Genomic DNA, 57,671 nt, shown 5'->3' on the forward strand with positions numbered 1-57,671 from the left:
TGAAGTTGTTAAAGCGTGCTGAGCTAAAGAGCAGCTCAACGCCTTTTGAACGAGTTTTACCCTTGTTACTTCTAAGTGAGCACTTAGAGTCTGCTGCACTGACTGTTGGGTTACAGACAATGCCATTATCCATAGTGGTGCCAACGGCATAATCAACATTGCCAAGCTTGTTTTCAAAGTCGGTTAAGAAGCCTGTTAAGGTAAAGGAGCCGACTTTTGGTAATTCATACATGACGCTCAGTTCATAGTTAATTGAAGTCTCTGGCTTGAGATCAGGGGTGCCGTAAATAGGGTTAGCACCGCTGTTGTTTTGGTTGTAGACGCCATCAGTTAACTCTTTAATGGATGGAGTTTTATAACCTGCAGCTACACCACCTTTTAAGGTCAAGTTGTTGGTAGCCTTGTAAACTAAATAGCCACGTGGGGTAAAGTGGTTACCAAAATGATCACTATGGCTAAAACGACCGCCAACAGTTGCAATCCAATCGTTGCTTAAAAAGTACTCACCCTCTACATATGCTGAGGTTAAGTTGTGCACTAGTGTATTGCCACCGATATCATCTTTAATCGCATTGGCTAAAGTTGCATCATCTCTAAACTCATCACGCCACCACTGCATGCCGGTAGTGAGGTTGAGAGCTTGGCCATTGTTAAAGGCAAATGGAGTTATAGCTTTTGTCTCAAGGATATAGGAGCGGCTGTAGAACTGATAGGCAACATCGTTTCTAGTGTGGTTAATGTACTGCGCATAGCTATTAATTGAGCCAAAGTCATACTGACCGTCATAGTTAAGCACCAACTGATCTTTACGATACTCATTTAACACAGCAATACCTGCAGATGAGGTCGACATGGATCCTGCCTTCATGTAGTACTGCTCGCCATCAATAGAGATATCATGGCCTTTTATTGGTGAGTAAATTACCTTAGCGCCATAATTCTTAAGATCAAAATCATTGGCGCTATGAGCTAAATACTTGCCGTTTGGTGCCTTGATATCTGTGTGATCTTTTTCGTAGTAGCGACCACGGAATTGTACAGAGAGCTTGTCATCAATCAGTGGCACATTGATATTGGCATTGGTGCCTGCTGCATTACCAAACTTTTCATGCTGCTGCATTAAAGTCTCAAAGCCGATAGAACCTGTTACTTTTTCTGGATGCTTCTTGGTAATGATATTGATTACGCCACCAACCGCATCTGATCCATAGAGGGTTGAGGCAGGACCACGAATGATCTCAATACGATCAATCATGGATGCAGGAGGTGTGTATCCCATATTGGGATCAAAGCCGTTTTTTACAAATGCAGTTGATGAGTTCTGTCTCTTGCCATCAATTAAGAATGCCGTGTAGTCGGAACTAAAACCACGCATCATGATGTTGGAGTTACCAGTCTTAGATTTGGCGATCTCAATACCAGGCAGATTAGCCACAATGTCACCAATATCTCTAGCTGCAGTAGCTCGAACAGTATCGCCATCGATAACAGACATGGATGCTGGAGCTTCTTTAAGATCCTGTGCAAAGCCTGATGCAGAAACTACAGTCTGCCCTAAGTCATAAACCTCATTTCCTCCATTATTTGCATCGTCATTGCTATTTTGATCTTGGATTGCACTATCCATGTAATCAGCATTTAAAGCCTCTTGCAGATCAAGATTCAATGTATCATCAGCAAGAGCTGAGGAAGCTACCATGCTTGATGTAGTAAAGATCAAAGCTTGTGACAGAGCAGAAAGTCTAAAGGCCTGTTTGTTCATACAACTAAAGTTCTCGTTGAAATTGTTCACACACAAAACGGTTACATCTAAGCCACGCAGTGGTGCTCGCAAATCGTGGCGCTCTGCATGGCATTAATTAAGAACCGCGTGGGCAGTGCCTAAATGAGCTGAGGTAACGGCCTGTTGGTGGTTAGCCTTGAATTATTTTGGTTAGCTCAAGGTAACTTTGGGGCCAAAAAAATTGGACGTAGTTGTCCAATGAAGAGCCTCGTGGCTCATTACCTGAGATCTTAAATTTAGGTGGTCAGTAAATTTATTTAAGGGCAGTTTCTAAATCTTGGAGCATTAAGTCTGTGGCAGTTAATCCGCCCTCAGATAGATACCAAACAGCTGAATTTAGATATGTGATCTTGTTGTTTTTGAAAGCATCTGTTTTATGCACTAGTTCATTATTCATAACATCCTTGGCAAGCTTTGCTCCTTGAGTAGCAATAGCGCTATCACGATCTAAGATAAAGATATATTCTGGATTAAGCTTAAGGAGAAGCTCAAATGAGGACTCATTGCCATGAGTTGCCACAATATCTTTAGACAAATTGTTAAAGCCAATATCACGGCCAATCATGGAGCAGCGGCCTGTATTGCCTAAGGTTTTAAATTGTGTTGCGTTGACCATACCAACTACAGCACTTTTACCTTGAGCTTGTTCTTTAAGCTTGCTGATACGATCTTCAAAGCTCTTAATTAATTCTTGAGCTTTTCCTTGTGTTTGGAATAGCGATGCGATGGTGGAAGTATTTCTTTTCACGCTTTCAATTAGCGGCTCATCATAATCGACAGATAAGAACACCACTGGCGCAATGGCTGAGAGCTCTTCATATTTTGCAGCTAAGCGGCCACCAATAAAAATAACCTCTGGCTCAAGTGCCATGAGCTTTTCTAAATCAAGTTCTTTGACAGTGCCTATATTGGTCAGCTGTTGATTGTCTTGGTACTTTTTTAAGTACTCAGGTACCGCACCAGTTGCAGTAACGCCAGTGATCTTATTGCCAAGATCAAGACGATCCATAATGTCTAAAATGGCATAGTCAGCTACTGCAACATTGTTAGGATTTACAGGTACTGACACGCTGATTTGGTTGCGATTTTGATCAAGGCTAAATACTGATACTTGCTCTTGAGCAAAAGCTGTATGCTGCGCTGTACCAAGGAATATTGCCATGGCACTGGCTAATTTAAAGCTCAACATGTTGTTAAACATGCGCATGATGGGTCTCCTAAAAGATTATCCAATTAAGGAAATAAACAATTCTGTTGCGTTAGCGATCACTTAAAAGTGCAGCGCTAATGGCTTGCCTTTGACCGTGGTAATTGAGAAATCAACGGCATAGACCTCTTTTAAAAAGTCAGACTGCATGAGCTCGTGCACTGTGCCAAAGCCTGCTAATTGGCCGTTTTTAAAGGCAGCAATGTAGTCTGAATAAAATGAGGCGTAATTGATTTCATGCAACACCATTAAGACTGTTTTTCCAAGCTCATCGCACAGCCTTCTGACAGTGCTCATGAGTTTAGTTGCATGGTAAATATCTAAATTGTTAGTAGGCTCATCGAGCAAGATGTAGTCAGTATCCTGCGCTAAGACCATGGCAATTAATGCTCTCTGTCTTTGACCCCCAGAGAGTTCATCTAAGAAGCGTTCGGCAAACTCTTCAAGCTCCATGAACATCAGGGCATTGTTGATAAGCTCATGATCTTTAGTCGTCAAACGTCCTTGGCTATATGGAAAACGACCAAAGGCAATTAACTCTTTAACTGTTAGCTTTGACTGAATATTATTTTGCTGTGTGAGGATCGCTAGGTTCTTTGCCAACTCAGAACGCTTATAGTCTTTAATATCTTTGCCTTTAAATTTAATAGCACCAGAGTCACTTGGTGTCAGACGTGCAATCATGTTTAAGACAGTAGACTTGCCTGCACCATTCGGCCCAATGAGTGATATAACCTTGCCTTGTGGTAGCTTAAGATCAATACCTTTAACTACTTCTTGCCCTTCATACTTTTTGCTCAGTCCACAAAGCTCGATCATAATGACTCCTTAGATGACCTTAGTTCAGTGCTCAGACTATGAGCAGCATGGATAAGTTAGTTGCTCTTAATAGTTGTCTTTAAGTTCTAGTGCCTTAAAGATCTTAGGCATTTACTTTTGGCTAGATAGCTTTTTTCGTCGAGCGCAGTACCAAATACATAAAATAAACACCGCCTCCGATAGTGATAAATACGGACACTGGGATTGAGTAAATAAAGACACGCTCAATGATCACCTGACCAGCAATTAACACGAGCAGCGTTACTAAAACGGTTCCAGAAATTAGGTATTTGTGTTTGTATGTCTTAAATAGCTGTCTTGCTACATTGGTGGTAATTAGTCCGATAAATGACACTGGTCCTACTAAGGCGGTTGCAATAGCTATCAGCAAAGTTACGAATAAAAGCAGCATCTTGAGACTTTGCTCGTAATCAATGCCTAAAGACATGGCGTTATTGCGTCCTAGTGCAATGACATTAAGTACTTTGAGTTTGTTATAAAACAGCATCGTCAAGATAATGATTAGCGCCGTAGCAAGCAGTAAGACCTCTTTATTGACGTTGCTAAATGAGGCTACAAGAGTAACGAGTAGGGCGTCATAATCATTAGGATCCATAGCTCTGACTAAGGAGCTTTGAATCGAGGTAAAGAATGTCGTAAGCACCGTACCAATAAGCAGTACATAGAGGATGTTGTATTTGGTTTTGACAAATAAATAGTTGTATACAAAGCCAGCAACCGAGGCCATTAATGCTAGATCGCACATGAAAGCTAGGTTCTTATTGGTAACGATGAATGAACCCATGCCAAAGCTAAACACTATTACAGTGTGCAGTACTAAATACAGCGAGTTCATGCCCAAAAGACATGGTGTCACAATGTAATTATTGATGAGGGTTTGAAAGATCAGTGAAGCAGCTCCAATGGCTAGCGCTGCAATAATCATTGCGCAGAGCTTAGGCACGCGTATGGACATGGCGTAATCAAAGAACTTCCAGTTAAGACCTATAAACAAATAGCTAAGACATACTGCAGTAACTAATATCGCTAAAATCACTAGCTTAAGCTTGAGGCTTAGCTCGTGCCTATTGCGAAAAGTAACCAATGACGCGCCTGCCTCAGACATGACACATTCCTTATGTTTTAAGACTGTTATTAACGCTAAGATTTAGTCAAAAGGGGGCCATGAGCTGCCTTAATAGGCAGCCTATTGGCCTACAACGCTCTATACATTGTTATGAGTAAATTCAGAATTAAAATCGCCAGCTAGATGGTATAACCAGTATTTAAAAGCTTGGATTAGCAATAATTCTTATGAGCTAATGGTGTGACTAGGCTTACTACATCGATAATCAAGATTTGTAGCAGCGATCGTGCAGCTTGGTGCAGCAGCTGATGCTGTATGCGGCGTCGTTACGCTATCTTTATCTGCGCATTGCCCTGGGCTTAGTACTGTGCTGTGTAGTACTGAGCTTTGAGATGCGCATGCTCCATGTGGATATATGCCAGTGTTTTCATGGTTCGCTGCGTTCATACAGCTAGGTGCGCTTGAACATGAGTTAGCCTGTGGGGAGCTTAAGATCTTCTTTATGAACGACATGAATGAGCCGTGGCTTTTAGAGCCATGGATACGATAGAAGATTAAGCTTATGAAGATTAATGAGCCAACACAGCCAGAGATAAGCTCAATTGGCAACTCATATGGAGCAATAATGATGCGTCCAATGAGATCACAAACAAGAACAAACAGAGAGCCAGCTAAAGCAGTATCGGTAATGGTATTTTTTAAGTTATCTCCCTTGTAGATAGTGACAAGGTTAGGAACGATAAGCCCGATATATGAGATCGTGCCCACCACTACTACCACTGAGGCTGTAATCATGGCGGCTAAAGAAAGGCCTAAAAGCAAGAAGAGGGAGTAATTAACACCTAAGTTTTGGGAGAAATTACGTCCCATGCCTACAATATTAAAATAACGAGCAAAGTAGCAAGCGAGCAAGATAAGCGGGGCTACCATATAGACGATTTCATAATGGCCACGAATAACTGTGGAAAAGTGCCCAACTAAAAAAGAGGATAGAGCTTGATTCATCTCAAAGCGAAAGGCAATGAATGCAGTAATGCCAGAGATGATATTGCCAAACATGATGCCAACAAGCGGCACTAAGATCATGTCTTTTAGCTGTACACGCTGTACAAAAGAGACAAAAATCCAAGTTCCAAGCATAGCAAAGGCAAAGGAGAAGTATGCGCGTTCCATTAGCGTGGAGCTTGGCAAAAAGAGCATGGCAATCAGAATACCTAATTGGGCTGATTGAATAGTTGCTGCAGTGGATGGAGATACGAACTTGTTAGCACAGAGGTTCTGCATGATAAGACCAGCTACAGCCAAGCCTGCTCCTGACAAGAGAATTGCCATGAGTCTAGGAAAACGAGAAATAGCTAAGATCTCTAATTGATCAGGAGAGGATATTAGCTCTATAAGGCTAATATCTAGTACTCCAACGAAAAGAGAGTATATGCTGAGGACTAGTATTAATAGACTCAACACGATGCTTAAACTATTATTTTTCCAAAAATGGCTCATGCTAGAACCTTAAAATATTTGCTCAATAAACAGGCCAAAATTACCAATATAGTCACAAATATTTATTGCTAAATAGCAATATTTAATTTGCATCTGCCTAGTAATTTTTCAAATTCATCAAGATAAGCTATAGTCAAAAATGCAATCAAAAATGATGGCTAAATTTGAATTTGGTTAGCATGAAGTAAACTAGTCAAAGACTAGGTGATAGTTATACTATGTCATACAAACCGCATATATGTGATCAATTTCATGCAGTTAGTTATTTGTAACTATGGTTACCTATCGCTAATTGCGATACTAGTATACAAGAGTGTATTTCAAAAGATCAACGCGGCTGTAGTGAAAATTTTTGAGAAATATTCTTATTAACGGGCTAAGAAAAATATTATTTTTATATGTTAATTTGCCATGATTTTATGTAACGGCTTGCTGATTATGTTCTTCATAAATGCAAGTCATCAACCGCATTGCTTGTAAATTAATTGCACAAATATCTTTTACAAATGCCGTTAGGGTGTTTTAAGTACATAAAACCAATAGGCATCATTTAGATAGCGGTAGAGTTATAGAGACGATGGTAAGTTAGCGCTGCTACGAACTATGTTTATTGACTATAGTGTTTTGTATGTAGTGCCGTATGAAAACTAGTAAAGATGTGCAGTTATCTCAAGATGCTATTGGGTTTAGTCAATGGATTTGTTAGATTAAGTGTGTGTGGGTACGTATCTTATCTAGCATTGCTTAAGATAGAGAGCGCGAAAGTAACCATCTTAATTTGCTATCTCTGGTAGCACTGGTTCTTAACAGATGCATAGCTTGCGTACTTCACATGCTGCATAAAAAATGCGCAAAGCTAGCGTAGATGAGAAGAGTACAAAAGCGCATAGCTAGTGTAGATGAGAAGAGTACAAAAGCGCATAGCTAGTGTAGATGAGAAGAGTACAAAAGCGCATAGCTAGTGTACCCATCAAGAGACTTTTTATTTAAGCGCTTGCTAAGTAAAAGAAAAGTTTGAGCAAAGCGTTATTCAAGTCTCAATTTAGCTACCAAAGTAGTAGTTAAGAGGCTTTAGTGCGTTAAATTCTAATTGGAGTTTAAGCTTAAAAGTTTCGAATAATAGCTTTGAGTCTGATCTAGATTGTGCTGCCGCCTTTAATGGCGGTAATGTTTATAATTTATCCGTGCTGCGAGCTTACGGATGCATCGATAAGATGTTGGCAAAATATGAGGATTGGCCATGGAATTACATCACTTTAGCCACAACATTCAGCTATGGAAGATGAATCATAAGTGTGCTGGAAAGATCATGCGCCACTACATTGAAGAGCAATACGAAGATTACACCTTTGCTACTGGCAGCATTAAGTATTTAAAGCAGATGCAAATGCTCCATGCTGAGCTGTTTAGAGTGCCTATGCTCAACTGGCTCGTATGGCTGTACCGTTTTAGATCCCCAGAGTTAGTCTCTGTAGCTTTAGACAAGGAAGGCAACCTCGTAGGTTATGAGTGCTTCATGTTTAATGACGGAGAGGTTAAAGACAACATTCTGCATGGTCTGTTCGTTGGTGTTACAGAGCGTGTTCAGGGTAAAGGTATCGCTACTGCACTGCGTCGCTTCTCTATTAAGACCTATGATTTTGGCAACCTCAATGCTTTATCAACTGTAGCATTAGTTGACGATATTAAGGCCTTACGTTCTGCGCAGAAATCAGGTTATGGCATTGAGAAGCAGTCCTTAAAGCCATCAGGTCACTACTTAGTTAAGCACCTGACTTTAGGTCGCTAATTTACCTATCACTACAAAAATATTTGTAGTCTGCATAAATGAAAAAAGCGTCTTAACGACGCTTTTTTCATGTCTGTACATAGCGCAAATGCTGCTATGCACAGATGAGCCTCTTGTAAGAATTATCTTACTTAGAAACCTTCTTGAACTTGAGACGGTGTGGCTGAGCCTCTTCACCGAGCTCTTTCTTCTTCCAGGCTTCGTACTCAGTGTAGTTACCCTCGAAGAAGCGTACCTTACCCTCATCACCGTAGTCGAGGATGTGGGTTGCAATACGGTCTAAGAACCAACGATCGTGGGAAATAACCATTGCTGAACCTGGGAACTCTAATAAAGCGTTCTCAAGTGCACGTAAGGTTTCAACGTCGAGATCGTTAGTAGGCTCGTCTAAGAGTAAGAGGTTACCGCCAACCTGCAGAAGCTTAGCAAGCTGCAGACGGCCACGCTCACCACCAGACAGATCGCCAACACGCTTTTGCTGATCAGTGCTCTTGAAGTTAAAGCGACCAATGTAAGCGCGAGATGGGATCTCGTAGTTACCAATACGCAGGATGTCTTGGCCATGTGAGATTTCCTCGAAAACAGTATTGTTATCGTTCATCTCATCACGGAACTGCTCTACATATGCAGTTACTACGGTATCACCGAGCTTGATCTCACCTGAATCAGGCTTCTCAATACCAGTGATCATACGGAACAGAGTGGACTTACCAGCACCGTTAGGACCGATGATACCAACGATAGAGCCCTTAGGCAGAGTGAAGGATAAATCATCGATCAGTACTTGACCGTCATAAGCCTTAGACAGGTTCTTGACCTCAAGTACAGAGTCACCTAAACGAGGCCCTGGTGGAATGTACAGCTCGTTGGTTTCGTTACGCTTTTGATACTCAACAGATGAGAGCTCCTCAAAGCGCTGCATACGAGCCTTAGACTTAGCCTGACGGCCACGAGCACCCTGACGAACCCACTCAAGCTCGCGCTCGATGGAACGACGACGTGCGCTCTCAGTATTCTCTTCAATTTGCAGACGCTGATCTTTTTGCTCAAGCCATGAAGAGTAGTTACCCTGCCAAGGGATACCCTCACCACGGTCAAGTTCTAAGATCCAGCCAGCTACGTTGTCAAGGAAGTAACGATCGTGGGTTACTGCGACAACGGTACCTGGGTACTGGTGTAAGAACTGCTCAAGCCAATCAACAGACTCAGCATCAAGGTGGTTGGTAGGCTCGTCAAGAAGCAGCATATCTGGACGCTCTAAGAGCAGACGGCATAATGCTACACGACGACGCTCACCACCTGATAAAACCTTAATCTGACGATCAAAGTCAGGTAAACGCAGAGCATCAGCTGCACGATCAATCTGGCTGTCGAGGTTGTGACCATCGTGAGCCTGAATGATAGCCTCGAGCTTAGCCTGCTCTTTAGCTAGTGCATCAAAGTCAGCGTTTTCATCGGCATACTCAGCGTAAACCTCATCGAGGCGCTTGAGTGCATCATTAACCTCGCCAAAAGCCTCCTGAATAACCTCTTTAATGGTCTTCTCTGGATCAAGCTTCGGCTCTTGAGGAAGATAGCCGATTTTAATGCCCGGTTGTGGACGTGCCTCACCCTCATAGTCCTGGTCAACGCCAGCCATGATCTTGATTAAGGTGGACTTACCGGCGCCGTTCAGACCAAGAACGCCGATCTTTGCACCCGGGAAGAAAGACAGGGAAATGTTGTTTAAGATTTGTCTCTTCGGGGGCACAATTTTGCCCACACGATTCATAGTGAAAATGAATTGAGCCATATCACCCTCAAGTAATGAACAATCTCTTGATCTTATCAGTTTTGCAGCCTATAAGCCACTGCAAAAGCCTAAGCTGGCACCTAATTGCCATAAAAACGCCGTTTAAGACATATTTAGAAAGCTTTGTTCTACTTAGAGGTACTCCATAATTACAACAAGTAAGGCCACTAACTAGTCCTTAGCGTAACCTCATGTAATGTCTCTGTGCCTTGAACATATAAATATGGGACCTTCTATTTAGCCAAGATCTAACTGAACTCTATATTCTTTTGCCAAGATCGCCGTTAGTTGCCGCTCACTTAAGATCTTAAGATCTCAAGATCTCAATTGCCACGATCGCAAGATCGTCGTCAGTCCTATAAATGCCAATTGGCAAGATCGTAAAGAGTCTAAAAGTATGACGCTTATAAAGATCGTGGCAAAGATACTTTTGCTTACGGCAAGATCGTTACACCATAAAGATGCTTACTCACAACAAGATCGTCAAACAATAAAGATGCTTGCTGACGGTAAGATCGTCACACCATAAAGATGCTTACTCACGGCAAGATCGTCAAACAATAAAGATGCTTGCTCAAAGCAATATTGTTACATCATAAAGATGCTAGCTCACGGCAAGATCGCGACACATTTAAGCAGTAGTTAGCTGGCAAGATCATGACAGTAAGTGGCAACACATCGTTAGTTTATGGCGGCAAAAACTAACGGCACACTCTCTTAGTACGTGGATTATCTTTGCCAAGAGGTGATGAGTGTAATACTCATACTTTGCTTGTCGTGAATCATGCAAATATGAGCTTTAGCTGATTTGATTAAGTTTTAGCCTAGGATAGGGAGTGCTTTTTGAAATTTGGCACGTATAGTGCTTTATTATGAGTAGCCCTGAAGCGATATGAGATTAATTTAATTCCAGGGCCCAGCGTAAGCTGGTCGATTCCCTGTCCAGGACTTGCTCCCGCACAGAAGAGAGCTGTGCGAGTGACAGGGTGTCACTGCAGATGATTCTGCTGTGTTCTCAGGCTTGTATAGCCTGATATTAAAAATAGGGTTCAGATTATGCCATTATTTATTAACACCAACGTTTCTTCGCTGTACGCTCAACGTGCAGCGCAGCGTGCTAACGACGCGCTCGACATCTCATACCAGAGATTATCCTCAGGTCTGCGTATCAATCGTGCTAAAGACGATGCAGCAGGCATGCAGGTTTCTAACAACCTTACCACTCAGCTTGATGGTCTTACCCAGGGTAACCGTAATGCTCAGGATGGTCTTGCTTTTGCCCAGACTATCGAAGGTGCTTTAGACGAAGTTACCAACATGCTGCAGCGTATCCGTACCCTTGCTGTTCAGGCATCTAACGGTACCATGTCAGATCAAGACCGTAATTCTTTACAGGTTGAAGTAACTCAGTTAGCCGACGAAATTACCCGTATCTCAAACGATACTACTTTCGCTGGCGCAGACGTTTTAAACGGCAACGCCTCTATTTCCCGTTTCCAGGTTGGTGCAGACCCATCTTCCATCATTGAGATGGACTTACGTGACGGTACCGATATTAACGGTATTGTTAAGATGCTCGTTCGCTACACTGGCAAAGATGAGTTTACTAACCCAATGGTTACCGATCCAGCAAATCCAGGTGGCCATGCTCTAAATCTTAAGTTTGAAGACATCTTCAAGAATAACGGTACCAACCCAGGTATTCGTGTGGAGAAGGCTTCTGCTGCTCAGGCAACCTTAGCCGGTATCGATGGTCTTATTAACGCCATTGACCGTAAGCGTGCTGAGCTTGGTGCTATGCAGAACCGTCTTGAGGCTACTGTACGTAACCAAGAGTCTGTTAAGGAAAACGTTGCATCTTCACGTGCAACCATTCGTGATACCGACTTTGCTGAAGAAACTGCTAACTTAACTCAGCAGCAGATCATTCAGCAGGCTACTGCTACTATTCTTACTCAGGCCAATCAGCGTCCACAGATTGCCCTGTCATTAATGCAGAAATAGTATCTAAAGATTCTGAACTCTTATTATTCGTAGTTATCTGGCATGCTTTATTGCATGCCATATTAGTTGCGATCCCTGCCATCGTGCCGCATAGGTACGGTGGTTTTTGCGTTTGTGCGAAAGTGCAAACACGCCGCTCTCTCTATCAGGTCATTACCTACCTGAGCCTCTCGCTAGCCTCTCATATCTACCCCTTTCTAACTCTTACAAATAGAGCTCAGCCCATAGGCCAGATCAACGCTATCCATACTCTTTCACGCTACGTGAACAACACTGTAGGCAAAGTACATACGCCACTAGAGGCTTATATATTCCTAGCTCATTATATCGATTGCAGATGTTGCAGACCGTAGGTCGGACGCTGTCTTAGTGGTGTTGACGTTTGGGTTTTACGCGCCCTGAAAACAACAAGCCCCGGTAGGGTCGATGCCTTACCGGGGCTTGTTGATTCAGAATTCTGTCTCTGGTGGAGGTGGTGGGATTTGAACCCACGTCCCAAAAGACTCTACCGTCAGTACTACATGTTTAGACTTCTCTTTGATCTTAGTACCGGCTGCGGAGAGTCACGCCACCGAGTACCCAGCTTGAAAAAATCTTTAATGCTTCCATCTCAAGCGGGACTTCCACACGAGCTGCTGAGAAACTGACACCGGCAATTTGCTAAGCGACAACAGCAGGGCTTATGCTCCGATGGCTTTAAGGCAGGTTATTAAGCTGCTAAAGCGTAGTTTTCGTCGTTTGCGACTATTTTAACGGATTTTTTAACGAGGCCAATCCACCCTCGACATGCACCTCGGGCTCGGTAACTTCCGGTCGAATCCAGAATCACCCCCACGAGTGCCCTGATTATAGGATTACTCTTATGTCTTTGCAAGCGTTTGCCATAAATTTCGCATTCTTGCAGTGATATAGCTTGCAAATGTTTAACTCAATCGCAGAGCATTATTTTTCAATTGAAAAATAATGCTTTGCGATCTCTTTGTAAAGAAGTGGATACAGTCTGCATCTAAGCTTTTGCTAAGAAAAAAGGAGTAGGCTTTACCATGGGCTTTTGAGGAGTCCATGACTCCTTAGCATAAAGGCGCATTTATGTAGCTAAGTGTCTAAGAAAATGTCGCTTAGGACTCTTTTATGCACGTTTTCAGGTAGTTTTACTCACATATGCCTTTGTGCATATCATCAAAGAGCTATTGTTGCTACAATTTACGCATTACTCGCTTGCATGCAGAATAGATTGGTCTTGTCTGCATCTTGCTACAGTTGCTTTTCAAAAAGGGCTTGTTTGTTCTGATGGCTAGCACATGTGGCGCTATTCACATGGCATCAGCCTTAGCACATGCGTTAGTTGTTAGGATTATTTAGAGCGTCTTGTATTTGCTTGTTTAGGTGGCATCATGTCCGACAATTTGTTTAAGAAACTTTGGTCAAAGCATAGGCTTAAGCTAGCCCCTGCTCTTGCACTTATATTTTTGTCAGGATGTGTTTCTAATCAAAATGCCTTTGACCCACCTCTAAGCTCTGAATTCTCAGTAAGTAATGATGATATTGTCTTAGTTGACATTGATCTTGTTGAGCGCGAGCAATATCAAATCCTCATTGGTCAGATGACCTCAATGCTCGGCAAGGGCGATCTTACCCACGAGCAAAAGGCTCAGATTCTCTATCAATTGGGCTTGCTCTATGACCGTTTAGGTATGGACGCAACTGCTAGAACCATGTTCATGAACTCACTAGTAGAAGTCCCAGACTATGCCCGTTCATATAACTTCTTAGGCATTTACTTAGCAAGCTCAGAGCGCTTTGCTGAGGCTTATGATGCCTATGATGCGGTGTTAGAGATTGACCCAAAAGAAGTTTATGCATACTTCAATCGTGGTATAGCTTTGTACTATGGCAATCGTGCTGAATTAGGCGTTCAAGATCTGGTTAAGTTTTATGAGCTAGACAAGAACGATCCTTTCCGTCTGGCATGGCTGTACATCTTAGATCGTGAAGTTGATGGACAAGAGATCGCTCGTCAAAAGTTAATCGAGCGACGTAATGCTATCGAAAAGAAAGTGCCATGGGGTCTTGAGGTATTAGACTTATTATCCGGCAAGATCTCTGGTCACGATCTGATTGAGTCAGTGCGTACTGCTAATATTGAGCCTTTAGAGCGTGCACGCCGTTTATGTGAAGCATACTTCTACATGGCTAAAGAAGCTGCTTATAAAGGTGAGTATAAGCAGGCTTATGATCTCTTCCATCTATGCCTTGCTACTAATGTTTCAGGCTATCTTGAGTATCGCTATGCACGTTTAGAGATCGCTCGTTTTGAGCGTATGGAGCAGGTGCAAAAGGCTGATCAGCTCGCCACAGAGAAACAAAAGGAGCGTGAAGAGCTCCTAAAGAGGCAAGCTCAAGAGGCTCATAAGTATTTTCAGATGCTCAATCAGAAACGAAAAGAGTCTGAAAACAAGAAGATCCAAAACTCCACTTTAGATAACAATAAGAGCCAAGACTCTAATTTAGATACCAATAAGACTTCAGCTAAAAGCTAAAGATCATTTTCATCTTGATTCATGACACAGTTTGAGGTGTTTTATGAAGCGCTCATTCATCAATAAGATCGTTAACGAAGCGATTGAGTTTTCCAAAGCACAGCACTTAACCCTGCCTAAGTTTGCCTATATCACTGCTGAAGATTGGAAAAAACAAGATCAAGCATCATGGGCAGAGGTTTTTGATCTCGAACTTGGTTGGGATGTTACCGATTATGGCTCTGATGATTTTTACAAAACCGGCACCTGTTTGTTTACCTTACGTAATGGTTCTGTAAGCGACTCTCGCTATACCAAGCCTTATGCTGAAAAAATGATGCTAATTGAGGATGGTCAGGTACTGCCTTATCACTTCCACAGTTATAAGATGGAAGACATCCTTAATCGTGGCGGTGGCACTTTATGCATTAAGTGCTATTGGGCAACTGAAGATAATAAGCTTGATGAAAAGCGCAAGGTCGAGATTTCATTTGACTCTCAGAAAGTATGCTTTGAGCCAGGTGAGGTTATTCGTATTCCAGTAGGTTCAGGCGTAACCCTGCCACCACGTTTATATCACAGCATTTGGGCTGAAAACGGCAAGGTCATGAGCTGGGAAGTTAGCAAGGTTAATGATGATCACACTGACAATACTTACCTTGAGGGCTGTCCGCGCTTTAGCAAGATTGAAGAAGATGAGCCAATGCTCTGGTGTCTGTGTAATGAGTACGACAAGGTTAAGGTATAAGTAGCTTAGCTTAATCGCTTGTCGTGAATGCATACTAAAATGGAATTTACAGCCCGCCTTGTGCGGGCTTTTTCGTATGGATTTTTGATAATCACTAGGCTCTTAGCATTGCTATTTTTAAGATCAAAACATGAGAGCAAGTGGCTGCTAAAAAGGTGTTAGGGCGCACGGAATTATCCTAGATATGATGGTAGGCTAAAAATTGCGCTGTATTTGGGCGCTATGAGTACACTTTATCTAAGGGGGGATCGTATGAGCTATGAGTACACTTTAGGGGTTGACCTTGGTGGCACTAAAACTGAGATCATAGCCTTAGATAAGCGTGGCAGCGAGTGCTTTAGAAAGAAGGTGGCCACAGTCAAAGCATCCTATGCTGACACAGTAAAAACGATCTCAGCTTTGGTATTAGAGGCTGAGCAGCATTTATCTTGTAAGTGTCCTTTAGGCATAGCCATTCCTGGGGCAGTATCTGAGCACACTAAAAGGATCAAAAACGCTAATTCCTTTTGGTTAAACGATCAAGATCTTAAGGGAGACCTTGCTAAGTCTTTATCTAAAGATGAGATCTTCTTAGAAAACGATGCTAATTGCTTTGCCCTGTCGGAGGCCGAGGATGGTGCTGGTAAAGATTACGCTACTGTATGGGGGCTTATCTTAGGCACAGGCTCTGGCTCAGGTATTGTCATAAATAAGCAAGTTTTACGGGGACGCAATCTACTCTCAGGTGAGTGGGGGCATACTACCTTGCCGTGGCTTACTGATGAAGAGCGCGAGCTCTGGCGTGATGTTAAATGCTATTGCGCTCGTGACTACTGTATTGAGACCTTTGTTTCAGGTGTAGGCTTCGAGCGTGACTTTGCTAAGCGTAAAGGTGTGTTTGATCCAAACGCTTTAACCTTTGCCACCACAGGCAAGGACATTATAGATCTCATGGCAAAAGGAGATCATGATGCAAAGGCATGCTATGAGGCATATTTAGACAGGTTGTCGCGTGCCATTGCAGCTTTTAGTGGTTTTCTTGACCCTGATGTCATTGTCCTAGGTGGAGGTATGTCCAACGTTAATAAGCTGTATGAGGATTTACCAGATCGCGTAAGGCATTACATCTTTGGCGGCGAGTTTGATACTCCTATTGTGCCTAATGTCTATGGTTCTGACTCTGGCGTTAGAGGTGCGGCATGGTTGCCTTTAATGCATAGTGCTAAGGACTAATGCTATCTATTAAGAAGATCTAACAGTACTCATTACATGCTTCTTTAGAGGAGATGACATACTAACAAACATAGCTTTTAACACATCAACTGATTTGGCCAAATGCATTGCCGCTTCGTTTGTCTAAGGAGTTTCTATGGATAATCCTATTGAATTGCAGTCTCAGTCAGGTGCTCTTTGTGCTGAAGTTGATCTCAACGGTGGCATGCTTGCTCGATTACAGCTTAAAAGATTAGGCAAAAGGGCTATGGATTTATTGCATCGTGCGCCTTGGCTGGAGGATGATTATTTTAATAATGATCCAGGCTTATTTGCGCACTTGTCAGGTGAGTGGGTCTGCGCTCCATTTGGCTGGGTGCCTAAGGACAGCAAGCTCTTTAGCTCAACCTATGCACATGGTTTACCATGTCATAGCGCCTGGCAAGTAGACAGTGTTAGTGAAAGCAAAGTGGTGCTGAGCTATGTTTTCCCCAATGGCCACCCGCTTAAGAACTTAAAGCGTGTCATTGAGCTCAAAGATGATCGTGTAGATCTTAGCTTCACTCTGATCTCAAATGAGGACTGCGAAGTTCCTTTAGGTGTACATCCATGTTTTCCTACCGATCATGAGCTCAATGCGTTAGAGCTTGAGGTAGCTGGTGATGGTATTGTCTATGGGGTCGATTGTGAGCCAGGTACAAGCCGTTTAGTTCCAGCAAAGGTATTTGAGAGCCTCAATAAACTACCATTGAAGAGTGAATACATCGGAAAAGATGGTAATCAGGATACTGTCGATGCTACTAAGCTGCCATTTGCCTATCACACCGAAGAAATAGTACAAATGCTGCATCCTGAAGGCCAGGCGGTGCTTAACTATAAGAATAAGGGCTTACGACTGATCTTAAAGTGGGATGGTAGCAAGATTCCAACTTGTTTACTCTGGATGAGTAATCATGGTCGTAAGGCTGAGCCATGGAATGGTGAGAATTGCTGCTTAGGTATTGAGCCTATCGCTTCTTGCTGGGATTTTGGTGAGGAGTCATTAAAGGAATCTAATCCAATCAAGGATCGTGGCGTAAAGACCGCAGTAAGTATTAAGGCAGGCGTGCCATTTACCTTTGATTACTCGATTGCCATAGAAGCTCTAGATTAAGAGTCATACCTGATATCGAGCACGATGCTGCAGTTATCACGGCACTATTAACGCAGCAGGCAAAAGAAAAGCGCTATCAAAAAGAGTCGCAACAATGGCTCAATTTGATGGCACTTTTTTCAATGACAAACTATAAAAGACAAAATGGTAGGCTTTGCCAAAATTACAAACTATAAAAGACAAAAGCTTGGTATTTTGTCAAAATGACAAACTTAAAATATGAAATGTTTGAAGTTGCCCCAAACAATAGTTGGTAGATGTGTTGGGGCTGCTTTGCTTTGAGCTAGGCTTTGCGCAGCATATTAACTGCGTTGGCTATTGCCTTGAGGGCGGTGTCGATGTCTTCTTCGGTATTAAAGCGGCCGATAGACAGGCGGATAGATGCCATAGCTAACTCATCAGAGTGGCCAGTCTCAGTTAGGATGTAACTTGGCTTAACCACACTTGAGGAGCAGGCTGAGCCAGATGATACGGCTACACCACGGATAGTTGGGATTAAGAACTTACCCTCAACCTTATCAAAGCTTACAGATACGATGCCAGGAAGATGAGGGGTGTCTGTACCTTCCATATAGCCATTGATGTGAGCTCCAGGTATTTCTTTAAGACCTGTAATAAGCCTGTTCTTTAATGACTCAAGATGCTCACATACCTTAGTGCGCTCCTTTTGCATAATGGCAAAAGCTTCGCCCATAGCAGCGATCTGATGGGTAGCTGGGGTGCCGCCACGCAGCCCCTTTTCATGACCACCGCCAGAGATAAGAGGATCAAGCTCGATATTGCTGCTACGCTTGAGATAAAGTGCACCAATACCTTTTGGACCATAGATCTTCTCTGGTGTAAGGGTCACCATGTCAACTAAAGAATGGTCTAAATCAAGAGGTATTAACGCATTGCTTTGTGCGCAGTCAGAGTGGTAGAGAGCACCGTATTTATGTGCAACTTCGGCTAAAGCATTGATATCGTTCATCGAGCCGAGCACGCTATTAGCCTGAGAGATGGAGACGAGAAATACACTCTCATCCATAGCCTCATCGAGCATTTCAGGAGTAATGGTGCCATCGGTGCGTGGACGAATAAGTTTGACTACAAATCCCTCGCACTCTAAAGCAGTAGCGCTTTCAATTACGGCCTTGTGCTCAATTGATGAAGTGATGATAGTCTTGCGCTTGTCACCTGCTTTGTTTAAGGAACGTGCTAGTCCCTTGATTGCAAAGTTATTGCTCTCGGTGGCTCCAGAGGTAAAGATGATCTCAAGAGGAGAACAACCAATAGCTAGGGCAATTTGGTCGCGAGCATTATCAATCACCTCAGCTGCTTGCCAACCATAGACGTGGTCTTTAGAGGCACTGTTACCAAAAATGCCCTCGTAAGAAAGGCATTTGACCATAGCGTCGATAACGCGCTGATCCATAGGAGTGGAGGCAGCGTTATCTAAGTAAACAGGTAGCTTTGGGGCTGTTTTAGCTTGCATGTTCTTCTCGAAATCTCATAGCGCCCATCAAGATGGGCTATGCAAAAATGTAGGCCTTAATGTTAGCAGTGGTGCTTGTTGGTAAAGTATTGAGCTTAACCAAGCTCTTTTGTCTCAGTGCTATTCTTTGATGTGTTCAATGGCGAGTTTTACACCCTCTGAAATATGGAAATCACAGAGCTTGTAAATGTTGCGGAGGCCTTGTCGTTTAACACTAACGAGCTTATGCATTCTTAATTGCGCTAGCTGATGTGAGGTTGCTGATACCGTGGAGTCACACTCTTTAGCGATCTCACTTACTGACAGCTGTCCGTGGCGCAGTAGCGCTACAACGATCTTAAGGCGGCTTGGATCTGCAAGAGCCTTAAAAAATAATGACAGATCTTCAATATCTTCGTCAGAAAGCTCTTCAGTAAAAGCATGACTATCGTGATGGCAGCTTGGGCAAGTACAGGTGCAAGTACACTCGATCTCGTCGCAATCTGAGCTGTCGACGACGTCTTCTTCAGTAAGTACTTGCTTATCAAGCACTTCCTTTTTCTTAGACGGCGCTTTCTTGCGCTTCTTACTTGTTTCGAGCATATACTTCTCCAGTGAGCTCAATAGGCCATCAAGACATGTTAGAGCTAAGCTGTGTTATTAACGACGGCGTCTATTTTAACGCATATGCACTAAAACTCATAAGCGCGGACAAATACCAATCATAGCGCGGGATAATAAGTGCTTTTGTGCGGACAAATACCCATCATAGCGCTGGATAATAAGTGCTTTTGTAAAGATCAGGATCTTATGGGCTAGAGAGTTAAAAGATAATTGCTATTGCATTGGCGCGGGCGCTGCGATCTTGAAGTTACTAGCATCTGCAGCAATGTTGCGGCTTAGTCAGATGGTGTAGATATTGGTTATAAAATGGCAGCGGCAGGTGAGGTGTAGACATGTGTTGGTCTTGTTTAGGCCGCTGCGCGATGAGTAATTAACAGCAATTAACTATAGCAATACTTTAGTCAATGGAGTCTGGGATCTCATCGTGTGCAAGTAGGTAGTCAGTAAATACATCCAAAGTATGACTAGCTTTGCCATAGAACGCATGAGTGAAGCTTGAACGTACCTCACTTGGCTTGAGGTTGAACTCAATACAAGGAGCGCCAGCATAACGGCAAATACGTGCGAAGCCAGCAGCTGGATAGACCACACCTGAGGTACCGATGGATAAGAATAGATCACACTGTGTTAGACATGCCTCAATCTCGTCCATGCGGTAAGGTATTTCACCAAACCAGACAATGTCAGGACGTAAGGCAGCTTTGCCACAATGTGGGCACTTAAGATCAGTACTAGAGTCTTCTAAATACTCAAAGCGTGCATCACATGCTTCGCACCAAAGCTTATTGAGCTCACCGTGCATATGAATAATGTCATGTGATTTAGCTTTCTCGTGCAAATCATCAATGTTTTGCGTGATGATAGTTACCTTGCCACCTTTAGCTTCAATGCCTTGCTGCAGCTTAGTAAGAGCTAAGTGACCTTGATTTGGCACCTTAGTCTTACAGGCACGGCGTCTGTCATTGTAGAAGGTGTGCACTAAAGGCTTATTGCGCAGGAAGCCTTCATAGGTTGCGACATCTTCAACACGGTGGTTTTCCCAAAGGCCATCTTCTGAGCGGAATACTGGAATACCAGATTCTGCCGAGATTCCAGCACCTGTAAGAACAGCAATTCTGGAGTACTTCATAAAACAATCCTTATGCACTTAATCAAGTGCAGTCACAATAAGCCTAGGCAGAGCTTTAGTAGTGAGCACCAACCAGCCAATGGGCGAGGGCGTACACGGTATTGCCAGTAGAGCCTGGAGCTAAGTATGGTGAGCTATCGGCTTGGTAGGCATTAGATAAGTCAAGGTGAGTCCACTTCTGATCTGCTTGGACAAAGAATGATAAGAAAGCAGCAGCAGTAGAGGCACCTGGAGCACCATCTCCATGACCAGTGTTAGAGATGTCAGCACGACGTGCGGTGATATAGCGCTTGTGGTACTCACGCATTGGCAGTAACCAGTACTCTTCCTTGGTGTAGTTAAAGGCTTGCTCGAGCTGCTCATCGACCTTGTTGTTGCGGCATAAAATAGCGCACATATCACGGCCGACAGCGATCTTAGCAGCACCAGTTAAGGTAGCAGCATCTAGGATGAATGAAGGCTTGTCTTTTGCTGCCTGCAGCAGTGCATCAGCTAAGATGAGACGCCCCTCTGCATCGGTGTTGCCGATCTCAACTGAAACCTTGTTAGGGTAGGTAATAATGTCGCCTGGAACCATAGCACTGCCAGATACCATGTTTTCAGCACATGGCATGTAGCAGCGGATATGCTTAGAAGCGCCCATAGTTGCAGCTAATACGGTTGCAGCGGCAACATACACAAGGCCTGACTTATCAGTACGCATAGTCTCCATGAACTTGGAGCTCTTCATGTCGTTACCGCCGGTGTCAAAGGCAATACCTTTACCCACTAAGGCAAAATCAACCTTATCTTTTGATGCACCCTCACCGACATAGTCAATGATGCCAAGGCATGGTTCATTAATAGAGCTTTTGCCTACAGTCTGAAGTCCAATGCACTCTTCATCAAAGACCTTATCGCCTTTCTTTAAAACCTTAAAGGAAAGCTGACCTTTACCGCCAAACTTCTTAAAGGCCTCTTCAAGAGCGTTGTAGTATTTAGTTACTAGATCAACAGTGTGGTAGAGGTTATTGGCGCTGTTGGCAAAGATACGACTTAAGGTAATGAACTCAACATCACGACGGGCTGAGGCAAGGTTAGCTTCGTTTAAGTCAAAAGCTACGCTCATACCAGTACGCTCTAAAGCTTCAGAGTACATACCGATAACAAACTGAGCAGCACCCATAGCATCAAGCTTAATATCAGCCTTATCGTCTACAAGTACGCAAACCTTGGATAAGCCTAAAGCACCCACAGTACGGCCAGCTTTTTGTAAATAACGGCTGTCTTGCTTATCAACAAAGATATCAAAGCCACCCTGAGCATTCGGAACAGAGTTAGTGCCTTCAGCAAAGCACTCTGGAGCCTTGCCACAAGTAAGTTTTACCTTAAAGAAACTATCATCGGCATTATTAAGGCCGAGGATTTCGATCTTAGTCATTAGCTTTCAATCCCTAAAATTACAGCAACCACATGCCCATCAAGAGTATGGATAAACTCATGAGCATGGAGTTGATATTGCTATTGTAATGCCTTTAACGTGCATATGCAGTGCTTGCCTGCAAACTTGCATCTTAGATATGCAAAATGAATCACATTGCGCTTGATAAATGCCGGCCGCTACGATGATTAGTTGGCTTAGTTGCTAATGTGTATCTTGTACAAGGGCTGCGGTGTATGGGCATTAAGTGGCATAACTTGGGCAGAGAGCTGTGGTGTATGGGCATGGACTTGTATAACTTGGGCAGAGAGCTGTGGTGTATGGGCATGGACTTGTATAACTTGGGCAGAGAGCTGTGCGGTAGTGGCTTTATAGCTAGAGCAATTAACAGAAAAGTGCCGTTTTGCAGATGCTATGTGCAATCTAATGATATGATTAAGTTTGCATCTTATGCTGCTGCCTAAAGGCTTTAGTATAAGTTAGCAGTAATTGCATTATCTTATTTTGAATACATGGCTTAGGCTGTGTATCAGCCTCCCATAGCTTTGTCTAAGTTGTCTTGATGGTGACATCATCGCAAGCGATTGTGCTTGGGGTGCTTTGAACAGTCGTATTAGGTATTTAGCATGTTGTTTTGCTCAGCACTAAGTGTTGCAGCTAAGCGCATACGTGTACCTTAAATCGTTTTAGAACAAGGTTTTATTTTGTTCTTTTTACACTTGGATGCTTGGATAAGTGTGTCTGATGGGGGCATAACTGGTGAAAATCATGAACGTTGCTATTGTTGGCACCGGCTATGTAGGACTGCCTACAGGTGTAGGTCTTGCCGAGCTTGGCCATCAGGTTATTTGCATCGACCGCGAGCTGAGCAAGATTAAGGCTCTTCAAGAGGGTAAAGTAACCCTTTATGAAGAGGGTCTTGAAGATCTTTTAAAAAAGAATTATCAAAAAGGAACCATCCGTTTTACTGATTCCATGCAAGAGGGTGTTAGTCAGGCTGATATCGTGATTTTAGCTGTAGGCACACCTCCGCATCCTGTCACTCATGAAGCTGACATGCGCTATCTCTATGCTGCAGCGACTGAGCTCTCTCCATACTTAAATGGCTATACCGTGATTGCTAATAAATCCACTGTACCAGTCGGAACTGCTGATATGGTTCAAGGACTTATTGAAAAGAGCAATAAAAACGCAGACTTTGATGTGGTCTCGCTACCAGAGTTTTTGCGTGAGGGTTATGCTGTTTACGACTTCTTTAATCCAGATCGCATCATTGTTGGTGCTGATACACAAAGAGCTAAGGACGTTATCTCTGAGCTCTATGCTCCGCTGTTAGAAAAGAGCCCTAAAACTAAAGTCTTATGCGTCAACACACGTTCAAGTGAGACTATCAAATACGCCTCCAATTCATTTTTAGCTACCAAGATTCACTTCATCAATGAGATGGCAGACTTTTGCGAAAAGACTGGTGCCGATATTTATGAAGTTGCCGCTGGTATGGGTTTAGATAAACGCATTGGTGCAGCTTTCTTAAATCCAGGCCCTGGTTTTGGTGGCTCTTGCTTCCCTAAAGATACAATGGCTATGGATTTTATGGCCCGTCAGAATGGTCTTAACATGACCATTATTCAGGCCACTATTAATGGCAATAATCAGCGCATTAATGCTATGGCCGAGCGTATTTTTAACCATCTGCCAAAGGCAGAAACTAACAGGGTAGTAGGCATTTTAGGACTGGCTTTTAAAGAAGGTACTGATGATTGTCGTACCTCGCCAGCTATTCAAATCATCTCTCAGCTTTTAGAGCAAGACTTTAATTTAACCTTACGTGTATACGATCCTCAGGCTATGGAAAACTCCAAAGAACTCTTTGGTGAAAACTTAAGCCGCATTACCTTTACCAAGTGTAAAGAAGAGGCTTGTGACGGGGCTGATGTTTTGGCGATCTTAACTGAGTGGCCAGAGTTTAGAGATCTTGATTTAAAGCAAGCTTACGAGCGTATGCGACACCATTGTATTGTCGATTGCCGTAACATGTTAAACCCTGCTCAAGCTAGGGAGCTTGGTTTTAGATACTCAGGTGTTGGCACTAGCACTACCAAGTAGTACACAGTTAGATAGCCTAAGGATTTTGCATGAATATTCTTGTAACTGGTGGCACTGGTTTTATCGGCTCTAATCTCTGCCGTGAGTTAGTTAAGCAAGGGCATCAAGTTTTTTGCTTAGATAACAACTACACTGGCTCTTTGGATAATGTCCAAGAGCTAATGGATAAGAGCGAGTTTTGCTTTATTGAGCATGATATCTGTAACCGTCTCGACTCAATAGAGAAGCTGCAGGGCGTAAAGCTTGATCGCATTTACAATCTTGCCTGTCCTGCTAGCCCTCCAGCCTATCAGGGTAAGCACTCACTTGATACCACTAAGACCTGTGTTTATGGTGCTTTTAACGTGCTTGATCTTGCTATCAAACATGATGCTGTGATCTTGCAAGCCTCCACATCGGAAGTTTATGGCGATCCTTTAGTGCATCCTCAAAAAGAAACTTACTTAGGTAACGTCAATCCAAATGGTATTCGTGCCTGTTATGATGAGGGTAAGCGTTGCGCCGAGAGTATCTTCTTTGATTACAGTCGTCATATGGGGGCTAAGATTAAAGTCATTCGTATCTTCAATACTTATGGCACCTTCATGGCTCCTGATGATGGTCGCGTGGTCTCAAACTTCATCTGCCAAGCTTTAGAGGGTAAGGATATTACTATCTATGGCGATGGCTCACAGACAAGATCTTTTTGCTTTGTAGACGATCTCGTACGTGGCATCATTGCCATGATGGAGTCTGACACCTCCTTTACTGGTCCTGTAAACTTAGGTAACCCTGGCGAGTTCACGATTAAAGAGCTAGCTGAGAAGGTAGTTGCCAAGATCGATACTCCATCGAAGGTGGTGTATAAAGATCTGCCGTCTGATGATCCTAAGGTTCGTCGTCCAGACATTGCTTTGGCCAAAGAAAAGCTTGGATGGGAGCCAGTTATTAAGCTTGATGAAGGCTTAGATAAATCCATTGCCTACTTCAAGCAAAAGCTTGTAAAGTTAGGCCGCATCAAATAGGTGGCATTTGCACGCAGGCTTTTGTCCTTTTTATGGCAGCAAGAGCCTTAGCTAATCCATTACTAAACAGGCACCCAAGGAGGTGCCTTTATTTTGGGCTCCACAAAAGGTGACTTACTGGCCCAATCTTGGGGATAACTCGCTATAAAAGACTTATTTAGTTGAGGCTAGTAGGTTATGGATTCTTATAAATGTTATGTTAATAGCGCTATATGTGCATAATGATGGGCAACATAGATAACGCTCAGCGAGCATCATTTTGGGGATAGCATGTTATTAAAGTCATCTACAGCAACTACATTGCATCCAAGCGTGTGCCAACAGCTTGCAAGTGAAGGATTAGGTATCAAGCCTAATGTGATGCTCTCAAGAAACTTCATGTTTAATGGTGCTGTCCATGTTGAAGGGCCAAGTAAGCTATTTAGAGCGAAGATTGATTGCTACTCATATGTGCAGTTTGACTGCACCATCACGACTTCTAGCATAGGTCGCTATTGTTCGATCGCACATGGCGTAGAAATGGGAATGGGTATCCATAAGACCGATTGCGCTACTACTTCGGTTGCTCTTTTCAACAATCGCTATTTTCAGAGTTTTTCTGGCCCCATTGAGAGCTTGCCTAAGTGGAAACTCGATCTAGGTGAGGAGACTTCGTCAGCTCAGATTGGTAATGATGTATGGATTGGAGCGCATGTGCTCATTCCTGCTAATTGCAAGATTGGTCATGGTGCTGTAATCGGTGCAGGAAGCGTGGTGACAGGCGATGTGCCGTCTTATGCAGTGGTGGCTGGTAACAATGTCGTTGATGATAATGGTAAAGTTTCAAGCATGCGAATTGCAAAGTATCGTTTCACAGATGAGATCATAGCTGATCTTTTAGATCTCAACTGGTGGGATTATGACCTGCCTAAGTGGGTAGCAAAAGGCCACAAGGTTCCATACGAGAATATTGACGATTTCATCAGCTATATGCGCAATGAGGACTTAAGTGAGTGCCCTCGTATCGTGGATGATTGGAAGATGCTCTTCATACAAGACAAGGAAAATGTCCGTATCTTGAATGTTGCTAAGGACACCTCACAAGACTTTACGAACCTTAACATTGAAGAGTAAGTAAGCTTGTGTGTCCTTAAGATCTTGGTGCAAAGTGCAAAATGTGAGTTGAGAGCTTAGCTAATTAGTCTGCAAGGGGTACAATGGCTCACTTAATTGAGGCCTACTAGGCTTTGTTAGCTCATTAGCCTAGGGCTTAATTGGCATAAGGCTTTATTGTCCTTAATTCTTTGTGTGGCTGTAAAACTTGGCAAAACGATAGCTATGAACTTTTCTATTTCAGACCTCAATAATTTCAACACACTTTTCGTGGGTACTAAGCAAGACGCTGAGATTAATAATATGGGTGGTAATCTCTTCTTTGGAGATCCGTCTTCATATTCACCAAAGGTGCTTGATTATGTGATGAAGCGCTTTAGCATCCGTAGTGTACTTGATGTTGGTGCAGGTCTAGGCGATGTTTCGTCTTATATCCATAATACTTATCATGTGCCAGTCATTGGCATGGAAGGCTTAGACTTTAACGTTGCCAATGCTCGCTATCCACTTTGCCAGCATGATCTGACCACTGGCCCTTTTAAGTGTGGCCCAGTTGATCTTTGCGTTTCTGTTGAGGTAGCAGAGCACATTGATCCTAAATATGTTGATAACTATATCGATACTTTAGTGCATGGTAAGTACATTCTTATGACCCATGCGCTACCTGGTGAAAATGGTGATTTTCATGTCAATGAGCAGCCATCAGAATATTGGGTGGAGAAGCTAAAAGAGCGTGGCTACGGTCTGTTAACCTTAGACACCATAATACTTAGGAAATTGGCTGCATCAGAAGAGCACGTTCAGACTTACTATGCTAAAAGCGGTCTTTTATTTGGCAGACTGCCAGTTAAGCTTGAGTCAGAGATAGCAAAATAGAAAGCAGCACTCATACAGCTGCATCCAGAATTCAAAAAAGGCGACCTAATGTCGCCTTTTTTCACTTGCTAAGAGCAATGGTTAAATTGCTTAGATTAAGCTTCCATTACGCAGCAGCTGTGGGTTATTACCAGCACACTTGTCAAAGAGTGGCTTTAAGGTAGCAGCTAAACGATTAGCTGAGTAGTTAATGTTATAGCGCTTAGCTACATCTGCAGTACGGTTAGTAAAGTCTTCAGTTAAGATGATCTGCAGACCCTTGTAGAAGTTAGCTAAGTCCTCAGCTGCAGGAGCCATGTAGTGGTTGTTTAAGCAGTACTCAGGGATCTCAACTAAGACACCGGCCTCACCAATGGATTCTGCTAAACCAGTCTGATTGGTAGCTAATACAGGAACACCGTAGGTAATAGCTTCACGAGAGATGTTATTAATGCTCTCGAAAGATAAGGATGGCACCATCAGCACCTTGGTTGACTCAAAGAGCTCAGCATCAGTTACCTCAGGGCCTAAAACAAAGATCTTGCTTAATGCAGCCTTAGTAAATGGGGCCTTGTTAGGGTTAGCCTTATCCTTTAAAAGAGCTACTTGCTCGGTAAATTGACCAGCATAAGACTCACGCACTGCAAACTTTAAGTTGCGAGCTTGAGCTGGTACATTTTGCGATAAGCGCAGGAAGATACCTAAGCCCTTATCTACGGTTGGCTCGACCATGGTAATGAACTTTTTGTTGCTTGGGTCGTGCTCAACCTTGCCGCCAAAAGCCAGTGGACCAGTAACTTCAGTAAAGGATCCTGTTACCACACTGTTGATACGGTGCTTAGTTGCATAGAGGTTTGAGGTAGCAGCGCTATCAGTTACAACCAGATCGATGTTAGGGAAGTTAAAACGAGCTGGAGTACCATCAAGCAGGGTATAGGTAGTAGGCAGACCGCGACGACGTGCCTCATCAAAGCACACCATAGAGAGCATGTCAGTACCTGAGCCCATTACTACATCTGGTCTGAAAGCATTGATAATGGCGCAGAACTTAGCGTAAAAATTACGCTGCTCTTGGGAGATCATATCGCCAAGCTTACGGGACTTAGTGCGGATGTAGATGAACTTAATACCGTTGTCCTCGAGGTTAAAGGAGGTCTCATTGCCCTTTAACTTGTCATCAAGGTCGGTGAACATAGAAGTGCCGCTTTCATTTAAGAAGTTTAAAGCACTTAAGCCGATGATTTCGATACCACGTGCCTTTAAAGAAAGCAGCATGTTACGCATCTGAGCGGCTGATGGATTAGAAGAATCGTGAACGCTTAAAGGGCTGACCCAAAGTAGTTTTGGCATAGTAGTATTTTCCAGATGATACGTGGGTAACAAGGCAAACTAAAAGAGCCAGTTACTTCAGGTAATAAAGTGGGTTATCGCAACCGCTTTCGTTGATAAGCGGACGGAATGCTTGCAATGTACGCTCTAAAGCTCGCTCAGGAGATAAGGTTACCTTAGCTTCCTTGAACTTTTCAGAGTAGTCAGACTCAAGCGCTTTCTTTAAAGCATCAACCCATGGACGAATTTCCTCATCGGTTGGGATGCTTAAGTGGTCATCCACGCAGTGCTGTGGAGCCTCAAGAATTTCACCGCAACCTGCCATACCTTCAGCAAGACCGCCAGAGGTTGAACATACAACAGGGATTTCATTAATCACAGCCTCTGAGGTTACACGACCCCATGACTCATACCACAGTGATGGAGCTAACAGAGCTTTGGTGATTGCGTACACAGGACGCATATCCTTTTGACTTCCTGTGATATCCACATTAGAAAAGTCAGTAGGCTTGAATGGGTGAACGTCGCTCTTGTCTTTCTCGTGCAGCATAGAGACCATTTGAGCAAAGTTACCACGGGTGTTGATAACGAGGAACTTTAAGTCAGGCAGCTCTTCTTTGCACACTACAGCAAGCTTAGCAAAGATCGCTAAACCCTTTGCTGGAGATGGGTTGATGAAAGTTACGTACTTAGGATCACGCTGAGCACTGATGTAGCTGTCAAAGTTGAAGAAAGCACCAGTTGCTACAACATTGATGTGATCACGACGAGCATATAAGTTTGAAGTTGCCTGTGAGTCAGTAACTACAAGATCGTAGTTAGAGAAGGCAAAGTTACCGTGGTTGCCATTTACTAAGGTATAGACGGTCTTAATACCACGACGGCGGGCCTCAGCAAAACAAGTAAGTGAGGTCATACCAGGGCAATAGCCAATCACGATATCTGGCTTAAATTCATCTAAGACGTCTAAGAAAGTTTCGTACAGAAGCTGACCTTCAGCTAAAGTAAATTCCATCTCACGGCGGGAATCACAACGAGTGTAGATGTAGTGAATACCATTATCGTCAAGAATGAAAGTCTTATGATTATCTTCTTTAAGCTTCTTGTCTAAGTCGCCAAAAACAATGGAGCCAGAGATATTATCAAAGATGAATGAAGCGCAGGACCATACTTCAAAGCCATTTTTAGCTAAGGCTTCGAGCATGGTTTTGCAATTTACAGATGCTCCTGATGATACATCGTGCAAGCTATATGGAGACATCCAAAGAATTTTAGGCATTATGTAATCCTATTAAGTCGGCAGCTGTCCTTTTGGACGATGATCACTTAGAGATCTGGCTGAGAGAAGTTGAAGTGAGCACGGTCACGCTCACGACGCTCTATGTAAGGTTTTAAGATTTCTACAACCTTATCCAGGCTCTTATCAATAGAAAGGGTCTCGGCTGCAGCTTTAAACTTATCACTCATATCCTCAGTTAACAGACGCTCAAAGGCATCAAACCAAGGTTGCATTTCCTCATCATCAGGAATGGATAAGTTGTCATCAACACAGTGCTGAGGTGGATCAATACAGATACCAGCACCAGCAGAGGCCTCAGGTAAACCACCAGAGGTAGTTGAGAGTACAGGGATGTTATTAAGCACTGCTTCAGTAGCGACACGGCCCCATGACTCCCACCAAAGAGATGGTGCGATCAGCATACGAGTAACTCCATAGACTGAACGCATATTGTTAGTGCTAGGAGTCATATCGATGTTATTGAAGTCCTCAGGCTTGAATGGGTGTTCATCCTTATTGCCCTTGGTATGCAGATATTGCACATTCTCAGCAAAATTACCGCGAGAGTTAACCACTAAGAAGCGCAGTTCAGGATGTTTTTCGCCTGCCCATTTAGCAATGCGGGCAAAAATTGATAAGCCCTTCTCAAAGCTAGGGTTAACAAAAGTGATGTATTTAGGCTCGTGGGTAGGAGCTATGATCTTCTCACTCTCAAAGATCTCGCTAGTTGGGATCATACGGATACGATCACGCACATAGTAGAGCTTTTCAGAGGCTCTTGAGTCGGTGAGGATGATATCAATATCAGGGAATGAGTAATTACCATGATTACCGTTTAATACAGGGTAAATGGTGTAGATACCACGTCGCTTAGCCTCAGCAAAACATGTCATCGAGACCATGCTAGTGCCAAAAGCCATAACAAAGTCTGGACGGAAACGATCTAAAACCTCGCAGAACACATTGAAGAACAAATCCATGTCATCTAATGTTTGTTCATGCTCGTAGGTTGAGGAGCAACGGGTGTAGATATAGTGAATACCCTGATCATCAAGCTCAAACACTTTCTTGTTTGACTTGGCCAGAGTTTCTTGAAGATTGTTAAAGAGTCTAGCGCCTGTTGGAACATCAAAGATAAATGATGCACAGGACATCACCTCAAAGCCGCGTTTTACTAAACCCTCAAGAACTGTTTTGCAGTGAATGGATGCTCCTGAGGACAAGTCGTGCAAGCTGTACGGAGATATCCATAGAATTTTAGGCATATGTCGCAATCCTTTTATCGGGCAAATGCATGCACCACAATACACAAACTTAAATATATCTACATGGTGTAAAGGCCATTAGCTTCAAAGATACGACAGCTTTTGGCGGTATTTTGATAGCAATGGGCAAGATCAGTTATTTAGTATGGATAGCTTGGCGATCGTCACTTGCAGCTTAAGAGTGTTGCGGCTTTCTTTTAGCTGAAAGTGCCTAAGTTAACGTGATCTTGTTGGTACACATGTATTGTTAGTGCACTTTAATGCCTGATGAGCAGCATAAGAAGATGCTTTTGTAACAACGCAATATTCTAGCAAATATCAGGCTTTTAGGCTTAGTTTTAGACGCGTTTGCACTCACATTAACGCAAAAACAGTATCTCTCAGCCATGATTTTGTAACCTCAAGTCACTAGTTAACACAATCTTCTTAACTAAGCTGAATGAACTATAAGCATCAAGCATGAAAGATTGGCAGCACTCGAGATCATTATCAGCCCCCACGCTCACAGGATGCCAGTGGGCAGCACTCGAGATCATTATCAGCCCAGAGCTCACAGGATGGCAGCGGGTAGCACCTAAGATTATCGTCAGTCCCGCGCTCACAGGATGCATAGTGGGCAGCACTCGAGATCATCGTCAGTCCCGCGCTCACAGGATGCACAGTGGGCAGCATTTAAGATCATCGTTAAACCCAAGAACACTAGATGCCAGTGGGCAGCACTCAAGATCATCGTTAAACCAAAGAACACGGATGCCAGTGGGCTGTTCTTGAGATCGTCGTTAAGCCTAAGATCACTGTATGCACGGTTGGCAGCGCTAAGGATCGTCGTTAGCTTAGTGATGAAGAGTTGTTGGACTTAGAGTTCATCTTAATTTAACGACTAACGACGCTCTAATAGGAAATAGTGTTGGGTTATGCATAGATCATTTTTGAGTGTGTTGAGTGGTGAAAGTTGATCTAAGAGGGCGTGTTTTTGAGTAGTAAAAAATACTAAAAGTGATCGACTTTTAATGATTGCTACTGTGCTATCAAATGTATGTTTTATTGAGTAAAAATGCTTGTATATCAGCTTTGATAGAAAAGTGTGACGTTGCTGGCAATTTAAGATCTATAAGAAAAAGAATAAAACTACATAAAACTGCTATTTTGCAAGCATTACAATCTCTAAGGTTAATTAGGCTTTAATTGTGTGCAAAGCTCCTGTTAAGTGCAATATATCAATGGCAAATGGTTTGTGTTGTGTAAAGCTCATCTTGTATAAAAAGAACACTAAATTGATTTTTTAATTTGAGAGATCAGCACCTAAAAGCTTAAAAATGTAATAACTAGGATGTTTCATTCAGAACACAGATCAAAGCCTTATGCCATCTTGCTTTACTCAAGTTTTTTCCATATGAACACATCTCAGTTTTGAGATATCTTCTTATCTAGGTAACTCAACCTAGATATAATTTCCCCGACGTTGTTGAGTGCCCCTGAGCCCTGCATTGTTTGGGCAGTTTTACTGCTCTAAAACGATAACGCTGTAGATCTGCAGACCCTTGCTAGATTTTGTCCTCCTGCCACGCCTTGCTGTGCGACAGAAGAGCGATTCAGCATCCGAAACTCGAATCTTCTTAGCTAAAACGTACAGCACAGGTTAAGCACCCATCAATCTTAACTGTCATCGCATTTACCTTGGTTTATAAGTACTAGCTTTGCTTGAGTGCTTACAAAGCCATTTAAAAAAGTGTTATCCGTTTACATAAGCGATCGACGATTAGTCAGCCCAAGCTCATAAACAACTAGTGCACTTTTAACTTAGTATTATGAGTTTTGCATCAATACATGTTGGCTTTGCTTACATGTTATTGATGTTGCCAAAATCATTGGTAAAGCAATCCGTTCTGCCTGCCATGATGTAAGTTAAGACAAATTTAAATCTCCACTGTAGACAGGTGTGGCGTTCTTATTTGACGCCGCATCTGTTATGGATACGGGCATTGTTTTGTCTTAAATTTAAGTACAACACTGTATAAGACTTGTTCAATTCAATACAAAAGGGTAATAGCGCTGTAGTTGCTAACTCTAGTGTTTGTATTAGCAAAATCCTGGTAGACAAATTTAATCCTGGTTGATGATCTTAGTATTTGCATATTGCATATGCATGCTATTTATCAAGGCGAAGCTCTTATTTAAAGCGCTGTCTTTAAGTATTGCTATGCCTACTGTGTAGTTGTATGCATAGGCTGCTTGTAACTGAAGCCCTTTTGTCTAAATTTTTGAGTACATGTCCATGAGCTTGTAAGGTATGGATCTAACTTATAAGTTCGTTGGCTAATGCAGCAAAATCCTAATGCGTTAACAGACCGTAATCCTGCCTATGGGTGTGCTTAGAAGCACTTAGATTCACACTAGAGCTCGTCTCTTAAAAATTTAAGTGAGTACATCAAGGAAGAGTAAGTCACCTTTAGTGACACCACAGCAATCAATAGCATTGCCACAACACAACCTGAACTACAGGATCAAACTAGGGGCTGTTTTATGGGAATAATACAATCAGTCTGCCAAGGCTCTTTGCAGGTACCAAAAACATTTATCTCTGACTATCACGTTGATATTCTCTTAGAGTCCGTATTAGGTCTCGAAAATCAAGATATTGCTATCATCGAGCATTGTTCTCCCCATCAAGTAGATGAGGTCTTTGACCAATGCAATCATTTTATTGCTCACGAATTAGTAGACTTCAGTTCTACTAACTCACTGGCAAAGGATTCCTCTTTAGACCACATCTTTGATGTCTTTGGCGATAGCTCTCAGATCGCCTGCTATGCAACCTTAAAGCACCACGACATTAAGAAGTGTATGGAGGAGTACTTAAATGATCTGCAATCTCAAGAAGATGCTATGAAGGCAAGTGAATCTGACGAGGTAGGATCAAAGGGCAAAGCCTCTAAGGGAGCAAAAAAAGCTATTGATACTAAGCGTGTAAAGGCCGCTAAAAGGTCTTTTACTTTAGATCTTGAGGGCGATAGTTTAACTACTGATGATACTTTCAAAGTAGATACAGAAAAGATTGAGCATAAATCTTGGTTTTTTAATACCGAATCTCAAACCATCAAAAACCTTGATGAGCTCAAGAGCAAGTGTTGTTCACATTTAAATGAAGTGCTTCATAAGTATTGTGAATACCGTCATTGCAGCACTATTGAAGAGCAGCTGAAGAACGAGTGTTATTTACTCGATGTTATACCGGCAAACAGTGTGTTTGAGCCTCAAAAAGCAGTGCATAGTCGTTTTGTAAAATACACTCACTGGGATAATCACACTCCTTATCAGTCTAACGGCTCTGTAGTTTTAGACATGTATTCTGCCTTAGATACTAACAAGGCAAGCGATGAGCAGCCTTGTATCAATGATATTGATAGGCAGTATATTTACGAGCACATCCGCTCTATAAGAGACGAAGCACAACAAGAGCTCGAGCGTATCAGCGCTAAGAGAAGAAGGACACGTCATTGTCATGGCGGAAAATACTCTATTAGTGCCGAAGTACAGCGTGAGATAGACCGCATCAGCGCTCTAGGCGATGAATTACAACACGAACTAGAGCGTATTAGCGCGTTAAGACATGGTGTAGAAAATGGGCAGAATTGCTCAATGGTTACATCCGATTTACATGAGCACGCACAAGATAGCCTCCACTCATCTAGCAACATTGAGCTATCTAAAGTCAAGAGCCATGGCTTTGCACAAGTTGCATCTGATCTAGAGTTAGATGACTTTAGCAGTGCAGGTGATGCATATGATTTAAATCTAGACTGTATTGGCCTTGCAGATGATACATCTGATCGTATGTTAGATGAGCTTAGCTGTGCGGGCGATGCATCTGAGAACGAGCTAGATAACCTTAGCTTCATAAGCGAAGAAGAGGTGAGTAAGGATGAGCAAAGCTTAGTTTCCTCACAGTACAATAAGGTTGCCAAAGATAACAGCCATGAAGCTGATAGTTGCCATAGTGCTGATAGCATCCATGAGGCTGATAGCAGCTGTGGTGCTGATAGTAGCTATGAGTCTGATTGTAGCCATGGTGCTGATTGCAGCCACGAGGCTGCAAGCCGCGATCTTGGCGCTGATGAAGCTGTAGATAATGTGAAGAGCGGTACTTGTTCAACTAAGCGCTGCGCTTTTCAAAATACCGATATAGATGCCATCTTAGCTAACGATCATGGATTAGCTTCAAATGGTGGTGCGCAATGTGCGAGTAAAAAGCAAGCTAGCAAGAATGCTAAGGCAATGCTTGAAGACAAGTCATTAACCAATAGCACAAAAGCTCCAATTTTCTTGGACAAGCCTGAGCGCATTAAGTCAAGCGAAGAGCTTGAGCGCTTTAACTCACTTGAAGAGCTCATACAATACAAGAAGAGCTCTGAGCATCGACGTGTCAAAATGCGACTGCGTCATTTTGTAAGCGATGAGCGCTATCAGTACTTTGCTGAATGTTCTAATGTAAAGCGAGGTTTTGAGAAAGGATCTAGTTCTAACAAAGAATAGTAGAACCACAAAAGTATCATGACTTTTTCAAGCTTATCGTTGGCGTACGTAGACTGTCTTGAGCAAAGTTATGATCAAAAACGGCGCTGTATTAGCGCCGTTTTTGGGTAATGACTGTACTAGCCTTAATTATTCCAAGCTTTAAAGACAGTAAACTTGGTGGTAGCTGCAATGATCTCTACATTATCAAAAGCCTCGTTAAGCGGCTCTTCATAGTGTAGTGCAGTGTTACCAACTAAGTAGAGCACACCATCTGAAGTGAGGCTCTCTTTAGCTTGGGCAATCATATTAATAGTTTGGGCTGTAGTGCGATTAATACCCTGATGGAATGGAGGGTTAGTTGCAATGATGTTAAAGCGACCGCCTGGCACATTGATGCTAGCACGCTCTAAATCGTCAGCCTTTGGCAGCATGTCGGAGGCTAATACCTTTAGATCAAGACCATTGAGCTTGGCATTGGCTGCAGTGCAGTTTAATGCAGTAGCACTAATGTCTGAGCAGATGACATTTTTGTAGCCACGTGCTGCTAAAGATAAGCCAATAATGCCAGAGCCGCAGCCTAAGTCTAGAACGTAGTGAGCTGCATGATCCTTTGGTGTTGGTAAGCTCTTAAGATCAGCATTGCTCAGATCTTCAAGCTCTTTTGCATCAGCTACTTTATCCATACCGCTAAGATCACGGTGCATGGCGTTAAGTAATAAGTGCGTGCCTCTATCAAGTTCACCTTGGCTAAAGAGACCATGATTTTGCTTAAGGGTAAGGCCGCCGAATTTCACATCTGAAAGTGCCTTGGAGTCCTTAAACTGTGCACCCTCATTGAGGTTAGCTGCAAATACAGTGCACTTACGAGCAGTATCTACTTTAAATACCTGAGCTACATCTTTAACCAAAGAATCGCCACTCTTGCCTCCAATAGCATTTGCACCCATTAATAGGATTTGTACCTGTGGGTTAATGTAAGGCATGAGGCAGTGCAGAATCTTTTGGCTCAGACTCTTAGTCTTATTTAAGAACAGCACTATGGTGTCAACTGCTTCAAGATGGCCTTTAATACGCTCATCGCCATAGTCAGAGAAGATCACGCTCACGTGACGCTTTGAGGCTACCTCAAAGTCACTGTTACCGAGCTTGATGCCCATCATGGCACTCATACCCTGTGCAATTGGGTAGTTATCAGTGATGACATAGGCCTTTTCGGTCTTAATCAGAGAATTGAGCAGCTGTAGTGACGGAATCTGGCCGCACAGCAGAACTTTCTTGTGTTCCCAGTAGTTACTATTACGCTCAAAAACCTCAGCTAGAGGATTATCTGCCTTCATAAAAAACTCCCAGGATTACAGATCGGCGTTGATGTCGTTAAAGTCGATATCCTCAAACTTACGAGGACGCTTTTTCTGAGCTTTCTTTAAGATGCTGCGCTCTTTGGCGGTCAGTGGTTTGCCAGTGCTTTGAGCGGCCTCTGATGAGCCATGTTCAAGCATATTATCTTCACTAGAGGCATCTTGTGCGCTCTTTTTATCATTATCACCAGCATCAGTATCTTTGCAGTCTACATCTGCTTGTACAGCTGTGAGCTTAGCAATACGCTTTTCTTTTTTGAGCTGGGTTTGCATCTCTTCTTGAGCAATAAGCTCTTCTAAAGTACGCTTGCTCTTTAAGAGTTTAGCTAGCTCCACATAGGTTGACAGCGGCAGGTCTTCAGCGCGTGCTTGAAGATCAATGCCAATTGCACTTAGCTCTTCTGCCTCAAAAAGAGGTGCCATGGAGTTACGAATGGTCTTACGACGGGCAGCAAAAGCGGTAGTAGTAATCTTATTTAAGAATGGAGAGAGTGCACGCTCTTCATCAGTAAGTGGCTTTGGCTTTAAGCGTACTACTGCAGACATCACCTTTGGAGGTGGGATAAAGGCTGATGGTGGCACAGTAAGTACAGGGATGACCTGAGCATGGAACTGAGCCATGACTGTAAGACGGCCATAGTCTTTATTGCCTGGACCTGCAGCTAAACGCTCTACTACTTCCTTTTGCAGCATGAAGTGCATATCAACAATGCCTGGGAAGCTTAAGAGGTGGAAAATGAGCGGACTAGTAATGTTGTAAGGCAGGTTGCCAAACACGCGTAACTTGCCTGCACCAGGTAACTTAGTGAAGTCTACCTTGAGTGCATCCGACTCAATTAAGGTCAGTCCCTTTAAGAAAGGATCGTGGCGTAAACGCTCAGCTAAGTCTCGGTCAAGTTCAATGGCAGTTAAAGCCTTGGCTCTTTCGATAACAGGGCGGGTTAAAGCCGCATGACCTGGACCGATTTCAACGAGATAATCACCTTCCTTTGGGTTAATGGAGTCCACGATTGAGTTGATAATGTGGTCGTTAACCAGGAAGTTTTGTCCAAAACGCTTACGCGCTTTCATATGTGGAGGTGGGATTATTGCCATGAAATCGTTCTCGATGTCATTTAAAGAAAGGACTTGCCCTTACTTAAGGGCAATGATTTGTCCCGAATTATACCAACAAGATCACACTTTTTAGCATAGATAAGCGCATTAGAGGGTAATTACCTAGCAATCATCCTTGGCAAAGCTAAGTATCATGCCCTCTAAGCGCAAGTTAGTATGATGTTAGTTTAGGTTCTATTGGCCCTTGTGACGATGGTTGGCCATATAGATAGCAAGGCTGACAGCGCTCAAAAGTGAACCTTCATCAGCGATGGCCTTACCTGCTAAATCACAGGCGGTGCCATGATCTACAGAGGTTCTGATAAATGGAAGGCCTAAGGTAGTGTTATAGCCCTCATCAAAGCCTGCATATTTAAGGACTGGTAAGCCTTGATCGTGGTACATGCTAAGGATAGCTGCAGCTTTGTCTAAGTACTTCTTTTGGAAGAGAGTATCTGCAGGTAGTGGACCGATGAGATTGTAATTGCCGGTGGCGTTTAAGCTCTCAATAACTGGAGAGATAGTCTCAATCTCTTCCATGCCTAAGGTGCCATCTTCACCTGCATGTGGGTTGAGGCCGCATACATAGATTTGAGGAGAGGCAAAACCCATATGGGCTTTAAGATCGTGGTGCAAGATGCTGATAATGTTAGTAAGTTTCTCTTTAGTAATAGCTTCACTGACATTGTTTAAAGGCAGGTGAGTAGTAACTAAAGCCACATTCATCTTAGAACAACCAAGCATCATAACCACTTCGTTGCAATGACACTTCTCCTGCAGATATTCGGTATGTCCGGTAAACTCGATACCAGTTTTTGCAATGATGCTTTTAGAGATTGGGGCTGTTACCATGGCATCGCACAGACCGCTTAAGCACAGCTCGATGGCTCTATCTAAAGTAGCAAGCACATATGGTGAGTTGCGCTCATCTTGCCTTCCTGCTATCGATGGAGTGCCAAGTTCAATATTCAGGCAACTTAAATGTCCTAAGCCAGTGTCATCTGGGCCTGATGGGACAAACTCATCTTCCTTAAAGTCATGGAGAATAAAGTCGTTACCAAAGAGCTTCATGCGCTCTTCAAGTAAAGCCTTGTTACCAATCAGTACTAACTCAACTTGAGACTGGGCTATTTCATCTGAACTTAAACCACCCTCTTCAACTGAAGCACAACGTGCATGCAGAGGTAGTGTAGCTGCATGGTAACGACTAAGATGGTACATAAGTTCAGGACCAACACCAGCTGGCTCACCAGTGGTGATGGCAATACGCATTTGCTTGCTCTTTGAATTAGTATCCGACATGGTTATCCATCCATTTTGCATTAACAATCGATAAGCTAGTGTAATCCACAGCACGGTAATTTGCTGTTAATGAGCCACAAACGTGCGCTCATCATCTTCGCTCACTACTGTGAGTGCCATCTAGATTACATCTTTGAGTGCCGTATAGATTATGCCTTTGAGTACCATTTAACTGTAATTGAGCTACGCATAAAGCAAAAAGCTCAGCACTATGGCTGAGCTTTTGAGTACTCATAGTAGCAAGACCTAAATAGGTCTAGTGCCGATTATTTTGACTTATGTAAAGCTGGATCACCTTCGATATTGGCGTTGTCAGCCATACCAGCGTTAACTAAGATAGGGTCGGTAACGCGGATGTGGGCAGTAGCGCGAATCTCACGCTCCCAAGCTGCTGACTCTTCGTTAAATAAGCGACGGAAGATAAGCTCACGAGCACGTGCCTCATAGGCCTCGTCAGAATCCTTGTCAATCTTGCGATCCTCAAGGTAGATAAGGTGCCAGCCGAAGCTTGACTTAATTGGTTGTGAAACCTCACCCACACGCAGAGCAACTAAACCCTGAGCAAAGCCTGGATCGTAACGACCAGCTGGAGCATAACCAAGCTCACCGCCTAAAGATGCAGAGCCAGTATCCTCTGAGTATTTCTTGGCAGCCTGAGCAAAGCTGATACCGCCAGAAACAATCTTATTACGCAGAGCGTTGAGTTCGCTTACAGCAGCCTCATCAGAGAAGATGATGGAGGTCTTTAATAAGATATGCTTAGCCTTGTAGGTAGTTACTGGCTCAACTGCCTGATTAGTAACTTCGTAAAGCTTGATTAAGTGCAGACCAAAAGGTGAGCGGATAGGGCCAATGACGGCACCTGGATTAGCCTTTAAGATTGCAGGTAAGAATGGTACTGGTACTTGGCTTTCAGGAACGAAGCCGATATCACCACCCTGTACAGCGTTGCTACCCTGTGCATACTGAGCAGCTAAAGCGTTGAAGTCAGCACCCTTGCTTGCCTGGGACTTAATGGTATTGGCAATAGAGGTAACGCGGTTTACCTCATTGTAGCTAGCGTTAGCATCTAAGCCTAAGATGATCTGACCTAAGTGGTAGCTTGGCTCAACGTTGCCGATTTTGCGCAGGTTCTTAGCAAGCAGTTCAACCTCAGCATCAGAGATGCGCACACGACGACGAACCTGATTGGTACGTACTTCGTTGATAACAAACTCTTCGGCAAACTTCTGACGAGCGGTAGCTAAATCTACATTACCAAAGCTCTTTAAAATATCGTTTACTGAGGTATTAGAACGAGCTGCAGTTTGAGCTAATGCCTGGTCGATTTGGGTATCGGTTAAGGAAATGCCATAACGCTTGCCAATCTGAACAATAATAGAGCGGGTGACTAATTGCTCTAAAGCAGCACGGCGTGCTGTAACTGCATCTACGTTGGCACCACGGCTCTTAAACTGAGCTTGTGCAGCTTTTTGAGCAGCATCAAGTTCGCTACGTAAGATGATGTCTGAATTAACAACAGCCACGGATGAGTCCAGAGTGAGCTCTTGTGCCTGCGCTGTTGAAGCGACTGAAGAGGCACAAAACATAGTGCCAAAGGACATAACGGCCAGTGCTGTTGCAATTGACTTGTTAATCTTGCTTAATACCATAGCGGCTTTCTCTCAAAACTCTTCCGAACGTCGGTCATGTCGCGAAATTCTAACATACAGATACCTAATCGTATACAAAAGACGCTCAACAAGCGGCATATTTGCAATTTTTCTTAAATCGGCACCTGAAGATATGTTTGTGTAGATGGCTACTTAAACGAGCCTCATCATATCTCTAGAAACTTAGGCAAAACACTGCTAAGGATACAAAGCACAACATTTGCTTTACACAATTGAGGAGCAAAATGTGGCGGTAGATACTAAAAGGCCCTGCTATTTTTAAGCAGGGCCTTGTGATGATGCTAGGCGTTAGCAGAGATGTTTGCTTAGCGGTTGAGATCGGTTGGGTCGAAGTGCTTGAGCAAACGAGTGTCGGTAAAGTTGCGATCGAAGTCGCCAGTAACATTAACGGCACCTGCACCCTTGAACTCAAATTGGATACCAAAGATATGGTCACGCTCATGCTTAAGGGAGTCCCAATCACATGAGTTGTAGTTCTCATAGACAAAAGATAATGACCAGCAGCAGTCTTCAAACTTAATTGCTGCCTTGGTATCGATATCTTCGTTTTGCTCTAAGTCGTTATAAGCGGCAAAGCTAACGGAGATCTTTTCATTGATTGGAACAGATGTGACTAAGCCTAATTGGCTTAAGTCTACTAAATCGTTAGCTAAAGAGCGGTTACCCTTGTCAGCAAAACGATAGCCTACCTGAACTAATAAGCCGTTTTCGTTCTTATACTGAGTCATGGCATTCCATGACTTTAAGTTATCTTCCTCAGTGTCATAGCTAAGGCCGGCATGCAAAGTAAGACCATTAACTGGCTCTGCATTAAAGAACATGGCCATTGGGCTACGTGGTGAGGTATTAATTGGGTCACGTGGCGCTAAGGTTACCTTTGAGGTATTAAATGAGTATGTCTGTGACACACCAAAGCGCACAATCTCGCGATCATGTGGATCTAAGAGTCGTGAGGTTACACCCATAGTAATCGCGTTGATATCAGCGATACGATCTTTACCTGTGTAGTTTCTAAATGAGAAGTTTGAGTAATAATCACTCATGCGGTCGGTAGTATCGTACAGTGCGATATTCGACTGATCTTCATATGGAATGTATTGGTATAAGACCTCAGGCTCAAAGGTCTGAGTATGTCTTAAGTCTAAAACTTTACGCTCAAGAGTGGTCTTGGCCTTGATTTGAGCTAAATAAAGGGCGCGATTTACAGATGAATCAAGCTCAGTAAAGCCTAAATTAGTTCTGTAATAATCAGGCATATCCTCAATGCTATCTTGTGAATAGTGAGTAAAGAAGCCTCTTAAGCTCGCATCAACTGAGGTGCCACGCATGTTGAATAACTGCATGCCGATCTCAGGTTCAAAATGGATACGAGTTGCCTCAAAGTTCTGAGCACGAGAGTCTGATGAAGAGCTAAAGCGCGTCATCTCACCATTAAAGTTAAGGGTGAGAGAACCTACAGTGCTGTAGTACTGTCCAGAGATCTGCGGCAACATTGAGAAAGGACGGTGACCTAAAATTGTATCTGGCTGCAGACGCTGATAGTCTCGGGCTTCTGCTTGGATATGGAAGTCTGGACGATCATAGGCGGCCTTTAAGGACTGCTTTAAGTGGTCATCGGTGACATTGGTTTCTTTTGCACCGAGATCATCAAGGTAGTCGTAGTCGCCATTGCGTACGCGCTGATAGTCGATATCAAAAGTCAGATCATTATTAAAAAATGAGCTAGTGTGCTTCCAACGGAAGAAATAACGTGAGTCATCATCAAAGTTTTCTGACAAGGCCCAGTCATTGTCGTTAGGTATATAGTCAAAGATAAAGGTGCCAATAGAATTTTCAATTGGCATATATCTAAACTCATTGCCTAAAAGAAGACCACGTTTACTCATCAAACGAGGAGTAAAGGTGTAGTCATAGTTTGAAGCAATAGACCAGTAGATTGGTTGCTCGTAATCAGCACCGTTATTGGAGCTAATCGATACAGATGGATATAAAAGACCTGACTTGCGTCGATTCGTAGTCGGGAAGTTTAAGTATGGTAAGTACAATACAGGCACGTCTTTAACATAAAGAACGTTGTGATAAGACTCGCCAAATGAATCATTCTGGTCAAGCTCTACAGAGCCAGCTTTAAAGTACCAAGAGTTATCTCCCACTGGGCAGGTGGTAAAGGTAAAGTCCTCAACCTCAGTGCTCTTTTGCTCATTGTTCACTGTGACTAATTTGCTAGAGCCTCGAGCTACAGAGCCATTTAATTGGAAAGTAGCATCAGAGAAGGTAGAGACATTGCTTTTAAGATTACTTTCAAGACTAGCAGGGCTGTTAATAGTCAGCTGTGGCGTATGAATAGAGATGTTGCCTGAGGTAACTAAGGTACCTGCATCGCCATCATAAACAGCCTCATCTGCTTTGATAAGGCGGTCGCCTTGGCTGACAGTCACGTTGCCTGAGTAGGTTAAATTCTGAGTACCGCTAGCAGTTACTTCATTAGCGCTAATATTTACTGGAGTAGTTTCAAGGTCAAAGTTTTGCGGCTCAGAGTAGGCTGGAATACCGTAGTAGCACTCCATGTCACGCTCAGGTACTGGCATGAATGGAGAAGGACGCCATGGATTCTTGCTTAGGGTAGAGATAAGACGCAGTGGGAAAGTAGATGCAGCGGCTAATTGGCGATTAGACAGATACTGTTGTGTGGCAATATTTTTGACCATAACGCCATAGATATTGTCTGCAAATTCAGTAACTGAATTTAAGCGCTTAAGCTTAGCTTTCTCAACGGGGTCGATGCTATCACTATCAATACCACTTGATTGCTGCTGTTGCAGATAGGCAAGTTTGCTATTGGTAGTGGGGGCTTGGCCTGATGCAGCTAATTGATTAGATGGAGCAATGCCACGAGCTTGCTCATTAGCAAGTGCAGCTCCCTGGCCGTAAAGGATGCATGTTAGCGTAAATGCTAAAGCACTGACCTTAAGATGTGGTTTATGTTGGCGCATCAAACTATTGACCCTTAAGGAAAACAAAACTGCTCTGTTAGCTACTCTACATAACAGGCAGTTGCCACATGTGACTCAGTTGAAACTGATATCTTATGCCTACAGTAATACTTGCATCTATCTTCAATAAAGCACGAAAAATGGCCATAAATAGGCCTAGCTTTATGGAAAACTAAACGCGCAATCGATAATTTTAACACAAAGGCTAAATTAAGCCCTGATGCTTTTGGGGGATGTGATGTTAAAGCGGCATCAAAGGGCTAAGAGAGGCTACACTATAAGTTCTGATCTGGCAGATTACGTACAGGCAGGTTTGGATCTGAAAGCAAATCGGCATCTTCGTCCTCATTAACTTCCTTGCCTGGCACAGCATGCTTTTCATCTGCCCAAGCGCCTAAGTCTAAGAGTTTGCAGCGCTCAGAGCAGAATGGACGAAATGGATTGTCGGTCGAGTACTTGATCTTCTTTTTACAGGTAGGACAAGAGACCATGATTACTTGAGCGCCATCATCATTAGATGTCTCATGGCTAGTATCAGAGCTGTGACCTTGGTTGGCCTCTTTTTCGATCTCGTCGTAGGTGCCTGGTGGGAGCAGGTCTTTAAGGCTCATTAAAGAATGCCTCCACGGACATAAGCAAGTTCAAATGAGATATCACCAACCGGAGCTCCCTTTACAAAAGGTAAGAAGCGTACGTTGATGTTAGATTGGAAACCACTAACCACAGGATAGCCGCGTACGTGCTTTGGGTACTTAATAATAATAAGTTCGCAAGGCTCTGAGGTTTCTTGCATAAAGCCGTTAACTGCAAGACGTGCTTGGAAGTCTGAGAACAGACGCCAGAGCTTTAAGATGCAAGTAACTGGAATGCGGATGCAGTCAAGCTCATGTAGCCACTTGCCAATCACCTGACGCTTTTCTTCAACTGGAAGCTGGTTCCAAAAGAAGAACAGCGGGGTATCAAAGCAGTTAACACCAGATGGAGTTAAGAAACGAGGCTTGATACTTTCGATGAGCGGATCGTTTTGCAGTACTGTACGTTGACGAGTAAAGTTATTTAAAGCACTGTGGCCTTCTTTGACTTGCTCTAACAGTTCGCTAACTAAGGTCTGATCTGCCTCAGGATTATCCTGCCAACCACGCAATCTCTTAGAGAGTTTGTCGAGGTCTTTACCGATGTCAATCTTAAGTGCGCCTGATCCGTCGACTAAATCGATAAAATCGATAAGGCCACGTAACAAGCTGAGAGTATCGGAATTTGTATTTAAGTCAGCGCACTCGGCAACACGATTGAAAATGGTTTCAAACTTTAGATATGTTCTTGCCTTCGGACTTAAAGGGAAATCGTAAACAAACATTTTAGGATCCGCATTAAAAAGCTTGTTGTGGGTGTCTTACAACTAAATTGTGATGATTTATTAAATAATCATTATGAGGCACTAATGCACGTGTCATTCCACATAAATTTTGACACTGCGCCGCATAATAAATAACGCCGTTTAATACCAGTTGCACTCAGGTTTTGACGTTAAAGCTTAGCTATTTGCTATCTTATGCAGCTTTTGAGCATTCTTTAGGTAGCTTATATGTAATTTTAGCACGTGTGCACGCTTTTCTTCTATGTTAAGAGTGTCTGTTTTTATAACATCATCGGCATGTTGTAATTTGTATTCGCGTGATAATTGCTTATCAATGATGTTTTGCGCGGTCTCTTTTGAGCATCCATCACGATGCAAAAGACGCTCAAGTTGTGTTTCACGTGAAGCGTCTACTACTAAGATACGATCAACAAAAGACTCAAGCTTATTTTCAAAGAGTAATGGGATATCGATGAGAATGTATTGAGGGATCTCATCTTCTTTGAGTACATAGCTTGGATCAAGAGGCTCGTTTAAAGCCTGAATGCCTAATTGTGTTTTGCTCTCATCGATAACCTTTTCGCTACCATGGTTAAGATCGAGCTGAATCTTAGGCTCACAAGAATGATTAACAGAGTAATTTGAGGTATTTGCTGCAGGTGTTGTCTTGCAAGTGGCTAAGAGTTTTGCCTGAGCTTGTTCTTTAATGATATTTAAGTAGCTCTCTGGAAAAGGCAAGCCATGAGCACACAGGTCACAAAGCTCATCAGTTCTTTGTCTGATAGCAGGGTGCATGATGGAATTGAGCAAGTTGAGCTTGTTTTTGTCAGCGAAGACTACTTCACGCATCTTAGGACGATTGAGATTGCCATCTTCAAGGATAAATTCAGCGCCAAATTTCTCTTTGACTTCTTGAATGGCTTTAGAACCTGGCAAAACGATCTCACGGGCAATCACATCGCTATCTACTATACGGACGCCATAGACCTTAAAGAGATTGCCGACGAAGCTTTTACCGCAGGCAATAGAGCCAGTGAGTCCAACTTTTAACATCAGTTTTCCCCCAAGATCTTGCAATCAACAATGAGCAAATCATCACTAGTTTATTAGTCTTGATACTATTTAAGCCTGATAGAGCACAGATCGCAAGTGGCATTTTAGCTCTAAAGTGAAATTTAGCTTGATGAGCTAGGAAGGTGGACTAAACGAGCAAGGAGGGTGGAGTAAACGAGCAAGGAATTTTTTGGGGAGGGTAAAAGCAAAAAAGGCCGGGCTATCACTCCGACCTTTAGTTAAATACACGACCGCATCGTATTAGTTATTTGCAAGCAGTAACTTTTCTAAGCTTGAATCGCGGTTTTGAGCGAATGTATCTTGCTCATTATCTTTGTCGATGTTCTTATCATCGCCCGCACCGCTTGCAGTATTGTTCTTTGTCTGTTGCGATGATGCCAATAGCTTTGCACCTTTAGCATCAGTTTGATCCTTGGCCTTAACCGTGTTGTTAAAGGCAAATAGTTTAGCGTTGTCATCGCCGTTAATTGTTTGATTGTGGTGAGCAATTACGTAGGCATTAAACTCACTGTCATTTGACAACTCTGTATTTTCTAAAGCTGCATAGATAGAGTCGCTATAGTCATTTACACCTGTTACAAGGTGGCCTCTAGATGGCAAAACGGTTTGACTTGCAACACCCTTGTATGAGCCAATCTCTCCGCAATGAGAGCACTTGGCAATTTCAGGCAGAGTATCTGTTTGCTTTAAGTTTTCAACCTTTGGTGGAATCTGTGGATTTGGCTTAATGTTCTCACCTGGGTTTGGAGTAGGAACAGGCTTTGGTGGCTTAATGACAGTTAAGGTGCCATTGTTGATCTCTACTTCATAGTTGTTGCTATGTGATGCTCCCACGATAGTGCCATCAGGACGCAGTGTCAGGCTCAAATTGAGATCATCAAACTTGTCGCCTTTGACAAGGCCAATATTGATAAGCTCATCGTAGTTGTTAATGGTGTCTTTACCTGGCTTTAAGTTTGGCTGTTTGCCATCGGCAACTACTTGATTAGCAATGTCTACAACGAGCTTTTTCTTGTTGATATTTAAAGTAGCCTTACCACTAGCACTGTCATGACGAGAAGTGCGATCTTGCAAGGCAGCATCTCCACCTGCGTTGCTATCCCAGCTTTCGTCTGCATACTTGTAGCTAAAGAAATAATCATGGCCATTGTCTAAGCTTTCTTTGCGTGTGGTGAGCTCAAAGACATGATTACCTGCATTTTGTTGAGTAAAGTTGGTTTGATTGGTTTTAGTAACGAGACTATCAAGATCAAAGCCTTCGTTATTCACAAGCTGATGATAGTCATGCTTAGTGCCATCATAAGTAAAGTTAAAGTCCTCTACATAAAAAGGCTTTAAGAAGGTCTTGTGCTTGAGCTTTAGGCTAGGATCATCAATAGAGCCATCTACTGCATAGCTCTCATAGAACTCATCTACACTCATGCCTGAGTTAATAGCTTCCTTTGCAGCATCTGCAAAGGTGGTAGCTACTAAGAGGCCGTTATTACTTTGACCAATGCCCTGTAAAGAAGAGTTATTAAAGCTATGAGCACCCACTACTACATTGTGCTTATTTAAGGTGCCAGAGTGTGAGCCAATGAGCGTGCCTGCATTAACTAAAAAGCCTTGCTGTTTGGCGTTATCAATAGCTTCTTCAGCATCTGAGTTATAGCTTGAGAGCACATTGTTAAGGGAGTTATTACCCTCCATAGATCCAACTAGTGCGCCAATGCTGCTCTTATTATCAATACGGTTAGCATCATCAAGGAGTACATCAAAGTTGCTGATCTCTACATTGATAATGTCACTATCTTTTGCATAGCCAGACAGAGCACCGATATTGAGCTTCTGTCCTGCAACTTTAGCATCTGTATCTACATTGCTGTTGACGATCTTAAGGTTTTTAACACTAGCACCATCAAGCTTGCCAAAGAGGCCATAGTCACCTGCCTTATCTGCCTGCATAGAATAGGTAATGCTGTTAAAGGCACCATCAAAAGATCCACTAAAGGCCTTGCCTTGATCTTTGCCTAAAGGGATATGGTCAGTAACAATGATGTCATCAGCTAACCAGAAGTTCTTATCTAAATTCTGATTGACTCTATCGAGCTGGTCAGCCTCATAAATAGCGATCTCTTTGGAGTGGTCAACATAGGTATTTTTCTTTAAAGTGCCAGAGGACTTTATATCATTGGTAGTGGCAGCACTATAGCCATTGTCTTTTAAAAACTCACGATAGCTCTTGCCACCGGCAACATGCTTTTTGTCAAGATCGCCACCAATGTCAATGCGGTCAATTGAACTATTAAGCTCAATGGACTTAGGCAAAGTGTTCTTAGACAAGGTGTTATCGATACTGCCGATGACAATATGGCCAGCGTTGATCTTAATGTCACTTGCTTCAATGGTATTTAAGGCCACTACCTTGCCCATACCACGATCTGATGGCATAGCATCAAGATTGATTGGCGGCAGAGCAGCTTGCTTAAACTTATCCATTAACTCTTGAGATGGCTTGTTAGTGCCCAAATAAACTTTATTGAAGTTTAAGATCTTAGAGGTGTTGCTAAGGTGAATACCATTTGGATTGATGAGATAGACATTGATGTTGTTTTTATTTGCTGCAATGCGACCATCAATGTATGAAGCTCCTGGGCCTTTGACTACATTTAAAAATGACATGGCCTGACCTTTGTCAGCAGAGAAAGTCACAGATGCGCCTTTGCCAACATTAAACTCTTTCCACACCATTAAGGCGTTATTGCCTTTGCCAGTGATTTGCATAGTAGTGCCAGCTGGTGTGGTTGTAAGGCCTGCATTGACAGCATGGTCAAGTACTGGAAGCATATTACGTGGAGCTGCCATAACTTGTGAGCTTAAGGTCAAAGCCGCAAGAGCGCTTGCTAAGGTAGCTAAGCGTACATGCTTGTGAGTGTGAGATTCATTGCCCTTACTGTGAGTATGATAGTCATTGCACTTACTGTGAGTGAGAGAGGCTTTGCACTGGCGAATCATCATAGATTTTTGGCGCAACTTGCTGCCACATACGGCTTACGTATGCGCCATCTCCTGTATAGAGTTAAACCGACTTCTTAAGTGCTCATCAATTGAGATACAAGAAGCAGCGGTTTTTATGTGCCCCACCATAGTGGAGCTGTGAACAAGTCTTGTTGTGCCATGCCGCTTTGCGTCATGGCACAGATTAAAATGCTTAAGCAAGCCCTGATAACTTGGCAAAAGGGCTCATATTGCAAGGTGGAGTAGTGAAGGCTACTTTTCTTCTTTAGAAGGTGTAGCTAAATTTGAAGTTAAGGCGGCTTGAGTCTTCAACGTAGTCAAGCTTGTTGCCAAGCACGTGGCTTACATCAAACATGGCATTCACGCCGTAGCGACTATACATAAGAGAGATACCAGCTGATGCGGCTCTTTGAGCTTCATAGTCATGGGTGAAGAGTTTGCCAGCCTCAATATGTGGTGCGATGACTAAACCCCAATTTACGTTAGGCATATACTGCAGGGACTGTTTGACAACGATGCCGCTATCTCCGCACAGATCTGCGCTTTGATAGGCAAGCAGTCCGTTTTCACCGCCAGCTTGCATTACCTCTGATCCGTCTAAGATGGTGTTCGACAGTTGCACGTCAATATTGGTAACTGTTGATAAGTTATCGCCTAAGATGTAGTTATAGCCAACATTACCGTTGAGCTTTACGAAGTTGCCATCAATGCCTAATTCGTAGTCATCATCATTGACAATACGTCCTGCACTTAAGCGCACCGAAGAAGAGATAAGAGCGTTACCAACAAAGTCTTTGCTACCCGAGAGTTGTAGATAGGCAGTATTGGAGTGCTTCTTGGTCTTAAGATCAAAGGCTGAAAAGTCGGTAGTCATCTTGCGATAGACATAGCCAAACTGTAAGTTAGCAATAGCATTGCTTGTACGATACAGCGGCTCACGTAAGAAAGCTTCAAAGGTAAGCTCCTCGTTTTTAGTACCGAGCTGACGATAAATACCGCCTAAGTCAGCATGGGAGTAACACAGGGTAGCTCCTAGCAAACTTGGGTGAGAGTTTATCGGTATGGCATAGCCAATAGAGTAGTCAGCTTGCTCTTCATTAGTGTGTGAGTAAAAGAGATTGAGCCTATCGGCACTGCCTGTAGGACTTAAGATCTCAAAACTGCCACTATAGCGATAACGGCCTGAGCTTTGGGAGCCAAAGTTATCCACAGCTGCAGTAAAGTAGGTTCTATCAATCCCCTTTAAAGCCATCAAATCAAGATTGTTGACGATGTTATCAGGAGTGATTGCATCAAACTGTCCTTGCAGGGCAAAGGTACCTAAGTCATTGAGCTTGAGCATCTGACCAAAGAGGGTGTTATAGTTGATGGTCTGCCCCTCTAACTTTCTAATGCCACCAAGCAGGTATTCAAGATAACTATCAGATACAAAGGACTGGTTCTCAATATGAGTTTGATTAAGCTCAGCTCCTTTGACACCGATCTTAAAGACGGCATGATCTAAGTTGATATCTTGCTGAGGCATGTAGGTCTCACAGTTAAGGTAGCCTTCTTTGCGATAGAACTCTTTTATGGTGTTGCCTACATCCTGTAAGAGCTCAGCATTTAAAGCTCTGCCTTCAAATGGTTTAATCTTTTGTGCAAGCTGAGCTTTAAGGGACGCATTATCAAACTCAGGAGCATCAATAAGCTCAATGCCCATAAAACGAATTACATCTAAAGATGTATCTTCATCGTCATCATGCACGATGGTATTGCGCTCAGTTGTAGTAACTTGAGATACCAGCACGCGATTGACATCAAGACCAGGTAACTTGCTACGCTCAATACCGCCAGGAGGAGCGAAGATAGTGCTATGGACACGACCATCCTTGGAGATCTGCTCAACACGATAGCGCTCTTTGTCAGTGAGATCTTGAGAGCTAACGCTATTTTCAAGCCCCATGCGTGAGCCAACACTATCCTTAGCTACCTGTGAGCCTAGCGCAGCAAGGGCTGCAGCGTGGGAACGTGTTGATGCCAATTGAGAGTCAGATAGCTGCTCTTGTTGAGCCTGCTTTAATTCAGATACAGCAAGATTAATGGCGGCAGTACGATTATTGGCATCATATGCACTAGTGCTTGAGTAGGCGCTTGAGCTCTGACCTAGGCTAGCTAGAGCTTCTGACTGTTCAGATGGGCTTAATAGTGGCTCATAATCAGAAAAGTCGTCTTTGGCTACAGTAGTTTGGCCAATGAAGGCAATATGATCATCCTCTGGCTCGCTAATGTCATGATCTGCAGACATCTGTTCGACCATTACTTCATATGCTGCGTGATTAATGTCAGCATAGTTATCAGCGTGACTAGCTGAATTGCCATCGGCAAGTCCATCAGCATAACCATTTACATTACTCTCAGTGAAAGCTGCTACCTTTGAATAAATCGAGGCATTCTTCTTAAAAGACTCATTAGCATTGCTGATGATGCTATCTTCGGCACCGACGTTCTTATCGCTATCTTCGACAACCATATAAGCAGTATCTTGCATGGTTACATCGTCATCATAATCATCATCGCTATCGCCATAGCTAATGTATGATGCTAACTCATAAGCTAAAACGTCTTTGGCATCATAGCCAGTGGTGCGGGCGATAGAAGAGGCAAGCTTGCTCTCAACTACAGCAGCACTCTTGCTAGTAGCACTTGTAGTGATCATGTCTAGCTCGGTTAATAGGTCGTTGTTTGCAGTTTCGGCATTTGCAGTGAAGCTGATAGCTGAAAATAACGCTCCATATTTCAAAGAGCTCATTACCTTTACTAAATTCATCATTATCACGCGCAGATACTCTTGCCTCTTAGTTAAAGCAAGTCATATGTCACTCGCGTCTCCTCAAATACAAATCGTTGGTTTCCCAAACTAACAACTTGGCACTGTGTAGCTAAGCGTCATAAGCTTTCGCACTTTTAACATGCTTGGCAAAGTGACTCGTACATAGCCATTAGATGCACTTTTATCTAAAAGGACTTACACAAGAGTTATAAAGCTCTGAGCACTTCCTAAAATCTGATGAGTTACAAAAGCCCCCTCACTCATAGCAAGGGGGCGGCTTCAGTCAACTCGCGATGCATAAGGTAAAACTAGACTCAAAATACCGTTGCGATGGCTATCGCAAATCTCTGCACAAACTCGAAATTAGTCCGAAAATATCTTCACAAATGGCTTATATAAGCCGTTTTTATAAGGTAAAAATTTTTTAAGTAGCAAAAAGTACCATTTTGCGAGTATTTTTGACCGCTCAAATTTTTGTGATGTGGATCGCAAGGACATAGCACTATTGTCTTTACAGTTTTGCGTAAGCCATCACAAAAACTAAAAGTCACCCCAAATCACCACTTTTTCACATCAAACCCGATAAATAGGCTAAACATTTTGTGATGGCCATCATAAACAGCTATGTAATCTAACTTGTGTAAAATTTAACAATTCCCATGAGGCCCACGTCTATGATCGCCATAAAAACCACCAAAACTCCCTCAAAACCATAGCCGATCCCGTCATGCATTGGTTTGAGAGCCATTGGTACAACCAATGGTCGATGTGCTCTTAGCCATCAGTTGGTAGCAAAAGAACCTGATAGATCGCCACCATGCCACCATTTATGCCCTCATAATTTGGTCTAGAGTGTCATCTATGAGGTGTCGGGAATGTCTGTCGATGCAATCGATTCAGTGACAGCGAAGCTGTGATAGTAAGGCAGTGGTAGCGAGGCAGTGGCACTCAAGGCAGTCGATTATTCAAATGAAAGCCAGTGACTTGCGGTGCATTGAAAGTTCGCTCTCCTTCATTTGCTGCAGGCGCTTGTGGCTGCATATAGAGTTTGGGTTGAAGTTGAGCTAATGCTGGAGCTATGGCTGGTGGTGAAGATAAGCTTAAGGCAGGAGTGCAGCTATGGCTGGTGATGAAGACAAGCTTATGGCGTGAATGGGGATTGGGGTGTTCTTAGGTGTTAGCCTTAATGTTGTAACTATCATAAATGGTGCAAAAAGTACTTAGTAAAGAGTGCAAATTAGTGCATACAAACAGCATTAATAAGCCATTTATATGAGGTAGGTGGCAAATTTTAACCTAAGATGGTTTTTTTGCGTTGAGATGCATTTTGTTATCTTTCGAGTTGGTAAAATAGCAAGGCTACTTGATAGGTCTAGCTAGTGTGTAGTTCTTAAGTTTGTGTTCTCAGAAAGTAATCATGATATTAGATGTTATGGTTTTGGGAGCTCTTGAAATTTGAGGGTTTAAAACTCTATTAGAGCGTGACTTTACACTAGCATGGGAGTAGTCAACATTCGATACCATGCGTATCAAAACGATTTGCCATAGAACACTGTTTCTCAATGTAAGGGCATTGAGATTTGGCAAGTCACAGCTTTTGAGTATGGATTGCAATGCATGTATACATTTATGTATACAGCGAAAGAAGATTATTGGTCGGGTGAAAAGTGAATAAAGTTAAGCAGGCATTAGTGTTTTTAGGGATAATTCCAGCAGCTATGCTGTTTACTGCATGTTCATCACAAGATGATAGCAGCTCTCTTAGTAAGAATAAGGGGTACTCTGAGTTAGTAACTAAGGCAGAAGAGGGCGCTTTAGATAATCCTTTATTTAGAGGTCGTGCTATCTACTTACGCGGTGAGATGAATGACTATGGTGTTCAATCAGCCTACCGTTTACGTAAGTTTAAAGAAGACACTTATTGCACTGTAGCTCCTTTACGTTCGGACTGGGCTCCTTATCGTTTTAAGTTTGCTGATGCTGAGTGGAGCAATGGTACTAACTTTGGTTATGCCGAACCTCCTGCAGTATTACGTCAAGGCTCAGGTCGTGCTCGCTTAAACCCAACTTCTCGTTTTGAAGAACTGCGTTATGTACCACAAGAGGATGGTATTTACCGTTTCTGCGTGATCTATGATGGCTCGGTACCGTACGCAACTGTAACTTTATTAGAGGATGGCAAACTCACCACTATGGATGAGGTCATCAAGGAAGAAATTAATCGTAACTTTGCAATTGACGATACCGTCAAATAATTTTGAAAGCTAAAGCTTAGGATTATCCAGAGCTTTAGCTCTTCATTTCTACCTCTTAACGCAACTAAATTACTTGATACATCATTGGTGTGTTGTGTAAGTAAAATTGAGTAGATATGTTAGACTATTTTGCTTAGTCTCGTTCACTCAGTTTTGGTTACAGAGTTGAACAGCAAGAAGGTCTTTAAGCTTTGCCTAGCTTAGTTTGAGCTCATACAACATAATAGAATTTGTATGGAATAGCATAGCTAGCTAGGGTTAAAGAAAAGCAGATGTTTTGAGTGATTTAGTGACTTTTATGTTAAATCGCGTTGATTTGTTATAACGATTCACTAGATAATGATTAGTTAGATATCAAACAATAAGGGGTAGGAACTTGACTAGGTGTCCAAAGATAGCTCTTATTCACATGCACTTATAAATCTTAGAGTCTTATCTTGATGGACAGTGCTTTTATGCAAAAGCAGTCAAATGAACCTTCTTGTATCTTATATTTTGAAAGAGCTTATATGACAGGTAGCTCTATGGGTGATAGTGACTAGCTGTTAGCACACGCTTGCTTGATCCTAAGCGGCCATATGAGCGTTGCGACAAGCCACAGCAGTGACTATTGCCTACTCAGGAAATGCTTATGATAAGTAAACAGCAAAAATTGGAGATTCTATCGGCGGTTGCCGATTATCTCAGTGTTGATAAGGGCTTCTCCGAAAACACTGTGATCTCCTATTGCCGTGATCTAAAGATCTTCTTTGCTTATCTAGAGAAAATCGATGGAGACTTAATTAACTTTACCGAAGATAACGTACGTGACTTTATGAAAGTGCGTACACAAATGGGTATCTCTGCACTCTCCATTCGCCGCTCTCTAGCCTCACTCATGGCATTGATACGTTACTATCATGCCGAGGAAATGCGAAGCGATGATCCAATAGCCAATATTGAGAGGCCAAAACGCAGCCGTAACCTGCCCAAGGTTATGTCAGAACAGACAGTTGAAATGTTCTTAAATGCCCCAGATATCGAGACCTTTATTGGTCTGCGCGACAGGGCTATGCTAGAACTGCTCTACTCTTGCGGTTTGCGTGTTACCGAGCTTTGCAATCTCAAGTTTGCCGATCTGCACTTAAGTGAATCCTACATTATCATTCGTGGTAAGGGTGAAACTGAGCGCATGATTCCTATGACTAAGATTTGCGCATCTTGGATTGAGGCTTATATCAAGAAAGGCCGCATGCTTAAAGATCCACACTTTAAGTGCCATTACGTCTTCTTGTCTACTAAGACCATCAATGATGTACCTAAGCCAATGAGCCGTATTTCTTTCTGGTTTAGAATCAAGTACTACTCTGAGCAATTAGGTATTGAGAGCGCTCCGTCGCCACATACTTTCCGCCACGCTTTTGCAACCCATCTGTTAAACCACGATGCTGACTTACGTTCATTGCAGATGCTGCTTGGTCACAAGTCGCTAACTACCACACAGATCTATACTCATGTTGCTTTAGCTAGAATGCACTCAAGTTATGAGGCAGCTCATCCGCGTGCCAAGGCAGAGAACTAATACTACTTTAGTGTAGTAAAAAGTAAGCACATTGCTTATAACGAAGTTTGACATGTACTATCGCCAATAGCGATATGACTTTGCTTTAGTTGCATGCTACATACAAAAAACGCAGTTGCCCTCAAAAGCCACTGCGTTTTTTGTTGGGGCGCAGTTGCTGTTTGGAGCCACTGCGTTTTTTGTTGGAGCCTTTTACAAGATTTTGGCTGCTTAAGTTAATCAAGCAGCCATGCTATTAGCTCTAATGTAGGCACTTAAATGCCCTACAAAAGCAAGTTTAAGTGCGCACTGCATGAGTGGCTCTTGAAAAGCTTAGTCTTTCTTAATTGGGTCTTCAAAGTCTGCTGGAACTTCAATCTGACGGCATGCAACAGCGGTGAATACAACGTCAGATGAAGAGTTTAAGGCAGTCTCGGTTGAGTCCTGAATTACACCGATAATAAAACCGATACCCACAACCTGCATAGCAATGTCATTGCTAATACCGAAGATAGAGCAAGCAAGTGGGATGAGCATTAAAGAGCCACCAGCAATACCAGAAGTACCGCAAGCACACAGCACAGAGGCGATACACATTAATAAGGCAGAGGCAAAGTCAACCTCGATACCTAAGGTACGTACTGCAGCCATAGTCATGATAACGATGGTAACAGCAGCACCGGACATATTGATGGTACAGCCAAGTGGAATAGAAATAGAGTAGGTGTCCTTTGGCAGCTTGAGGCGCTCGCACAGAGCTAAGTTCATTGGGATGTTAGCTGCAGAAGAACGGGTGAAGAATGCAGTTACCGCACTTTGAGTGATGGACTTAAACACTAGTGGATATGGATTCTTGCGACAGATGATGAAAGCCATCAGTGGGTTGAGCACGAAGGCGATGAGCAACATGGTAGCAACTAACACCAGCACTACTTGTAAGTAGTTGATAAGGTTGGCAAAACCACCAGGCTGGGTGCAGGAGTTGTAAACTAAGCCCATAACGCCAATTGGAGCAAAACGGATGATGATGCGTACTACACCAGCAACAGTCTGAGATAAGTCATCTAATACTAATTTGGTAGGCTCGTGAGCAACACGGAACATCAGACCAAAGGTGATACCCCAAACTAAGATCGCAACATAGTTACCACGTAATAAAGCATTAACTGGATTGTCTACAGCCTGCATTACGAAGTTTATGAGAACTTCAGAGATACCTTGTGGAGGAGCGATATCTTGAGCTGCATCAGCTAAGGTTGGGAAGGTAACAGGGAAGATGTAGGACATGGATAAAGCCAGTACGGAGGCCAAGATCATGGAGAAGAAATACACCACGATCACAGGCTTCATATTGGTCTTAGTGCCCTTGTTGTGACGTGCAATAGCTGAGGAAACCAGCACAAAAACTAAGAGTGGAGCAATGGCTTTTAAGGCGGATACGAAGAGGCTGCCTAAAGCTGGCATCACAGTAGTATCGTGCGGATAGATTAACGCAATGATGATACCTAAGATAAGGCCGATGATGACCTGCATGATGAAAGGAATTGCGTTA

At 43.0% G+C, this 57,671-nt stretch carries 36 protein-coding genes, 1 other RNA gene and 1 pseudogene (2 of these 38 cut by a window edge); 13 read left to right on the plus strand and 25 right to left on the minus strand.

Translation table 11 applies throughout. From position 1 onward, the window contains the following. The 5 genes from RDO37_RS05385 to RDO37_RS05405 form a co-directional block, all read right to left on the minus strand. Nucleotides 1-1,762, minus strand: partial view of a TonB-dependent receptor domain-containing protein gene (locus tag RDO37_RS05385; protein WP_308498365.1) — the 5' portion only. It extends 410 nt beyond the left edge of the window; the window shows 1,762 of its 2,172 coding nt (coding positions 1-1,762); it begins with the start codon at nt 1,760-1,762; its stop codon lies off the left edge, out of view. 274 nt (nt 1,763-2,036) lie between these two features. Then, the gene (locus RDO37_RS05390) at nt 2,037-2,945 is read right to left on the minus strand and encodes a siderophore ABC transporter substrate-binding protein (protein ID WP_308498366.1); all 909 of its coding nucleotides are present in this window, start codon (nt 2,943-2,945) and stop codon (nt 2,037-2,039) included. 108 nt (nt 2,946-3,053) lie between these two features. Next, nucleotides 3,054-3,809 (minus strand): ATP-binding cassette domain-containing protein, encoded by a 756-nt coding sequence (locus RDO37_RS05395; protein ID WP_308498367.1) that lies wholly within the window; start codon nt 3,807-3,809, stop codon nt 3,054-3,056. 121 nt (nt 3,810-3,930) lie between these two features. Continuing rightward, nucleotides 3,931-4,935: an iron chelate uptake ABC transporter family permease subunit gene (locus RDO37_RS05400; RefSeq protein WP_308498368.1), complete on the minus strand. Its 1,005-nt coding sequence runs from the start codon at nt 4,933-4,935 to the stop codon at nt 3,931-3,933. A 186-nt stretch (nt 4,936-5,121) separates the two neighbouring features. Continuing rightward, nucleotides 5,122-6,396 (minus strand): iron chelate uptake ABC transporter family permease subunit, encoded by a 1,275-nt coding sequence (locus tag RDO37_RS05405; RefSeq protein WP_308498369.1) that lies wholly within the window; start codon nt 6,394-6,396, stop codon nt 5,122-5,124. A 1,240-nt stretch (nt 6,397-7,636) separates the two neighbouring features. Between RDO37_RS05405 and RDO37_RS05410 the strand changes: the two genes are divergently transcribed. Continuing rightward, entirely contained in the window at nt 7,637-8,185 is a 549-nt protein-coding gene (locus tag RDO37_RS05410) for a GNAT family N-acetyltransferase (RefSeq protein ID WP_281710350.1), read from the plus strand. 127 nt (nt 8,186-8,312) lie between these two features. On the opposite strand, the gene ettA is transcribed toward RDO37_RS05410, so the two are convergent. Further along, nucleotides 8,313-9,977 (minus strand): energy-dependent translational throttle protein EttA, encoded by a 1,665-nt coding sequence (gene ettA / locus RDO37_RS05415; protein WP_027939762.1) that lies wholly within the window; start codon nt 9,975-9,977, stop codon nt 8,313-8,315. Between the two features lie 1,056 nt (nt 9,978-11,033). Between ettA and RDO37_RS05420 the strand changes: the two genes are divergently transcribed. After that, complete coding sequence (locus tag RDO37_RS05420) at nt 11,034-11,981, plus strand: flagellin (RefSeq protein WP_303073804.1); 948 nt, start codon at nt 11,034-11,036, stop codon at nt 11,979-11,981. Between the two features lie 464 nt (nt 11,982-12,445). Here RDO37_RS05420 and ssrA read toward each other — a convergent pair. Beyond that, nucleotides 12,446-12,814: a transfer-messenger RNA gene (ssrA, locus tag RDO37_RS05425) on the minus strand. Nucleotides 12,815-13,375: 561 nt separating this feature from the next. Here ssrA and nlpI point away from each other — a divergent pair. The 4 genes from nlpI (at nt 13,376) to RDO37_RS05445 (ending at nt 17,592) form a co-directional block, all read left to right on the plus strand. Then, nucleotides 13,376-14,521, plus strand: coding sequence for a lipoprotein NlpI (nlpI, locus tag RDO37_RS05430; RefSeq protein WP_308498370.1), 1,146 nt, complete (start codon nt 13,376-13,378; stop codon nt 14,519-14,521). 43 nt (nt 14,522-14,564) lie between these two features. Then, nucleotides 14,565-15,248: a D-lyxose/D-mannose family sugar isomerase gene (locus tag RDO37_RS05435; RefSeq protein ID WP_308498371.1), complete on the plus strand. Its 684-nt coding sequence runs from the start codon at nt 14,565-14,567 to the stop codon at nt 15,246-15,248. A 252-nt stretch (nt 15,249-15,500) separates the two neighbouring features. Then, the gene (locus RDO37_RS05440) at nt 15,501-16,460 is read left to right on the plus strand and encodes an ROK family protein (RefSeq protein WP_308498372.1); all 960 of its coding nucleotides are present in this window, start codon (nt 15,501-15,503) and stop codon (nt 16,458-16,460) included. Between the two features lie 136 nt (nt 16,461-16,596). After that, nucleotides 16,597-17,592: a hypothetical protein gene (locus RDO37_RS05445; RefSeq protein WP_308498373.1), complete on the plus strand. Its 996-nt coding sequence runs from the start codon at nt 16,597-16,599 to the stop codon at nt 17,590-17,592. Nucleotides 17,593-17,875: 283 nt separating this feature from the next. On the opposite strand, the gene RDO37_RS05450 is transcribed toward RDO37_RS05445, so the two are convergent. The 4 genes from RDO37_RS05450 to RDO37_RS05465 all read right to left on the minus strand — a co-directional run bounded on the left by RDO37_RS05450 (nt 17,876) and on the right by RDO37_RS05465 (nt 22,218). Continuing rightward, entirely contained in the window at nt 17,876-19,066 is a 1,191-nt protein-coding gene (locus RDO37_RS05450; RefSeq protein ID WP_308498374.1) for an aminotransferase class V-fold PLP-dependent enzyme, read from the minus strand. Between the two features lie 120 nt (nt 19,067-19,186). After that, entirely contained in the window at nt 19,187-19,648 is a 462-nt protein-coding gene (locus tag RDO37_RS05455; protein WP_281710748.1) for a helix-turn-helix transcriptional regulator, read from the minus strand. 418 nt (nt 19,649-20,066) lie between these two features. Further along, nucleotides 20,067-20,798, minus strand: coding sequence for an NAD-dependent deacylase (locus tag RDO37_RS05460; protein WP_273324484.1), 732 nt, complete (start codon nt 20,796-20,798; stop codon nt 20,067-20,069). A 55-nt stretch (nt 20,799-20,853) separates the two neighbouring features. Then, complete coding sequence (locus tag RDO37_RS05465; protein WP_308498375.1) at nt 20,854-22,218, minus strand: hypothetical protein; 1,365 nt, start codon at nt 22,216-22,218, stop codon at nt 20,854-20,856. 768 nt (nt 22,219-22,986) lie between these two features. Here RDO37_RS05465 and RDO37_RS05470 point away from each other — a divergent pair. The 4 genes from RDO37_RS05470 to RDO37_RS05485 all read left to right on the plus strand — a co-directional run bounded on the left by RDO37_RS05470 (nt 22,987) and on the right by RDO37_RS05485 (nt 27,296). Then, on the plus strand, nt 22,987-24,324 hold the full coding sequence (locus RDO37_RS05470) for a UDP-glucose/GDP-mannose dehydrogenase family protein (RefSeq protein ID WP_308498376.1): 1,338 nt from the start codon (nt 22,987-22,989) through the stop codon (nt 24,322-24,324). Nucleotides 24,325-24,353: 29 nt separating this feature from the next. Continuing rightward, a complete protein-coding gene (locus tag RDO37_RS05475; protein WP_308498377.1) occupies nt 24,354-25,328 on the plus strand; it encodes an SDR family oxidoreductase in 975 nt (324 codons plus the stop codon). Nucleotides 25,329-25,598: 270 nt separating this feature from the next. Next, complete coding sequence (locus RDO37_RS05480) at nt 25,599-26,441, plus strand: CatB-related O-acetyltransferase (protein ID WP_308498378.1); 843 nt, start codon at nt 25,599-25,601, stop codon at nt 26,439-26,441. A 204-nt stretch (nt 26,442-26,645) separates the two neighbouring features. Further along, a complete protein-coding gene (locus RDO37_RS05485) occupies nt 26,646-27,296 on the plus strand; it encodes a class I SAM-dependent methyltransferase (protein WP_308498379.1) in 651 nt (216 codons plus the stop codon). A 90-nt stretch (nt 27,297-27,386) separates the two neighbouring features. On the opposite strand, the gene RDO37_RS05490 is transcribed toward RDO37_RS05485, so the two are convergent. Genes RDO37_RS05490 through RDO37_RS05500 form a run of 3 tightly spaced genes read right to left on the minus strand, consistent with a single transcriptional unit; the run spans nt 27,387 to nt 31,148 of the window. Next, a complete protein-coding gene (locus RDO37_RS05490; RefSeq protein ID WP_027939750.1) occupies nt 27,387-28,625 on the minus strand; it encodes a glycosyltransferase in 1,239 nt (412 codons plus the stop codon). A gap of 52 nt (nt 28,626-28,677) precedes the next feature. Then, entirely contained in the window at nt 28,678-29,883 is a 1,206-nt protein-coding gene (locus RDO37_RS05495) for a glycosyltransferase (protein ID WP_027939749.1), read from the minus strand. Nucleotides 29,884-29,930: 47 nt separating this feature from the next. Beyond that, on the minus strand, nt 29,931-31,148 hold the full coding sequence (locus tag RDO37_RS05500) for a glycosyltransferase (protein WP_281710741.1): 1,218 nt from the start codon (nt 31,146-31,148) through the stop codon (nt 29,931-29,933). 2,523 nt (nt 31,149-33,671) lie between these two features. Here RDO37_RS05500 and RDO37_RS05505 point away from each other — a divergent pair. Further along, nucleotides 33,672-35,681, plus strand: coding sequence for a hypothetical protein (locus tag RDO37_RS05505; protein WP_308498380.1), 2,010 nt, complete (start codon nt 33,672-33,674; stop codon nt 35,679-35,681). 125 nt (nt 35,682-35,806) lie between these two features. Here the strand turns inward: RDO37_RS05505 and RDO37_RS05510 are convergent, their stop codons facing one another. The 10 genes and pseudogenes from RDO37_RS05510 to RDO37_RS05555 all read right to left on the minus strand — a co-directional run bounded on the left by RDO37_RS05510 (nt 35,807) and on the right by RDO37_RS05555 (nt 52,303). Then, complete coding sequence (locus RDO37_RS05510) at nt 35,807-37,000, minus strand: methyltransferase (RefSeq protein WP_308498381.1); 1,194 nt, start codon at nt 36,998-37,000, stop codon at nt 35,807-35,809. A 324-nt stretch (nt 37,001-37,324) separates the two neighbouring features. Further along, nucleotides 37,325-38,116, minus strand: a pseudogene (rsmA, locus tag RDO37_RS05515) (16S rRNA (adenine(1518)-N(6)/adenine(1519)-N(6))-dimethyltransferase RsmA); the annotation flags it as partial. Nucleotides 38,117-38,311: 195 nt separating this feature from the next. Next, nucleotides 38,312-39,418, minus strand: a complete 1,107-nt coding sequence (gene pdxA, locus RDO37_RS05520) for a 4-hydroxythreonine-4-phosphate dehydrogenase PdxA (protein ID WP_308498382.1) — start codon at nt 39,416-39,418, stop codon at nt 38,312-38,314. A gap of 266 nt (nt 39,419-39,684) precedes the next feature. Continuing rightward, nucleotides 39,685-41,070 carry a peptidylprolyl isomerase gene (locus tag RDO37_RS05525; RefSeq protein WP_308498383.1) on the minus strand — a complete coding sequence of 462 codons (1,386 nt, stop codon included), beginning with the start codon at nt 41,068-41,070 and terminating at the stop codon, nt 39,685-39,687. Between the two features lie 326 nt (nt 41,071-41,396). Further along, the gene (locus tag RDO37_RS05530; RefSeq protein ID WP_308498384.1) at nt 41,397-44,084 is read right to left on the minus strand and encodes an LPS assembly protein LptD; all 2,688 of its coding nucleotides are present in this window, start codon (nt 44,082-44,084) and stop codon (nt 41,397-41,399) included. Nucleotides 44,085-44,359: 275 nt separating this feature from the next. Further along, the gene (yacG, locus tag RDO37_RS10850) at nt 44,360-44,695 is read right to left on the minus strand and encodes a DNA gyrase inhibitor YacG (protein WP_374045306.1); all 336 of its coding nucleotides are present in this window, start codon (nt 44,693-44,695) and stop codon (nt 44,360-44,362) included. Beyond that, nucleotides 44,695-45,441 carry a cell division protein ZapD gene (gene zapD, locus RDO37_RS05540; protein ID WP_308498385.1) on the minus strand — a complete coding sequence of 249 codons (747 nt, stop codon included), beginning with the start codon at nt 45,439-45,441 and terminating at the stop codon, nt 44,695-44,697. The genes yacG and zapD overlap by 1 nt, the downstream gene beginning before the upstream one ends. Before the next feature lie 177 nt (nt 45,442-45,618). Next, nucleotides 45,619-46,494: a dephospho-CoA kinase gene (gene coaE / locus RDO37_RS05545; protein WP_308498386.1), complete on the minus strand. Its 876-nt coding sequence runs from the start codon at nt 46,492-46,494 to the stop codon at nt 45,619-45,621. 261 nt (nt 46,495-46,755) lie between these two features. Next, complete coding sequence (locus tag RDO37_RS05550; protein WP_308498387.1) at nt 46,756-49,359, minus strand: filamentous hemagglutinin N-terminal domain-containing protein; 2,604 nt, start codon at nt 49,357-49,359, stop codon at nt 46,756-46,758. A gap of 418 nt (nt 49,360-49,777) precedes the next feature. Beyond that, a complete protein-coding gene (locus RDO37_RS05555; RefSeq protein WP_308498388.1) occupies nt 49,778-52,303 on the minus strand; it encodes a ShlB/FhaC/HecB family hemolysin secretion/activation protein in 2,526 nt (841 codons plus the stop codon). A gap of 1,688 nt (nt 52,304-53,991) precedes the next feature. Here RDO37_RS05555 and RDO37_RS05560 point away from each other — a divergent pair. Together RDO37_RS05560 and RDO37_RS05565 are read left to right on the plus strand one after the other, a co-directional pair. Then, nucleotides 53,992-54,579, plus strand: coding sequence for a hypothetical protein (locus RDO37_RS05560; protein WP_156907516.1), 588 nt, complete (start codon nt 53,992-53,994; stop codon nt 54,577-54,579). Between the two features lie 631 nt (nt 54,580-55,210). Next, a complete protein-coding gene (locus RDO37_RS05565; RefSeq protein WP_281710732.1) occupies nt 55,211-56,140 on the plus strand; it encodes a site-specific tyrosine recombinase in 930 nt (309 codons plus the stop codon). A gap of 312 nt (nt 56,141-56,452) precedes the next feature. On the opposite strand, the gene sstT is transcribed toward RDO37_RS05565, so the two are convergent. After that, on the minus strand, nt 56,453-57,671 hold the 3' portion of the coding sequence (gene sstT / locus RDO37_RS05570; RefSeq protein WP_308498392.1) for a serine/threonine transporter SstT. It continues 32 nt past the right edge of the window; 1,219 of the gene's 1,251 nt are visible here — the last part of the coding sequence; its start codon lies off the right edge, out of view; its stop codon occupies nt 56,453-56,455.

Origin of the sequence: uncultured Anaerobiospirillum sp., from assembly GCF_902485895.1 — a bacterium.
Lineage (GTDB): Bacteria > Pseudomonadota > Gammaproteobacteria > Enterobacterales > Succinivibrionaceae > Anaerobiospirillum > Anaerobiospirillum succiniciproducens.

Coding starts and splice junctions, on each gene's coding strand:
- RDO37_RS05455 (WP_281710748.1), bottom strand. CDS start 19,648: ATGCTCGAAACAAGTAAGAAGCGCAAGAAAGCGCCGTCTAAGAAAAAG.
- RDO37_RS05525 (WP_308498383.1), bottom strand. CDS start 41,070: ATGGTATTAAGCAAGATTAACAAGTCAATTGCAACAGCACTGGCCGTT.
- RDO37_RS05475 (WP_308498377.1), top strand. CDS start 24,354: ATGAATATTCTTGTAACTGGTGGCACTGGTTTTATCGGCTCTAATCTC.
- RDO37_RS05555 (WP_308498388.1), bottom strand. CDS start 52,303: ATGAGCTCTTTGAAATATGGAGCGTTATTTTCAGCTATCAGCTTCACT.
- RDO37_RS05390 (WP_308498366.1), bottom strand. CDS start 2,945: ATGGCAATATTCCTTGGTACAGCGCAGCATACAGCTTTTGCTCAAGAG.
- zapD (WP_308498385.1), bottom strand. CDS start 45,441: ATGTTTGTTTACGATTTCCCTTTAAGTCCGAAGGCAAGAACATATCTA.
- pdxA (WP_308498382.1), bottom strand. CDS start 39,418: ATGTCGGATACTAATTCAAAGAGCAAGCAAATGCGTATTGCCATCACC.
- RDO37_RS05505 (WP_308498380.1), top strand. CDS start 33,672: ATGGGAATAATACAATCAGTCTGCCAAGGCTCTTTGCAGGTACCAAAA.
- RDO37_RS05450 (WP_308498374.1), bottom strand. CDS start 19,066: ATGCAAGCTAAAACAGCCCCAAAGCTACCTGTTTACTTAGATAACGCT.
- coaE (WP_308498386.1), bottom strand. CDS start 46,494: ATGTTAAAAGTTGGACTCACTGGCTCTATTGCCTGCGGTAAAAGCTTC.
- RDO37_RS05470 (WP_308498376.1), top strand. CDS start 22,987: ATGAACGTTGCTATTGTTGGCACCGGCTATGTAGGACTGCCTACAGGT.
- RDO37_RS05410 (WP_281710350.1), top strand. CDS start 7,637: ATGGAATTACATCACTTTAGCCACAACATTCAGCTATGGAAGATGAAT.
- RDO37_RS05440 (WP_308498372.1), top strand. CDS start 15,501: ATGAGCTATGAGTACACTTTAGGGGTTGACCTTGGTGGCACTAAAACT.
- RDO37_RS05480 (WP_308498378.1), top strand. CDS start 25,599: ATGTTATTAAAGTCATCTACAGCAACTACATTGCATCCAAGCGTGTGC.
- RDO37_RS05445 (WP_308498373.1), top strand. CDS start 16,597: ATGGATAATCCTATTGAATTGCAGTCTCAGTCAGGTGCTCTTTGTGCT.
- RDO37_RS05405 (WP_308498369.1), bottom strand. CDS start 6,396: ATGAGCCATTTTTGGAAAAATAATAGTTTAAGCATCGTGTTGAGTCTA.
- RDO37_RS05550 (WP_308498387.1), bottom strand. CDS start 49,359: ATGGCAGCTCCACGTAATATGCTTCCAGTACTTGACCATGCTGTCAAT.
- ettA (WP_027939762.1), bottom strand. CDS start 9,977: ATGGCTCAATTCATTTTCACTATGAATCGTGTGGGCAAAATTGTGCCC.
- yacG (WP_374045306.1), bottom strand. CDS start 44,695: ATGAGCCTTAAAGACCTGCTCCCACCAGGCACCTACGACGAGATCGAA.
- RDO37_RS05435 (WP_308498371.1), top strand. CDS start 14,565: ATGAAGCGCTCATTCATCAATAAGATCGTTAACGAAGCGATTGAGTTT.
- RDO37_RS05420 (WP_303073804.1), top strand. CDS start 11,034: ATGCCATTATTTATTAACACCAACGTTTCTTCGCTGTACGCTCAACGT.
- RDO37_RS05465 (WP_308498375.1), bottom strand. CDS start 22,218: ATGACTAAGATCGAAATCCTCGGCCTTAATAATGCCGATGATAGTTTC.
- RDO37_RS05485 (WP_308498379.1), top strand. CDS start 26,646: ATGAACTTTTCTATTTCAGACCTCAATAATTTCAACACACTTTTCGTG.
- RDO37_RS05530 (WP_308498384.1), bottom strand. CDS start 44,084: ATGCGCCAACATAAACCACATCTTAAGGTCAGTGCTTTAGCATTTACG.
- nlpI (WP_308498370.1), top strand. CDS start 13,376: ATGTCCGACAATTTGTTTAAGAAACTTTGGTCAAAGCATAGGCTTAAG.
- RDO37_RS05400 (WP_308498368.1), bottom strand. CDS start 4,935: ATGTCTGAGGCAGGCGCGTCATTGGTTACTTTTCGCAATAGGCACGAG.
- RDO37_RS05395 (WP_308498367.1), bottom strand. CDS start 3,809: ATGATCGAGCTTTGTGGACTGAGCAAAAAGTATGAAGGGCAAGAAGTA.
- RDO37_RS05460 (WP_273324484.1), bottom strand. CDS start 20,798: ATGAAGTACTCCAGAATTGCTGTTCTTACAGGTGCTGGAATCTCGGCA.
- RDO37_RS05495 (WP_027939749.1), bottom strand. CDS start 29,883: ATGCCTAAAATTCTTTGGATGTCTCCATATAGCTTGCACGATGTATCA.
- RDO37_RS05500 (WP_281710741.1), bottom strand. CDS start 31,148: ATGCCTAAAATTCTATGGATATCTCCGTACAGCTTGCACGACTTGTCC.
- RDO37_RS05490 (WP_027939750.1), bottom strand. CDS start 28,625: ATGCCAAAACTACTTTGGGTCAGCCCTTTAAGCGTTCACGATTCTTCT.
- RDO37_RS05565 (WP_281710732.1), top strand. CDS start 55,211: ATGATAAGTAAACAGCAAAAATTGGAGATTCTATCGGCGGTTGCCGAT.
- RDO37_RS05510 (WP_308498381.1), bottom strand. CDS start 37,000: ATGAAGGCAGATAATCCTCTAGCTGAGGTTTTTGAGCGTAATAGTAAC.